Source organism: Variovorax sp. GW821-FHT09B05 (genome assembly GCF_059418265.1).
In genome coordinates, this window is the sequence record NZ_JBWKPN010000012.1 from 221614 (window position 1) to 276883 (window position 55270).

52 protein-coding genes and 1 riboswitch (1 of these 53 cut by a window edge) are annotated in these 55270 nt (G+C 70.0%); of the genes, 28 read left to right on the forward strand and 24 right to left on the reverse strand.

The genetic code is table 11. The features are described 5' to 3' along the window. A protein-coding gene (locus tag AC07RM_RS28475; RefSeq protein ID WP_495336681.1) for an AMP-binding protein crosses the window boundary here: on the reverse strand, positions 1–1148 show its 5' portion. 526 nt of this gene lie to the left of the window's left edge; 1148 of the gene's 1674 nt are visible here — the first part of the coding sequence; it begins with the start codon at positions 1146–1148; its stop codon lies beyond the left edge, outside the window. Between the two features lie 54 nt (positions 1149–1202). Then, the gene (locus AC07RM_RS28480) at positions 1203–2375 is read right to left on the reverse strand and encodes an isovaleryl-CoA dehydrogenase (RefSeq protein WP_057590699.1); all 1173 of its coding nucleotides are present in this window, start codon (positions 2373–2375) and stop codon (positions 1203–1205) included. Between the two features lie 141 nt (positions 2376–2516). Here AC07RM_RS28480 and AC07RM_RS28485 point away from each other — a divergent pair, with 141 nt between their 5' ends. Together AC07RM_RS28485 and AC07RM_RS28490 are read left to right on the forward strand one after the other, a co-directional pair. Continuing rightward, a complete protein-coding gene (locus tag AC07RM_RS28485) occupies positions 2517–3587 on the forward strand; it encodes an AraC family transcriptional regulator (protein WP_495323367.1) in 1071 nt (356 codons plus the stop codon). After that, positions 3584–4126: a zinc metalloprotease gene (locus AC07RM_RS28490; protein ID WP_093348215.1), complete on the forward strand. Its 543-nt coding sequence runs from the start codon at positions 3584–3586 to the stop codon at positions 4124–4126. The genes AC07RM_RS28485 and AC07RM_RS28490 overlap by 4 nt, the downstream gene beginning before the upstream one ends. A 9-nt stretch (positions 4127–4135) precedes the next feature. Here AC07RM_RS28490 and AC07RM_RS28495 read toward each other — a convergent pair whose 3' ends face one another. The 5 genes from AC07RM_RS28495 to AC07RM_RS28515 all read right to left on the reverse strand — a co-directional run bounded on the left by AC07RM_RS28495 (position 4136) and on the right by AC07RM_RS28515 (position 8714). Beyond that, entirely contained in the window at positions 4136–5107 is a 972-nt protein-coding gene (locus AC07RM_RS28495) for a tripartite tricarboxylate transporter substrate-binding protein (RefSeq protein ID WP_495336682.1), read from the reverse strand. Between the two features lie 47 nt (positions 5108–5154). Further along, positions 5155–6225 (reverse strand): Rieske 2Fe-2S domain-containing protein, encoded by a 1071-nt coding sequence (locus AC07RM_RS28500; RefSeq protein ID WP_495336683.1) that lies wholly within the window; start codon positions 6223–6225, stop codon positions 5155–5157. 127 nt (positions 6226–6352) lie between these two features. Further along, positions 6353–7189 (reverse strand): helix-turn-helix transcriptional regulator, encoded by an 837-nt coding sequence (locus AC07RM_RS28505; protein WP_495336684.1) that lies wholly within the window; start codon positions 7187–7189, stop codon positions 6353–6355. Between the two features lie 68 nt (positions 7190–7257). Then, on the reverse strand, positions 7258–7719 hold the full coding sequence (locus AC07RM_RS28510; RefSeq protein WP_495336685.1) for a hypothetical protein: 462 nt from the start codon (positions 7717–7719) through the stop codon (positions 7258–7260). Further along, positions 7716–8714 (reverse strand): D-2-hydroxyacid dehydrogenase family protein, encoded by a 999-nt coding sequence (locus tag AC07RM_RS28515; protein ID WP_495336686.1) that lies wholly within the window; start codon positions 8712–8714, stop codon positions 7716–7718. The genes AC07RM_RS28510 and AC07RM_RS28515 overlap by 4 nt, the downstream gene beginning before the upstream one ends. 71 nt (positions 8715–8785) lie before the next feature. On the opposite strand from AC07RM_RS28515, the gene AC07RM_RS28520 reads away from it, so the two are divergent. Beyond that, positions 8786–9703, forward strand: coding sequence for a LysR family transcriptional regulator (locus AC07RM_RS28520; RefSeq protein ID WP_495336687.1), 918 nt, complete (start codon positions 8786–8788; stop codon positions 9701–9703). On the opposite strand, the gene AC07RM_RS28525 is transcribed toward AC07RM_RS28520, so the two are convergent. The 6 genes from AC07RM_RS28525 to AC07RM_RS28550 all read right to left on the reverse strand — a co-directional run bounded on the left by AC07RM_RS28525 (position 9691) and on the right by AC07RM_RS28550 (position 15349). Next, complete coding sequence (locus tag AC07RM_RS28525) at positions 9691–10017, reverse strand: thioredoxin family protein (protein WP_093348235.1); 327 nt, start codon at positions 10015–10017, stop codon at positions 9691–9693. The two genes, AC07RM_RS28520 and AC07RM_RS28525, sit on opposite strands and share 13 nt — an antisense overlap. A 109-nt stretch (positions 10018–10126) precedes the next feature. Further along, positions 10127–10816, reverse strand: coding sequence for an HAD family hydrolase (locus AC07RM_RS28530; RefSeq protein ID WP_398497528.1), 690 nt, complete (start codon positions 10814–10816; stop codon positions 10127–10129). Between the two features lie 331 nt (positions 10817–11147). Further along, the gene (locus AC07RM_RS28535) at positions 11148–11924 is read right to left on the reverse strand and encodes an SDR family oxidoreductase (RefSeq protein WP_495323373.1); all 777 of its coding nucleotides are present in this window, start codon (positions 11922–11924) and stop codon (positions 11148–11150) included. A gap of 95 nt (positions 11925–12019) precedes the next feature. Beyond that, entirely contained in the window at positions 12020–12952 is a 933-nt protein-coding gene (locus tag AC07RM_RS28540; RefSeq protein ID WP_495336688.1) for a pseudouridine synthase, read from the reverse strand. Next, a complete protein-coding gene (locus tag AC07RM_RS28545) occupies positions 12949–14238 on the reverse strand; it encodes a leucine-rich repeat-containing protein kinase family protein (protein ID WP_495336713.1) in 1290 nt (429 codons plus the stop codon). Before AC07RM_RS28545 ends, AC07RM_RS28540 begins: the two co-directional genes overlap by 4 nt. A gap of 49 nt (positions 14239–14287) precedes the next feature. Then, on the reverse strand, positions 14288–15349 hold the full coding sequence (locus AC07RM_RS28550) for an MBL fold metallo-hydrolase (protein WP_495336689.1): 1062 nt from the start codon (positions 15347–15349) through the stop codon (positions 14288–14290). A gap of 126 nt (positions 15350–15475) precedes the next feature. Here AC07RM_RS28550 and AC07RM_RS28555 point away from each other — a divergent pair, with 126 nt between their 5' ends. The 8 genes from AC07RM_RS28555 (at position 15476) to iaaH (ending at position 24812) form a co-directional block, all read left to right on the forward strand. Next, positions 15476–15916 (forward strand): MerR family transcriptional regulator, encoded by a 441-nt coding sequence (locus tag AC07RM_RS28555; protein ID WP_208510941.1) that lies wholly within the window; start codon positions 15476–15478, stop codon positions 15914–15916. 63 nt (positions 15917–15979) lie between these two features. Further along, positions 15980–16708: a carbonate dehydratase gene (gene can / locus AC07RM_RS28560; protein ID WP_495336690.1), complete on the forward strand. Its 729-nt coding sequence runs from the start codon at positions 15980–15982 to the stop codon at positions 16706–16708. A 20-nt stretch (positions 16709–16728) separates the two neighbouring features. Beyond that, on the forward strand, positions 16729–18549 hold the full coding sequence (aceK, locus tag AC07RM_RS28565; protein ID WP_495336691.1) for a bifunctional isocitrate dehydrogenase kinase/phosphatase: 1821 nt from the start codon (positions 16729–16731) through the stop codon (positions 18547–18549). Between the two features lie 55 nt (positions 18550–18604). Then, on the forward strand, positions 18605–19789 hold the full coding sequence (locus AC07RM_RS28570) for an acetyl-CoA C-acyltransferase (protein ID WP_208510939.1): 1185 nt from the start codon (positions 18605–18607) through the stop codon (positions 19787–19789). Between the two features lie 130 nt (positions 19790–19919). Continuing rightward, the gene (locus tag AC07RM_RS28575) at positions 19920–21167 is read left to right on the forward strand and encodes a glutamate carboxypeptidase (protein ID WP_093348258.1); all 1248 of its coding nucleotides are present in this window, start codon (positions 19920–19922) and stop codon (positions 21165–21167) included. A gap of 36 nt (positions 21168–21203) precedes the next feature. Beyond that, positions 21204–22331: an acyl-CoA dehydrogenase family protein gene (locus AC07RM_RS28580; protein WP_057596576.1), complete on the forward strand. Its 1128-nt coding sequence runs from the start codon at positions 21204–21206 to the stop codon at positions 22329–22331. Between the two features lie 13 nt (positions 22332–22344). Further along, positions 22345–23178 (forward strand): metallophosphoesterase, encoded by an 834-nt coding sequence (locus AC07RM_RS28585; RefSeq protein ID WP_495336692.1) that lies wholly within the window; start codon positions 22345–22347, stop codon positions 23176–23178. A gap of 179 nt (positions 23179–23357) precedes the next feature. After that, positions 23358–24812: an indoleacetamide hydrolase gene (gene iaaH, locus AC07RM_RS28590; RefSeq protein WP_495336693.1), complete on the forward strand. Its 1455-nt coding sequence runs from the start codon at positions 23358–23360 to the stop codon at positions 24810–24812. A gap of 17 nt (positions 24813–24829) precedes the next feature. Here iaaH and AC07RM_RS28595 read toward each other — a convergent pair whose 3' ends face one another. Then, on the reverse strand, positions 24830–25573 hold the full coding sequence (locus AC07RM_RS28595; RefSeq protein WP_057596575.1) for a helix-turn-helix transcriptional regulator: 744 nt from the start codon (positions 25571–25573) through the stop codon (positions 24830–24832). A gap of 155 nt (positions 25574–25728) precedes the next feature. On the opposite strand from AC07RM_RS28595, the gene AC07RM_RS28600 reads away from it, so the two are divergent. The 3 genes from AC07RM_RS28600 to thiC all read left to right on the forward strand — a co-directional run bounded on the left by AC07RM_RS28600 (position 25729) and on the right by thiC (position 30229). Beyond that, a complete protein-coding gene (locus AC07RM_RS28600; RefSeq protein WP_495336694.1) occupies positions 25729–27570 on the forward strand; it encodes a sensor histidine kinase in 1842 nt (613 codons plus the stop codon). Between the two features lie 72 nt (positions 27571–27642). Next, a complete protein-coding gene (locus tag AC07RM_RS28605; RefSeq protein WP_093348268.1) occupies positions 27643–28089 on the forward strand; it encodes a YchJ family protein in 447 nt (148 codons plus the stop codon). Positions 28090–28156: 67 nt separating this feature from the next. Next, positions 28157–28262: riboswitch (TPP riboswitch) on the forward strand. An 86-nt stretch (positions 28263–28348) separates the two neighbouring features. Beyond that, positions 28349–30229, forward strand: coding sequence for a phosphomethylpyrimidine synthase ThiC (thiC, locus tag AC07RM_RS28610; protein ID WP_093348270.1), 1881 nt, complete (start codon positions 28349–28351; stop codon positions 30227–30229). 637 nt (positions 30230–30866) lie between these two features. On the opposite strand, the gene AC07RM_RS28615 is transcribed toward thiC, so the two are convergent. The 5 genes from AC07RM_RS28615 to glyQ all read right to left on the reverse strand — a co-directional run bounded on the left by AC07RM_RS28615 (position 30867) and on the right by glyQ (position 36441). Next, on the reverse strand, positions 30867–31874 hold the full coding sequence (locus AC07RM_RS28615; protein ID WP_495336695.1) for a M48 family metallopeptidase: 1008 nt from the start codon (positions 31872–31874) through the stop codon (positions 30867–30869). A gap of 58 nt (positions 31875–31932) precedes the next feature. Further along, entirely contained in the window at positions 31933–32727 is a 795-nt protein-coding gene (locus tag AC07RM_RS28620; protein WP_208510945.1) for a lysophospholipid acyltransferase family protein, read from the reverse strand. Continuing rightward, complete coding sequence (gmhB, locus tag AC07RM_RS28625; RefSeq protein ID WP_172705816.1) at positions 32727–33308, reverse strand: D-glycero-beta-D-manno-heptose 1,7-bisphosphate 7-phosphatase; 582 nt, start codon at positions 33306–33308, stop codon at positions 32727–32729. Before gmhB ends, AC07RM_RS28620 begins: the two co-directional genes overlap by 1 nt. A 61-nt stretch (positions 33309–33369) precedes the next feature. Then, positions 33370–35502 (reverse strand): glycine--tRNA ligase subunit beta, encoded by a 2133-nt coding sequence (glyS, locus tag AC07RM_RS28630; RefSeq protein ID WP_495336696.1) that lies wholly within the window; start codon positions 35500–35502, stop codon positions 33370–33372. A gap of 15 nt (positions 35503–35517) precedes the next feature. Beyond that, positions 35518–36441, reverse strand: coding sequence for a glycine--tRNA ligase subunit alpha (gene glyQ / locus AC07RM_RS28635; protein ID WP_431510567.1), 924 nt, complete (start codon positions 36439–36441; stop codon positions 35518–35520). Positions 36442–36716: 275 nt separating this feature from the next. Here glyQ and AC07RM_RS28640 point away from each other — a divergent pair, with 275 nt between their 5' ends. The 3 genes from AC07RM_RS28640 to AC07RM_RS28650 are packed head-to-tail and all read left to right on the forward strand — an operon-like array spanning position 36717 to position 39389. Beyond that, positions 36717–37706, forward strand: a complete 990-nt coding sequence (locus tag AC07RM_RS28640) for a diacylglycerol/lipid kinase family protein (protein WP_093348288.1) — start codon at positions 36717–36719, stop codon at positions 37704–37706. Further along, positions 37703–38521 (forward strand): metallophosphoesterase family protein, encoded by an 819-nt coding sequence (locus AC07RM_RS28645; RefSeq protein WP_495336697.1) that lies wholly within the window; start codon positions 37703–37705, stop codon positions 38519–38521. The genes AC07RM_RS28640 and AC07RM_RS28645 overlap by 4 nt, the downstream gene beginning before the upstream one ends. A 10-nt stretch (positions 38522–38531) precedes the next feature. Beyond that, entirely contained in the window at positions 38532–39389 is an 858-nt protein-coding gene (locus AC07RM_RS28650) for a phosphatase PAP2 family protein (RefSeq protein ID WP_495336698.1), read from the forward strand. 78 nt (positions 39390–39467) lie between these two features. Here AC07RM_RS28650 and AC07RM_RS28655 read toward each other — a convergent pair whose 3' ends face one another. Beyond that, the gene (locus tag AC07RM_RS28655) at positions 39468–40538 is read right to left on the reverse strand and encodes an asparaginase (RefSeq protein WP_495336699.1); all 1071 of its coding nucleotides are present in this window, start codon (positions 40536–40538) and stop codon (positions 39468–39470) included. 161 nt (positions 40539–40699) lie between these two features. Here AC07RM_RS28655 and AC07RM_RS28660 point away from each other — a divergent pair, with 161 nt between their 5' ends. The 8 genes from AC07RM_RS28660 (at position 40700) to AC07RM_RS28695 (ending at position 48361) form a co-directional block, all read left to right on the forward strand. Further along, positions 40700–41380: a TetR/AcrR family transcriptional regulator gene (locus AC07RM_RS28660; protein ID WP_177239444.1), complete on the forward strand. Its 681-nt coding sequence runs from the start codon at positions 40700–40702 to the stop codon at positions 41378–41380. A gap of 123 nt (positions 41381–41503) precedes the next feature. Continuing rightward, the gene (locus tag AC07RM_RS28665; RefSeq protein WP_057596983.1) at positions 41504–42091 is read left to right on the forward strand and encodes an NAD(P)H-dependent oxidoreductase; all 588 of its coding nucleotides are present in this window, start codon (positions 41504–41506) and stop codon (positions 42089–42091) included. Further along, a complete protein-coding gene (locus AC07RM_RS28670; protein WP_495336700.1) occupies positions 42088–43380 on the forward strand; it encodes an amidohydrolase family protein in 1293 nt (430 codons plus the stop codon). Before AC07RM_RS28665 ends, AC07RM_RS28670 begins: the two co-directional genes overlap by 4 nt. Before the next feature lie 40 nt (positions 43381–43420). Beyond that, a complete protein-coding gene (locus tag AC07RM_RS28675; RefSeq protein ID WP_093348298.1) occupies positions 43421–44284 on the forward strand; it encodes a creatininase family protein in 864 nt (287 codons plus the stop codon). Positions 44285–44349: 65 nt separating this feature from the next. Then, positions 44350–45330 (forward strand): ABC transporter substrate-binding protein, encoded by a 981-nt coding sequence (locus AC07RM_RS28680; RefSeq protein ID WP_057596987.1) that lies wholly within the window; start codon positions 44350–44352, stop codon positions 45328–45330. Between the two features lie 13 nt (positions 45331–45343). Then, positions 45344–46174, forward strand: a complete 831-nt coding sequence (locus AC07RM_RS28685; RefSeq protein ID WP_495336701.1) for an ABC transporter ATP-binding protein — start codon at positions 45344–45346, stop codon at positions 46172–46174. Continuing rightward, positions 46171–46974, forward strand: coding sequence for an ABC transporter permease (locus tag AC07RM_RS28690; RefSeq protein WP_495336702.1), 804 nt, complete (start codon positions 46171–46173; stop codon positions 46972–46974). Before AC07RM_RS28685 ends, AC07RM_RS28690 begins: the two co-directional genes overlap by 4 nt. Positions 46975–46981: 7 nt before the next feature. Next, positions 46982–48361: an FAD-binding oxidoreductase gene (locus AC07RM_RS28695; RefSeq protein ID WP_398501501.1), complete on the forward strand. Its 1380-nt coding sequence runs from the start codon at positions 46982–46984 to the stop codon at positions 48359–48361. Position 48362: 1 nt separating this feature from the next. Here the strand turns inward: AC07RM_RS28695 and lnt are convergent, their stop codons facing one another. From lnt to AC07RM_RS28715, 4 genes are all read right to left on the reverse strand, one after another. Continuing rightward, a complete protein-coding gene (gene lnt / locus AC07RM_RS28700) occupies positions 48363–49886 on the reverse strand; it encodes an apolipoprotein N-acyltransferase (protein ID WP_495336703.1) in 1524 nt (507 codons plus the stop codon). Further along, on the reverse strand, positions 49886–50764 hold the full coding sequence (locus tag AC07RM_RS28705; protein ID WP_057596996.1) for a CorC family transporter: 879 nt from the start codon (positions 50762–50764) through the stop codon (positions 49886–49888). Before AC07RM_RS28705 ends, lnt begins: the two co-directional genes overlap by 1 nt. A gap of 120 nt (positions 50765–50884) precedes the next feature. Continuing rightward, positions 50885–51613 (reverse strand): GNAT family N-acetyltransferase, encoded by a 729-nt coding sequence (locus AC07RM_RS28710; RefSeq protein ID WP_093348314.1) that lies wholly within the window; start codon positions 51611–51613, stop codon positions 50885–50887. Between the two features lie 109 nt (positions 51614–51722). Further along, entirely contained in the window at positions 51723–52196 is a 474-nt protein-coding gene (locus AC07RM_RS28715; protein WP_057596999.1) for an Lrp/AsnC family transcriptional regulator, read from the reverse strand. 149 nt (positions 52197–52345) lie between these two features. On the opposite strand from AC07RM_RS28715, the gene hppD reads away from it, so the two are divergent. The 3 genes from hppD to phhA are packed head-to-tail and all read left to right on the forward strand — an operon-like array spanning position 52346 to position 55197. Continuing rightward, entirely contained in the window at positions 52346–53473 is a 1128-nt protein-coding gene (gene hppD, locus AC07RM_RS28720; protein ID WP_093348317.1) for a 4-hydroxyphenylpyruvate dioxygenase, read from the forward strand. 29 nt (positions 53474–53502) lie between these two features. Next, positions 53503–54309 (forward strand): transporter substrate-binding domain-containing protein, encoded by an 807-nt coding sequence (locus tag AC07RM_RS28725; protein WP_495336704.1) that lies wholly within the window; start codon positions 53503–53505, stop codon positions 54307–54309. Positions 54310–54324: 15 nt separating this feature from the next. Then, entirely contained in the window at positions 54325–55197 is an 873-nt protein-coding gene (phhA, locus tag AC07RM_RS28730) for a phenylalanine 4-monooxygenase (protein ID WP_495336705.1), read from the forward strand. Positions 55198–55270: the final 73 nt, after the last annotated feature.

Below are 55270 nucleotides of genomic sequence, written 5' to 3' on the forward strand. Positions count from 1 at the left end.
GGGTCGACGATCTTCACCTCGAGGTGCGGCTGCACCGTGCCCACGGTCGACACGCGGCGGTCGAGCGGCGTGTCGGTGCTGCTCTGGCAGCTCACCGGGCTGGTCTCGGTCATGCCGTAGGCGATGGTGATCTGCGCCAGGTGCATCTCGCTGACCACGCGCTTCATCACCTCGATCGGACACGGCGAGCCGGCCATGATGCCGGTGCGCAGCGTCGAGAGGTCGAACTCCTTGAAGCGCGGATGGTCGAGCTCGGCGATGAACATCGTGGGCACGCCATGCAGGCCGGTGCACTTCTCGGCCTGCACCGTCTCGAGCACGGTCAGCGGATCGAAGCCGTCGTTCGGATAGACGATGGCCGAACCGTGCGTGAGGCAGGCCAGGTTGCCGAGCACCATGCCGAAGCAGTGGTAGAGCGGCACCGGGATGCACAGCCGGTCGTCCGGCCCGAGCTTCATGCACTCGCCGATGAAGAAGCCGTTGTTGAGGATGTTGCGGTGCGTCAGCGTCGCGCCCTTGGGAAAGCCCGTGGTGCCGCTGGTGAACTGGATGTTGATCGGGTCGGTGGCCTTCAGCGTCTTCTGCACCGAGGCCACCTTCGGGTCGGCCGCGTCGCCGCTGGCCAGCAGCGCCGAGAAGCGCCGCATGCCCGGCACCTCGGCGCCCTCGCCGGCCTTGTCGATCCAGAAGGTGTGGGCCAGCTGCGGCAGCCGCTTCGGGCCGAGCTCCTGCAGCATGCCGAGGTAGTCGCTGGTCTTGAACTGCGCCATCGTCACCAGCGCCTTGCAGCCGACCTTGTTGAGCGCGTACTCGAGCTCGGCGGTGCGGTAGGCGGGATTGATGTTGACGAGGATCAGGCCGACCTTGGCGGTGGCGATCTGCATCAGCACCCACGGCGCGTTGTTGTGCGACCAGATGCCCACGCGGTCGCCCGGTGCGAGCCCCAGCTTCAGCAGCGCGCTGGCGAGCCGGTCCGACTCGGCCTGCAGCTCGCGGTAGCTGAAGCGCAGGCCTTCGTGGCGGCTCACGAGCGCCTCGCGATCGGGTTGCCGCTCGACCATGTCGTCGAAGAAGTCGCCGATGGTCTGTTCGATGAGGGGGACGTCGGTGGCGCCCTTGCCGTAGCTCTCGGTCAGTGCTGCAGTCATGTTGATGTCCTTGTCTCCTGGTCTGCGCCCTCCCGCGGGAGGGGGAACGACGGCTTATGCGGTCTCGGCGAACAGCTCGCGCCCGATCAGCATGCGCCGGATCTCGCTGGTGCCCGCGCCGATCTCGTAGAGCTTGGCGTCGCGCCACAGCCGTTCGACCGGGAATTCCTTGGTGTAGCCCACGCCGCCGAGCGCCTGGATCGCCTCGCCGGCCATCCAGGTCGCCTTCTCGGCCGAGTAGAGGATCGCGCCGGCCGCGTCCTTGCGGAAGGTGCGCGCATGGTCGTTGCGGTCGCAGGCCTTGCCCACGGCGTAGACGTAGGCGCGCGTGGCCTGCCAGGTCGAGTACATGTCGGCGATCTTGCCCTGCATGAGCTGGAACTCGCCGATGCTCTGGCCGAACTGCTTGCGCTCGTGGATGAAGGGCAGCACCGCATCCATGCAGGCGGCCATGATCCCCAGCGGGCCGCCCGAGAGCACGGCGCGCTCGTAGTCGAGGCCGCTCATCAGCACCTTTGCGCCCTGGCCCTCGCCGCCGAGCACGTTCTCCTCGGGCACCTCGCAGTTGTCGAAGAACAGCGGGAAGGTGTTGGAGCCGCGCATGCCGAGCTTGTCGAGCTTGGTGCCGGCCGAGAAGCCCTTGAAGCCCTTCTCGACGATGAAGGCGGTCATGCCGCGCGCGCCCATCTCGGGCTCGGTCTTGCCGTAGATCACCAGCGTGTCGGCGTCGCCGCCGTTGGTGATCCACATCTTGCCGCCGTTGAGCACGTAGTAGCCGTCCTTCTTCTCGGCCTTGAGCTTCATGCTGACCACGTCGGAGCCGGCATTGGGCTCGCTCATGGCCAGCGCGCCCACGTGCTCGCCGCTCACCAGCTTGGGCAGGTACTTCTTCTTCTGCGCCTCGCTGCCGTTGCGGTGGATCTGGTTCACGCACAGGTTCGAGTGCGCGCCGTACGACAGGCCGACCGAGGCCGAGGCGCGCGACACCTCTTCCATCGCCACGATGTGGGCCAGGTAGCCGAGCTCGGTGCCGCCGTACTCCTCCTTCACGGTCATGCCGTGCAGGCCGAGGTCGCCGAGCTTCTTCCAGAGGTCGTGCGGGAACAGGTTCTCGCGGTCGATGTCGGCGGCGCGGGGCGCGATTTCATTCGCGGCGAAGTCCTGGATCGCGCTGCGCAGCGAGTCGATGGTCTCGCCCAGGTCGAAGTTCAGGCCGGGATCGTGCATGGGTGTTGTCTCCTCTGAAGGGGGCCGGCGCGTGGGGCTGCCCGCGCCACGACGCGCTGGAAAGGCGCCAGCTTACGCCTCGTCGCGCCGCAATTGGCGCCACAATGGTTGCAATTTGCGCCACGCCGGCACCGCCTCGCCATGTCCTCCCCCTCCTTCCTCCGCCCCGCCCGCGCGGTCACGCCGATGGCCTTCGTGCGAGCCATCGTCAAGGGCTACGAGCGCTACGGCCAGGACCCGTCAGAGGCGCTGAAGGCGGCACAGATCACGCCGCGCGAGCTCGCGCGGCCCGGCGCACGCGTGACGGCGGCGCAGTTCGAGGCGCTGTCGGGCCACGCGATGCAGGAGCTCGACGACGAGGCGCTGGGCTGGTTCTCGCGCCGCCTGCCCTGGGGCAGCTACGGCATGCTGTGCCGCGCCTCGCTGACCTCGCCCGACCTCGGCGTGGCGATCAAGCGCTGGTGCCGCCACCACCGGCTGCTGACCGAGGACATCGGCCTCGCGCTCGAGGTGGCGGGCGGCGTGGCCACGCTGCGCATCGGCGAGAACCGGCCGCTCGATCCGGCCTTCCGCGAGTTCTGCCTCGTGACCAGCCTGCGCTTCATGCACGGCTACATGTGCTGGGCCATCGATTCGCGCATCTCGCTGCGGCAGGCCGGCTTTCCCTTTCCCGCGCCGGCGCACCGCGACGCCTACGCGGCGATGTTCACGCCCGAGGTGCGCTTCGACGCGGCGCGCGCGAGCATCGCCTTCGACGAGCGCTACCTCGCGCTGCCGCTGCAGCGCGACGAGCGCGCGCTGCGCACCATGCTCAAGCGCGCGCTGCCGCTCACGATCCTGCAGTACCGGCGCGACCGGCTGCTGGGCCAGCGCGTGCGCGAGCTGCTGCGCTCGCGCGCCGCCGAGACCACCACCGCCGAGGCGCTGGCCACGCTGCTCAACGTGTCGAGCCGCACGCTGCACCGCCAGCTGCAGGAGGAAGGCAGCTCTCTGCAGGCGCTCAAGAACGAGGTGCGGCACGAGCTCGCGGTCGACCTGCTGCGGCGCACCCACCGGCCGATCAAGCAGGTCGCGCTGGCGGCGGGCTTTCGCAACGAGAAGAGCTTCTCGCGCGCTTTTCTACAATGGACGGGACTCGCACCCAGGGACTTCCGGCAGCAGGCCGCCACGCCAGCGCCCGGGACGCCACGCACCCGAGACCTCCCTCCATGAACGGTTACGCGCGGATTCGCAAGCTCCGGGTCTTCGGCGCCCGGGTCTACATCCACTGGTCCGCCCTCCTGGTCGGGGCCGGCCTGTTCCTTTTGTGCATCCGCACGCCGCTGCTCGCGGTCATCACCATCGTCTCCTACTTCGGCATCATCTTCCTGCACGAGGCCGGCCACGCGGGCTTCGCCCGCCGCATGGGCTACCGGCCGTTCGCGATCTACCTCGGCGTGATCCACGGCGTGTGCGACTACGAGGAGCCCTACAGCCACAAGGACGAGGCCATCGTGGCCTGGGGCGGCGTCGCGGCACAGATGATGGTGGCGCTGCCGCTGATCGCGCTGGCCGCCACCACGCCGCTGGCGAGCGTGCGCGGGCTCGGGCCGGTGGTCGCCTTCCTCGGCTACTTCAACCTCGTGTTCGCGCTGCTCAACCTGGTGCCGGTGGCACCGCTCGACGGCGCCAAGGCCTGGGCGCTGATCCCGATCGCGCTGGCCGAACGGCGCCACAAGGCGCAGGCCGCGCGCCGCTCCGGCAAGCGCTGAACCCGGCGCTCACTGCGCCTCGATGCTCAGTTCGCGCATGCGCCGCGTGATGACGTCGAACTCGGCGCGGTAGGCGCTGGCGAACTGCTCGGGCGTGCTGTTCATGATCTCGAAGCCGCGGGCCACGAACTGCTGGCCGACCTCGGGCGCGCCCACCACCTCGCGCACCTCCTTCGCGAGCCGCTCCACGATGGGCTTCGGCGTGGCCGCGGGCGCCAGCAGGCCGATCCAGACGTTGCTGTCGTACAGCGGGTCGTCGAAGCCCAGCTCGTGCATCGTCGGCACCTGCGGCAAGGTGCTCGAGCGCTGGCGCCCGAGCACGGCCAGCGGCACGATCTTGCCGCCCGGCACGTGCTGCATCGCGCTCGCCACCGACGACAGGCCGATGTCGACCGTGCCCGACAGCAGGTCGGTGACCACCAGCCCCTCGCCGCGCTGCGGCACGTGCACCATGCCGCCGCCCAGGCCGCGGTTGAGGCTCTCGCCGGCCAGGTGGCCGAGGCCGCCGATGCCCCAGGAGGCATAGCTGAGCTTGGCGCCGCCGGAGCCGGCCTTGGCCTTGAGGTCGGCGAGGCTGCGCAGGCCCGAGCCCGGATGGGTCGAGATCAGCGCCGGGCTGCGCACGATCTGCGTGATCGGCGCGAAGTCCTTGCGCGGGTCGTAGGCCAGCGTGCGGTAGAGCGCGGTGTTGTTGATCTGCGAGTCGGTGATCGTCATCAGCAGCGTGTAGCCGTCGGCCTTGGCGCGCGCCACCTCGGCGGCGCCGATGGCACCGGCCGCGCCCGCCTTGTTGTCGACCACCACCGGCTGGCCCAGCGCCTTCGACAGGCGCTCGCCGACGGTGCGCGCCACGTAGTCGGTGGCGCCGCCGGCCGGATAGGGCACGACGATGCGGATCGGCCGCGAGGGGTAGGCCTCCTGGGCGGCGGCGGGAATGGCGAAGGCCAGCGCGGCGCAGGCGATCGAAAGCAGCTTGAGCATGGGTCTTGTCTCCTCGTGGGTTCTTGTGGGTTCCGGTGCGCAGCGCTTCAGCAGCTCGCGGAGCGCTCGGGCCGCGCGAGCTGCGGGGGCACCTCGTTGTGCCGCTCGTCCTCGAGCGCCTGCGCCACCAGCCGGCGGAACTGCACCAGCGCCGAATCCATGGCCAGCGGCAGCATCGGCAGCAACGGCGCGTGCTCGATGTTGCGGGCCTGCGCGGTGATCATGTCGCGGTCCTCGTTGAAGGCCACGATCAGGCTGTCGTAGAGCGTGCGCGTGAGCTGCTCGCCGCCGAGCGAGGGCCGGTGCGCCTGCTGGAAGAAGTAGTGGGTGCTGGTCTCGGTCTCGGGCGTCAGGGTCTGGCAGCTGTGCAGCTCGACGGCATGGCGCATGTCGCCCTCGGCGTCCTCCACGGGACGCCCGCCCGACTGCATCAGCAGCGTGCCCGGCAGCACGAAGTCGTAGACGAACCAGCGGTCGAAGCGCGCATCGGGCGCGAAGGGCCGCGCACCGGCCCAGTGCGCGGGCGGCGGCACGTTCTCCACCCGGCGCGTCACGCGCAGGCCGCGCTCGATCTTCTCGATCTCGGGCCGCGCCTGCGCGATCGCGGTCGAGCCGCCGAGCGTCTTCTCGTGCACGTAGCTCAGGTGCGAGAAGTCCAGCAGGTTGTCGCAGATCAGCAGGTAGGGCGTGTCGTAGTGCAGGTAGCCCGGGATGTGGCGCCACTCGGGGTGGTCGCACGAGAAGTTGTCGGGCAGCAGCGCCGTGTCGGCGCGCTCGGCCTCGCCCATCCACACGAACACCCAGCGGTTGCGCACCGCCACCGGGTAGCTGCGCACCCGTGCGCGCGGCGGCACCGTCGCCATGCCCGGCACCTCGACGCAGAGGCCGCGCGCATCGAACTTGAGGCCGTGGTAGCCGCAGCGCACGCAGTCGCCCTCGCGCCGGCCCTTGGACAGCGGCGCGTGGCGATGGCAGCAGCGGTCCTCGAGCGCCACCACCTCGCCCTGCGCGGTGCGGTACAGCAGCAGCGGCTCGCCGATCACGGTGCGGTTGAACAGGCCCTCGGCGGGAATCTCGTGGTCCCAGGCGACCACGTACCAGCAGTTGCGGATGAACATGCGCGTTCTCGTCTCCATCGTGTGCGGCGGGATCGTGTGCCCGCCGCTGCCGCGATCGTGGGGCGAACGGCCGGGCGGCGCGTCCCCCGCGAAGGGGACGGCAAGGACTTCGATCAGCGAGGGAGGGTCAGGCCGCGAGCCGCACCAGCGCGGCGCGGTCGTGGATGCCGAGCTTGAGGTAGGCGCGCTTGCGCAGCGTGACCACGCTCGAGGGCGCGATGTCGAGATCGGCCGCGATGCCGTCGGCCGTGAGTCCGCAGGCGATGCGCGCCGCCACGTCGAGCTCGCGCGCGCTCAACGCGACCGCCAGCGCCGCGATGCGCGCGCGGGCCAGCGCGATGCGGGTGTCCATGTCGGGCCCGACCCCGCCCGCGCCCACCAGGTTGCGGTGCACCTGCCGCAGCAGCGGCGACACCGCGAGCACGCGCTCGATCTCCTGCGGCGCGAAGCGGCCCATGGCCTCGCTGCGGTAGAGGTTGATCGAGAACGCAGTGCGCGGCGCCGGCATGTAGAGCAGCGCCAGCCGCTCCGAGAGGTGCTCGCGCTCGTAGATCTGCTGGCGCCAGCCGGCATCGGGGATGTCGGGCGAGCGCATGTGCAGCACCGTCATCGCAGCCGACTCGCGGGTCTGCACGCGCATCTGCCGCGCGATGCGCGTGGCGTCGTCGAAGCGGTAGAAGTGGCGCCGGTACTGCGCGAAGCAGTCGCGCGTGACGTTGGGCGTGGCCGCGTGGAACGAGTGCCCCTCGATCTGCGCCGGTGCCTCGTCGCCGTGCGACACCAGCGAGATGAACTCGACCGGCAGCAGCGCATTGAGGAAATGCAGCATCGCGCGCGCCGGCGCCGCGTCGCGCGGCGCATCGAGCAGCAGCGAGACCGCGCGCAGGTCGAGCACGGCCGACGACGGCCGGCCGAGGGCGGCATCGGAGACCTGCCAGGTGGATTGCGGCGACGGCGGCTGCATGCCGGAATTGTGGCGGCCGGCGGCGCGGCGCGGAATGCCTGGCGCTCGGGATTAACCCGCGCCGGCCTTCAGGCGGTCGCCGCGTGGCCCCGGCTCAAGGCGGCGAAGGTCCGGGCCTGCCACGCGAACTCCTCGGCGAAGGCCTCGGGGTCCGCGATCGCGTAGGCGCCATAGGCATAGACCGTGGCGTAGGCCGCGTACTCGGCGGCCTGCAAGGCGCGCCCGGCCACGGACTGGAACACCGCATAAGTCGCGGACACCGCCGCATGGGCCGACGCATCGATCGAGGCCGAGCCCGGGTGGCTGGCAGCGATGTGCGCCATGCGCTGTGCCGCCTGCGCGAGTTCGGCGCGGCTGCCGCGGCCTTCGAGGTACGCACCGAGCCCGTCGAGGCACTGCAGCGCCTCGGGCGCTTCCAGCAGATGCCGCACGCGCTGCACGCAGGCGAACCCGAAGCGCAACCGCAGCGGCTCCTGCGCCGCGTCCTCGAGCCGGGCCGCGGCGGCGAGCCGCTGCAGCGCCTCGTTCATGCCGGGGTGGGCGCGGCGCGCAGGCGGCCGAGCACCTCGGGATTGACGACATTGCTCGGCTGCCCGTGCGCGAAGGCCACGATCTGGTCGAACACGTCGGAGAACTGCAGCTCGTACTCCTCGCGCGTTACGTAGCCGATGTGCGGCGTGCAGACCAGGTTCGGCAACCGCAGCAGCGGATCGGCGGGATCGACCAGCGGCTCGGTCTCGTAGACGTCGACCGCGCCCATGCCGGGCCGGCCGGCCTGCAGCGCGGCCACCAGCGCACCGGGCTCGATCAGGCCGGCGCGGCTGGTGTTCACGAGGATCGCGTCGGGCTTCATGCGCGCGAGGTCCTCGCGCCGCACGATGCCGCGCGTGGCCGGCACCAGCCGCATGTGGAGCGAGATCGCATCGCAGTCGCCGAAGAAACTCTCTCGGTCCGGCGCGCATTCGCGGCCGTCCGCGCGCGCCCGGGCCATCGACTCGGGCCGCGCCCACACGCGCACCTTCATGCCAAAGGCCTCGGCATAGCCCGCCACCGCCTGCCCGATGCGGCCATAGCCGTAGATCCCGAGCGTCTTGCCGCGCAGCGTGCTGCCCACGCCGGTCTGCCAGCCGCCGCGCTGCAGCGACGCCATCTGCTGCGGAATCCGCCGCGCCGCGCACAGCAGCAGCGCCCATGTGAGCTCGGCCGCGGCGTACGAAGGCGTGCCCGCATGCGGGTCCGACGACAGCACGATGCCCAGCCGCGTGCAGGCCTCGACGTCGATGTGCGGATAGACGCTGCGCTGGCTGATCAGCCGCAGCCGCGGCAGCCGCTCGAGCACCGGCGCGCGCAGCGCGGTGCGCTCGCGGATCAGCACCACGGCATCGGCCTGCGACAGCCGCTGCACCAGCGCGTCGGGCTCGTCCACGTGGTCGTTCCACACCGTCACCTCGTGCCCGTCGAGCTTGGCGAAGCAGGGCAGCGTGCGCAGCGTGTCGAAGTAGTCGTCCAGCACCGTGATGTTCATGGCGGCGGATTCTGTGCCTGCAACCCGGCTGCGTAAAATGAATTTATCTGGACCATTGCTGCAATCGCCTCATGAAAGTGGACATGCTCGGCCTGCAGGCATTCCTCGCCGTGGCGGAGCACGGCAGCTTCCATGCCGGCGCCGATTCGCTGCACATCACCTCCACCGCGCTGACGCGCCGGCTGCAGAACCTCGAGGCGGTGCTCGGCGTGCAACTGGTGGAACGCACCACGCGCTCGCTGGCGCTCACGGTGATCGGCCAGAACTTCCTGCCACAGGCGCGGCGCCTGCTCGCCGACATCTCCTCGGCCATGCTCGGCATCCGCGAGGCCGGCCAGGCCTCGCGCGGCAACGTGACGCTGGCCTGCGTGCCGACGGTCGGCGTGCAGTTCCTGCCCGCGGTGATCCAGGCCTACAGCGCCCTGTTCCCCGGCAACCGCATCAAGATCCTCGACCACTCGTCGGCCGGCGTGGCCGGCGCGATCCTGCAGCGCGAGGCCGAGTTCGGCATCAGCATCGCCGAGTCCTACGAGCCCGAGCTGGAGCGCATCCCGCTGCTGGACGACCGCTTCGTGCTCGCCTGCCGCGACGACCATCCGCTGGCGCGCCGCCGCAGCATCGCCTGGTCGCAGCTCGAGGGCCACGCGCTGATCGTGCCGGGCCCGGGCAGCAGCAACCGCCCGCTGCTCGATGCGGCGCTGGCACCGAGCGGACTGAACCTGCCCTTCGTCTACGAGGTGCAGCGCAGCTCGACCGCCGTCGGGCTGGTGGCACAGGGCGTGGGCGCCGCCGTGGTGCCGAAGCTGGCCGTGCAGGACGGCACCTACCCGCGCATCGTGCTGATCGCGCTCGCGCAGCCCACGGTGCGGCGCAGCTTCGCGCTGCTGTCGCGCAAGGGCGCGGTGCTGTCGCCCGCCGCGCAGGCGCTCTACCGCCTGATCCTGTCGATGGCGAAGCCGGCGCGCGGCCGGCGCGCTCAGGCCGGCTGAGCGATCTTCGCGAGCGCCTCGGCGATCGAGGCGCTGTCGGTGGGCCGCACCAGCTTGGCCACTTCGCGGCCATCGCGCATGAACACCAGCGTGGGCCACAGCTTCACGCCGAACGAGCGGCCCAGCGGACGCCCGCTGCCGTCCTCGACCTTGATGTGGCGCAGGCCCGGATGCTGCGCGAAGGCCGCAGCGATGTCCGGCTGCGCGGCCTTGCAGACGCCGCACCAGTTGGTGCCGAACTCGACCACCGCGGGGCCTTGCAGGGCGTCGATCTCGCTGCGTTCGGGCTGTTCGGTCTTGTACTCGGAGGTCATGCGCGGGGGCTCCTGGTGGGCATTGGATGGTGTGCAGCCGCCGCCGGCGGCCGGTCGTGATTCGATTCGAACAGAAAGCCGGCAGCCCTGCCGCCGGTGGGTGTTCGCTTCAGCCGATGGGCCGGTGCGCCGCGAGCAGTGCCGGCAGTTCGGCCATGTCGCTGAACACCTGCACCGCGCCGACGCTGCGCAGCGCCTCGGGCCCGCTGTGGCCCGACTCGCCCGTGCTGTAGCCGAACACCGTCGCGCCCGCCGCCACGCCCGCCATCGCGCCCGTGACCGTGTCCTCGACCACCGCGCAGCGCTTCGGATCCACGCCCAGCGCCGCCGCCGCCGCGAGGTACACGTCGGGCGCGGGCTTGGAGCGCGGCATCTCGTGCCCGCTGAAGATCCGTCCCGCGAAGCAGTCGAGGATGCCGACCTTCTCGAGCTGCAACTCGACCTTGAAGCGATCCGCGCCCGAGGCGCAGGCGATGCGCCCGTCGAGCTGCTCGAACAGCGCGCGCACCGCGGCGGGCGCATTCGGAATCGCCGTCAGGTCCCGCTCGAGCGCCTCGTTGCGGCGCTCGCGAAAGCCATGCAGCCATTCGGGCGTGATGCGAAAGCCGGTCTTCGACTCGATCAGATCGGCTTCGTCCTTCACCGCCTTGCCGGTGAAGATGCGCATCGATTCGTCGGTGGTGAGAGGCCAGCCCAGTTCGCCGAGCATCTCGGCAAGCACGCGGTTGGTGATGGGTTCGGAGTCGACGAGGACACCGTCGCAGTCGAAAAGGACCGCGGCGAAAGGAAAGGAAGACATGGGGAGATGGTACCGGCCGAGCAAAGCGAAGGCCCGGCCAGTCCCCAAAGGCCGAGCGAAGCGATGGCCCGCCCCACCCCCTCTGGCTGTGCCGAGGAGCGCAGGCGTAGGCGGGATCAGGGCCGCAGCTGTCTGAGCGCAACGAAGTGGAGCGAGTTCTGCGGACCCCCGCCGTAGCCGAGCACCGCAGGTTGCCCGTAGCGAAGCGGAGGGACACAGACAGCGGGGTCGCCTTTTCTTTGGTTACTTTCTTTTGGCGAAGCAAAAGAAAGTGACTCGCCCGCCGGGGCGAGACCCGGCCAACAGCCTCAACAAAAGCGCAGCAAACAAATCAACGCGCGTGCGTCACCCCCCCATCCACCACCAACGTAGACCCCATCACATAGTCCCCCGCATTCGAAGCCAGAAAGATCGCCGCCCCCGCCATGTCTTCGGGCTTCCCGATCCGCCCCGCCGGAATCCGCCCCTTGATCTCATCCCCATGGTCCCGGGCATCCTTGTTCATGCTCGACGCAAAGGCCCCCGGCGCAATCGCACTCACCACGATCCCGTCCTGCGCCAGCCGCAGCGCCATGCGCCGCGTGAGCTGGATCAGCCCCGCCTTGCTCGCCGCATACGAGTAGGTCTCCTGCGGATTCACCGAGATCCCGTCGATCGAGGCGATGTTGATCACCTTCGCGAGGTGATCGCCCCCCGCGGCCGCCTTCTTCAGCAGCGGCGTCAACGCCTGCGTCAGGAAGAACGGCGTCTTGAGGTTCAGGTCGACCACCTTGTCCCACCCGCTCTCCGGAAACTCCGCATAGGGCGCACCCCAGGCGGCACCGGCGTTGTTGACCAGGATGTCCAGCGAGGACTCGTGCTTCGCGAACGCGGCGACCAGCGCCTGCGCCCCTTCGAGCGTCGACACGTCGGCCGGCAGCGACACGCAATGCCCGAAGGCCGACAGCTCCTTGGCCGTCTGGTCGCAGGCCTCGGCCTTGCGCGCCGAGATGTAGACCCGCGCGCCCTGCGCGAGATAGCCCTCGGCGATCATGCGGCCGATGCCGCGCGAGCCGCCGGTGATGAGGGCGGTGCGGCCCTGGAGCGAGAAGAGTCGGGTGGTGTCCATGTGCGGCGTCTCCTGGTGTGCATGAGGCCGCCCGATGGAAGAAAGGCAAGGGCAGCCGGAGGCCGCAGCTTAGTGCCGGCGTCGCGCCGCGGGCGTCACCTTGGCGCCAGCAGCAGGCGCAGCTGGCTGTCGAAGCGGCGCGGCTCGCCGGTCACTGGATCGGTGAAGGCGATGGAGCGCGCCAGCAGCTGCAGCGGCCGCTCGAAGTCGTCGGTGTCGGCCGGTGTCAGCACAGGATAGAAGGGGTCGTTCACGATCGGCATGCCCAGCGCCATGCAGTGCACCCGCAGCTGGTGCCGCCGGCCCGTGACCGGCGACAGCGCGAGATGCGCGAGGCCGTCGAAGACCTTCAGCACCGCGATGCCGGTCTCGGAGTTGGGCTCGCCGGGTGCCTCCTTCACCTGCATGAAGTGCGCGTCGTCGACCAGCCGGCTGCGGTAGACCGAGGGCAGCGCGGCCGCGGCGGCCGCGCCGCCGGGTAGCGGCACGATCGCCTCGTAGTCCTTGTGCACCGTGCGCTGCGCGAACATGGTCTGGTAGGCGCCCCGCGTCTCGGGCCGCAGCGAGAACAGCAGCAGGCCCGCGGTGCTGCGGTCGATGCGGTGCAGCGGCGACAGCGCCTCGATGCCGAGCTTGCGCTTGAGCCGCACCAGCAGGCTCTGGTGCAGGTACTTGCCGGTGGGCGTGACCGGCACGAAGTGCGGCTTGTCGACCACCAGCAGGTGTTCGTCGCGGTACAGCACCTGCTCCTCGAACGGGATCGCCGGCTCGGTGTCGAGCGCGCGGTAGTAGAAGACGCGCAGCGGCGCCTGGTAGCGGCGCTCGGGCGTGACGGGCACGCCGTGCTCGTCGACCACCTCGCCGTCGCGGATGCGCCGCATCCAGGCCTCGGGCGCGATCGCGGTGAAGCGCGCGATCAGGAAATCGGCGATGGTGGGCCAGTGGTCCTCGGTCGGCAGGCCCACGCAGCTCGCGCTCACGCCGTCGCGCATCGGCAGCGGCGGATGGGCGAGGCGGCCGCGGCTCATGCGAGGGCCTCTTCAAGCAGCGCGGCCGAGGGCCGCGCGGCCACCTCGGGCAGCAGGCAGCGATCGCGCAGCGCCGTCATCGCGGGAAGCGGTTCATCGCAGCGCGCGGCCAGTTCCTCGAGCAGGCAGCCGAAGGCGCGCACCTCCAGTTGCCGCGCGCGTGCCGCGGCGTCGGCGGGCAGCGCATCGGCGAACCAGGCGGCGCCGAAGTCGCCGAGCCGCGCGCCCTGCTCGGGATGCCAGAGGATGTTGTGCGCATAGAGATCGCCATGCACCAGGCCGCGCGCATGCAGGTGCCGCATCGCCGCGGCGATGTCGCGCGCGATGCGCAACGCGGTGGCGGTGGACCAGCGGGCCTGCTCGGCATAGACGTCGCGCGTGCACGAGGCCAGGCTCGGCGGCCCCGCGAGCGTGCGGAACGAGGCCGGCACGCGCGCCATCACCAGGCCCTGCGTGCCCTCGGGATGGCCGTCGATGCGGCCCTGCGCGCCGATCAGGGTGGCATGGGCGCCGGCCGCGATGCTGGCCGCGAGCTCGCTGCGCGGCCAGCCGTCGCTGGTGACGGCTCCCTTGAACAGCTTGACCGCGACCGGCTCCCGCTCGTTCAGCAGCGCCTCGTGGATCACGCCCGAGGCGCCTTCGCCGAGCTGCGCGCCCAGCCGTAGCGCATGCCAGTCGATGCGCGGCACCGCGGGCGCGATCGCCGCGGCCTCCTCGTCGCGCGCGTCGAAGGCATTGCCGGCGGCGGCCAGCCACGACAGGCGCGGCATCGACCACAACCAGCCAGGCGGCGTGGCGAAGCGGTTGGCGGAGATGCGCAGCAGCTCGAGCCGGGTGCAGCCGGCCAGCGTCTCGGGCAGGCGACTCAGGCGGTTGCCCGCGAGCATCAGCTTCTGCATGCGCGCGCAGTCGCCCAGCGTGTCGGGCAGGCGCTCGATCGCGTTGTCGGTCAGGATCAGCCAGCGCAGCGAGGGCGCGAGCGCCGCGGCCGGCACCTCGGCGATGCGGTTGGCCTTGAAGCCCACGATGTCGAGGTTCGCGCAGTCGCCGATCGATTCGGGCAGCCGCGTGAAGCGGTTGTCGGAGCAGAACAGCACGCGCAGCCGGTGCAGCCGGCCCAGGTCGTCAGGCAGGCGGTCGAGCGCATTGCCCGTGAGGTTCAGCACCTCGAGCGTGTCGGCCAGCTCGAAAATCTCGCGCGGAAATTCCTCGAGGCCGCAGCCCAGGTCGAGCCGCGTGGCGCCGGCCAGCCGGCCCGCGCGCAGATCGGCCAGCGTGTGCGACATGTTCATGCCCGCGAGTCTATGCGCGGCCGTCCGCCGCGCCGCGCCGGCTTCAGTGCAGGGCGCCGAAGCGGTAGATGCCGTCGGCGCCCAGCTCGCGCTTCACCTGCCCCGAATACCAGAGCAGGTGCAGGTGCGCCACGGTCTCGCCCATCGCGAAGGTCATCTGGTGCAGGTCGAGTTCGCGCTTGAACAGGATCGGCAGCCCCTCGAAGGCCGTGATCGGCCGCGCCAGCGCGACCTCGAGCAACTCGGCCAGGCGGTCGCGGTGGTGCTCCTGCAGCTGCTCGACGCGGCGGTGGATGCCGGTGAAGGGCTTGCCGTGCGCGGGCAGGCCGAGGGTGTCGACGGGCAGCGACTTGAAGCGCTCGATGCTGTCGAGGAACAGCCGCAGCGCATTCGCCTCGGGCTCGCCCGCGTACACGCTCACGTTGGTCGAGATGCGCGGCAGCATCATGTCGCCGCCCAGCAGCAGCTTGAGGTCGTCGCAGTAAAGCGCGATGTGCTCGGGCGCGTGGCCGTAGCCGCTGATGCAGCGCCAGGCATGGCCGCCGATGTCGATGCTGTCGCCGTCGAGCATGCGCACGAAGCTCTCGGGCACCGAGGGCACCATGTTGGCGTAGTAGTTGGTGCGGCCGCGGATCTTGTCGAGCGCCTCGGGGTTGGCCAGGCCGTGCGCGCTGAAGAAGCGCGCGGCATGCTCGCCGCCCGCCAGCGTGTCGCCGCTGCTGCAGAGCACGCGTGCCACGTGGTAGTCGGTGGAGCTGATCCACAGCGGCACGTTCCAGCGCTTGCACAGCCAGTCGGCCAGGCCGATGTGGTCGGGGTGCATGTGGGTGACGATCACGCGCACGATCGGCAGGCCCTGCAGCTGGGTCTCGAACACCTGCTCCCACTGGGCCCGCGCCTCGTCGCGCGAGATGCAGCAGTCGACCACGGTCCAGCCCTCGACGCCGCGGTAGTTGTCGCGCAGCAGCCAGAGGTTGATGTGGTCGAGCGCGAACGGCAGCCGCATCCGGATCCAGCGCACGCCGGGCGCCACTTCGAGGGCCTCGCCGGGCGCGGGCAGGGTGTCGCCGAGGGGGTAGTGGAGTTCGCGTTCGAGCAGATTCATGTAGGATTGACGTTTACGTAAACGTCATGGGTTGAGGGCACCATTGTAGAGAGCGCGGCGCAAATGTGCTGTCGCCCCCGCAACGCCCCCTTTCCGGCGCCTCCCGTGTTCCCTGAACAAGCCCTCATGCCAGCGCAAACCTTCACCATCAGCCAGCTCGCGAAGGAATTCGACCTGACGACGCGGGCGATCCGCTTCTACGAGGACATGGGGCTGCTCACGCCCGAGCGCGCCGGCCTGCAGCGCATCTACAGCGCGCGCGACCGGGCCCGGCTCACGCTCACGCTGCGCGCCAAGCGCCTGGGCCTGAGCCTGACCGAGGCCAAGGACATCCTCGACATGTACGACAGCCCGCGCGACACGGTGCCGCAACTCGAGCGCTTCCTCAGCATCCTGGGCGCCCACCGCGCGCAGCTCGAGGGCCAGCTCGCCGAGCTGCAGGCCAATATCGCGGAAGTGCGTGCTCACGAAAAGAAGGGCCAGACGGCGCTGGCGCGCGCGCAGAAGGCCGAAACCGCCGGCAAGCCCAAGGCCAGGCCACCGCGACCGGCCCGAACCACCGCCTGAGAGAGCCCCCGGCGCCGGGCGCCGCCGCACCGAATCCCCCTCCACCTCACCGACAATCCCCGCATGTCCGAATCCCTCGACGACCTCTTCGCCCACAACCGCGCCTGGTCCGCGCAGATGGAACGCGACCGGCCTGGTTTCTTCACCAGCCTGGTCAAGCAGCAGACGCCGCGCTACATGTGGATCGGCTGTTCCGACAGCCGCGTGCCGGCCAACCAGATCACCGGCCTCGAGCCCGGCGAGGTGTTCGTGCACCGCAACGTGGCCAACATCGTGGTGCACTCCGACCTCAACGCGCTGTCGGCGATCCAGTTCGCGGTCGAGCACCTGAAGGTCGAGCACATCATGGTGGTGGGCCACTACGGCTGCGCGGGCGTGAAGGCCGCGCTCAACGGCACCCGCATCGGCCTGGCCGACAACTGGATCCGCCACATCCAGGACGTGCGCGACCGCCACCACGTGATGCTCGACAGCTTCTCGGAAGAAGTGCGCGCCGACGCGCTGTGCGAACTCAACGTCGCCGAGCAGGTGGTCAACGTGGCCGTCAGCACGGTGATGGTCGACGCCTGGAGCCGCGGCCAGAAGGTCACGATCCACGGCTGGACCTTCGGCGTGCACGACGGCCTGCTGCAGGACCTGGGCATGAGCGTGGAAGGCGACAAGTCGCTCGAATCGCTCTACCGCGCCGCCGTGCAGCGCGTGCGCCACAAGTACAGCCGCCCCGGCGAGCTGGTGACCAAACTCACGGGCAAGCCCGCCGCGGCGCCCGCGCCCGCGCCCGCGGCCGACTGAGACCGCGCCCGCTTCGGTCCATGTTCCCGCAGCGCCTCGACTCCCCGCTGGCCTACGACATCGCGAAGGCGATGATGGACGGCTTCAACCGGCACTACACGCTGTTCCGGGCCGAGTCGTCGCGCGCCAAGCACCGCTTCGAGACCGCCGACTGGCACGGCCAGCAGCGCGCGCAGCGCGAGCGCATCGAGTTCTACGACCTGCGCGTGAGCGAGGCGGTGGCGCGGCTCGAGAAGGAGTTCAAGGCCGGCGAGCAGCCGATGGACGTCTGGCACCAGATCAAGCTGCACTACATCGGCCTGCTGGTCGACCACCACCAGCCCGAGCTGGCCGAGAGCTTCTTCAACTCGGTCACCACCAAGATCCTGCACCGCGCGTACTTCCAGAACGACTTCATCTTCGTGCGCCCGGCGATCAGCACCGAGTACATCGAGCCGCGCGGCGCGCCCACCTACCGGCCCTACTATCCGTCGCCCGCCACGCTGGCCGACAGCATCGAGCAGATGCTCGACGACTTCGCGCTGCTCGGCAGCTGGGCCCACAAGCGGCGCGATGCCGAGCGCGTGGCGAGCGCGATGCAGGGGCGCTTCCACCAGGTCAAGCTGCGCGCCAACTTCCAGCTGCAGGTGCTCTCGGGGCTGTTCTATCGCAACAAGGGCGCCTACGTGGTCGGCAAGATCATGAACGGCTTCGTCGAGCTGGCGTTCGCGCTGCCGATCCTGCACGACGGCCAGGGCCGCTTCCACGTCGACGCGGTGCTGTTCGGTGAGGACGACCTGCAGATGCTGTTCAGCTTCGCGCGCGCCTACTTCATGGTCGACATGGAGGTTCCCTCGGCCTGCGTGCAGTTCCTGCGCTCGCTGATGCCGCGCAAGCCGCGCGCCGAGATCTACAACGCGCTCGGCCTGGCCAAGCAGGGCAAGACGCTGTTCTACCGCGACTTCCTCTCGCACCTGAACTACTCGAGCGACCGCTTCCGCATCGCGCCCGGCATCAAGGGCATGGTGATGCTGGTGTTCGACCTGCCCTCGTTCCCGTTCGTGTTCAAGGTCATCAAGGACTTCTATCCGCCGCCGAAGGACACCACGCGCGAGCAGATCAAGGGCAAGTACATGCTCGTGAAGCAGCACGACCGCGTGGGCCGCATGGCCGACACGCTCGAGTACAGCGACGTGGGTTTTCCGCTCGACCGCTTCGAGCCCGCGCTGATTGAGGAGATCCGGAAGTTCGCGCCCAGCCAGCTCGAGATCGGCGACCGCGACGGCAACGGGGAGATGGAGCTGGTGCTCAAGCACGTCTACATCGAGCGCCGGATGATCCCGCTGAACATCTACCTGCAGGAGGCCTTCGACATGCTCGCGCATCCCGAGAGCCCGGCGCAGGCCAGGCGCGCCAGGGAGCAGCTCGAGCAGGCGGTGATCGAGTACGGCAACGCGATCAAGGACATGGTGGCGGCCAACATCTTCCCGGGCGACATGCTGTGGAAGAACTTCGGCGTCACGCGCGGCGGCAAGGTCGTGTTCTACGACTACGACGAGATCGAATACATCACCGACTGCCAGTTCCGCAAGGTGCCCGCGCCGCGCAACGAGGAAGAGGAGATGAGCGGCGAGGTCTGGTATTCGGTCGGCCCGAAGGACGTGTTCCCCGAGACCTTCGAGCCCTTCCTGCTGGGCAACAAGGACGTGCGCGAAGCCTTCATGGCGCACCACGCCGACCTGCTCGACGCCGCTTTCTGGCAACACCACAAGGAACGCATCCAGGCCGGCCAGATGCTGGACGTGTTCCCGTACGAAGAGTCGCAACGCTTCCACGACGAGGAGCAGGCGGCGCATTCCTGACGGGCCTTCGCATCCGCGGACCCGCATTCTTTCTTCAGCTTCAAGGAGCACTCACATGTCCGAATCCATCGTCATCGTCGGCGCCGCCCGCACCCCCATGGGCAGCTTCCAGGGCGACTTCTCCTCCCTCGCGGCGCACGACCTCGGCGGCGCCGCGATCAGGGCCGCCGTCGAGCGCGCCGGCATCGCGCCCGACAGCGTGGGCGAGGTGCTGTTCGGCAACTGCCTGATGGCGGGCCAGGGCCAGGCGCCCGCGCGCCAGGCGGCCTACAAGGGCGGCCTGCCCGACAGCGCCGGCGCGGTCACGCTCAGCAAGATGTGCGGCTCGGCCATGAAGGCCGCGATGCTCGCGCACGACCTGCTGCTGGCCGGCACGCACGAGGTGATGGTGGCGGGCGGCATGGAGAGCATGACCAACGCGCCCTACCTGATGCTCAAGGGCCGCGGCGGCTACCGCATGGGCCACGACCGCATCTTCGACCACATGATGCTCGACGGCCTCGAGGACGCCTACCAGCCGGGCCGCTCGATGGGCACCTTCGGCGAGGACTGCGCGGCCAAGTACAAGTTCACGCGCGAACAGCAGGACGCCTTCGCCATCGCCAGCGTCGAGCGCGCCAAGAAGGCCACCGACACCGGCCTGTTCAAGGACGAGATCGTGCCGGTCACGGTCAAGGGCCGCGGCGGCGACACGCTGATCGCCATCGACGAAGGCCCGGGCAAGGTCAAGCTCGACAAGATCCCGACGCTCAAGCCGGCGTTCAAGAAGGAGAACGGCACCATCACCGCCGCCTCGAGCTCGTCGATCAACGACGGCGCCGCCGCGCTGGTGATGATGACCGAGTCGCATGCGAAGAAGATCGGCGCGAAGCCGATCGCGCGCATCGTCGGCCATGCCACGCACGCGCAGCAGCCTGAGTGGTTCTCGACCGCGCCGGTGGGCGCCGTGGCCAAGCTGTTCAAGAAGACCGGCTGGAGCGTCAAGGACGTGGACCTCTGGGAGGTCAACGAGGCCTTCGCGGTGGTGCCGATGGCGCTGATGCACGAGCTCGACGTGTCGCACGACCGCGTCAACATCCACGGCGGCGCCTGCGCGCTGGGCCACCCGATCGGCGCCAGCGGCGCGCGCATCATGGTCACGCTGATCCATGCGCTGAAGGCGCAGGGCAGGAAGCGCGGCGTGGCCACGCTGTGCATCGGCGGCGGCGAAGGCACCGCCGTGGCGCTCGAACTGCTGTAAAAGGTACGGCGCCCGTCCGCCGGCCCGGGCCGCCCGCCGCCTTCCGCCCCTCCCCGGGGCGGCCGGCCGGCGGCGGCCGCCGGCGGTCTTTCCCAGTTTTCGAACGAATCGCAGAAAAGCAGGAGGTCCCATGCGTCCCTTTCATTCACGCAACGTCATCGCCGCCGTGCTCGCGGGCGCCCTGCTCGCGCCGGCCGCCTGGGCGCAGAAGCGCGACAACGTGCTGTTCCAGGCCGCCACCGACGAGCAGCCCGCCGTCATCAAGACGCTGGAGAAGCTGGTCAACATCGAGACCGGCACCGGCGACGCCGAGGGCATCGCCGCGGCGGGCAACTTCCTCGAGGGCGAGCTGAAGAACCTGGGCTTCACCGTCACGCGCAGCAAGTCGGCCGGCCTGGTGGTGGGCGACAACATCGTCGGCAAGCTCAAGGGCCGCGGCGGCAAGAACCTGCTGCTGATGTCGCACATGGACACCGTCTACCTCAAGGGCACGCTCGCCAAGGCGCCGTTCCGCATCGAGGGCGACAAGGCCTACGGCCCCGGCATCGCCGACGACAAGGGCGGCAATGCCGTGATCCTGCACACGCTCAAGCTGCTCAAGGACTACGGCGTGCGCGACTACGGCACCATCACCGTGCTGTTCAACACCGACGAGGAGAAGGGCTCCTTCGGCTCGCGCGACCTGATCCAGGAAGAGGCCAAGCTGGCCGACTACGTGCTCTCGTTCGAGCCCACGGGCGCCGGCGACGAGAAGCTCTCGCTCGGCACCTCGGGCATCGCCTACGTGCAGGTCAACATCACGGGCAAGGCCTCGCACGCGGGCGCCGCGCCCGACCTCGGCGTGAACGCGCTGGTCGAGGCCTCCGACCTGGTGCTGCGCACCATGAGCATCGACGACAAGTCGAAGAACCTGCGCTTCAACTGGACCATCGCCAAGGCCGGCAACGTCTCGAACATCATCCCGGCCAGCGCCACGCTCAACGCCGACGTGCGCTATGCGCGCAACGAGGACTTCGATGCCGCGATGAAGACGCTCGAGGAGCGCGCGCAGCAGAAGAAGCTGCCCGATGCGGACGTGAAGGTGATCGTCACGCGCGGCCGCCCGGCCTTCAATGCCGGCGAAGGCGGCAGGAAGCTGGTCGACAAGGCGGTGGGCTACTACAAGGAAGCCGGCGGCACGCTGGGCGTGGAAGAACGCACCGGCGGCGGCACCGACGCGGCCTACGCGGCGCTGTCGGGCAAGCCCGTGATCGAGAGCCTGGGCCTGCCGGGCTTCGGCTACCACAGCGACAAGGCCGAGTACGTGGACATCAGCGCGATCCCGCGCCGCCTGTACATGGCCGCGCGCCTGATCATGGACCTGGGTTCGGGCAAGTAACGACGACGCGACGAGAACGACACAAGGAGACACGCCATGCTGCTGAGCACCGACCAGGAAGCCATCCGCGACGCCGTGCGCGATTTCGCGCAGGCCGAACTCTGGCCCCACGCGCCGAAGTGGGACCGCGAGCACAGCTTTCCGAAGGAAGTGCACCAGGGCCTCGCGGCGCTCGGTGCCTACGGCATCTGCGTGCCCGAGGAGCACGGCGGCGCCGGCCTCGACTACCTCACGCTCGCGCTGGTGCTCGAGGAGATCGCGGCCGGCGACGGCGGCACCAGCACCGCGATCAGCGTGACCAACTGCCCCGTCAACGCGATCCTGATGCGCTACGGCAATGCGCAGCAGAAGAAGCAGTGGCTCGAGCCGCTCGCGCAGGGGCGGATGCTCGGCGCCTTCTGCCTGACCGAGCCGCAGGCCGGCAGCGACGCCTCGAGCCTGCGCACCACCGCGCGCAAGGACGCCGACGGCTATGTGATCGACGGCGTGAAGCAGTTCATCACCAGCGGCAAGAACGGCCAGGTGGCGATCGTGATCGCGGTCACCGACAAGGCCGCGGGCAAGCGCGGCATGAGCGCCTTCATCGTGCCGACCGACGCGCCGGGCTACCAGGTGGCGCGGCTCGAGGACAAGCTCGGCCAGCACAGCAGCGACACCGCGCAGATCAACTTCGACGGCTGCCGCATCCCGGCGGAGAACCTGATCGGCGCCGAGGGCGAGGGCTACAAGATCGCGCTCGGCGCGCTCGAGGGCGGCCGCATCGGCATCGCGGCGCAGAGCGTGGGCATGGCGCGCAGCGCCTTCGACGTGGCCGTGGCCTATGCCAAGGAACGCCAGGCCTTCGGCGGGTCCATCTTCGACCAGCAGGCCGTGGGCTTCCGGCTCGCCGACTGCGCGACGCAGCTCGAGGCCGCGCGCCAGCTGATCTGGCATGCGGCGAGCCTGCGCGATGCCGGCCGCCCCTGCCTGAAAGAGGCCGCGATGGCCAAGCTGTTCGCGAGCGAGATGGCCGAGCGCGTGTGCAGCGCCGCGATCCAGACCCTGGGCGGCTACGGCTACGTGAACGACTTCCCGCTCGAGCGCATCTACCGCGACGTGCGCGTGTGCCAGATCTACGAAGGCACCTCGGACATCCAGAAGCTGCTGATCCAGCGGGCACTGTGAGCCGGCCGCGCTGATGCGCCGCCCCGGATGGCGCGCCCTCGCGGCGCTCGCGCTGGCCGCGCTCGGCCTCTGGAGCGTCGCGATCGAGCCGCGCTGGGTCGCGGCGCGCACCGAGACGCTGGACAGCGCCGCCTGGGGCGCGCAGCCGCGGCTGCGCATCGCGGTCGCGAGCGACTGGCACCTGACCGAACGCAGCCTCTGGCGCGTGACCGACGTGGAGCGCGCGCGCCGCATCGTCGACGCCATCAATGCCGCGCGGCCCGACCTGGTGCTGCTGCCCGGCGACTTCCTGGCCGGCCATGGCGGCGACGAGCCGCTGCCGATCGAGACCATGGCCGCGGTGCTCGGGCGGCTGAAGGCGCCGCTGGGCGTGTACGCGGTGCTCGGCAACCACGACTGGTGGCACGACGGCGCGCGCATCACGCACGCGCTGTCGGCGCAGGGCATCGTGGTGCTCGAGAACGATGCCGTGCCGCTGCCCGGGCGCGAGCTCTGGGTGGTGGGCATCGGCGACCACTCCACCGGTCATTCGCGGCCCGACCGCGCCTTGTCGCGCGTGCCGGCCGGTGCTCCAACGCTGGTGCTGATGCACGACCCCGCGAGCCTGGCCGGGATGCCGCGCCTCGCCGCGCCCGCGCCGGTGCTCACCGTGGCCGGCCACACCCATGGCGGCCAGGTCTGGGTGCCGGGCTACGGCGCGCCGATCGTGCCCGGCGCGGCACCGCGCACCTGGGCCTATGGCTGGATCGAGAACCGCGGCCGGCGCATGTACGTGACCAGCGGGCTGGGCGTGAGCATCCTGCCGGTGCGCCTCAACATGCGGCCCGAGTGGGTGCTGTTCGAGTAGGGACCAACGACCGCGCACCCGCGCCTTGTCATCGGTTTCGACGACAGACAGCCGCCGCGCGGCGGCGCACGATGGCGGCCTTCCGTTCGTTCATCGAGGCCGCCGCCATGACCCGTTCTTCTTCCGCCCCCTTGCGCCGCCCGGCGCGTCTTGCAGCGTGTGCGCTCGCCGTGCTCGCCATGGGTGCCCAGGCCCAGCAGCCGGCCGCGCCCGACATCGCCACCCTGACCGCCAGCGAGGCGGTGCGCGAGCTCTGCGCCGGCCGGCTGACCAGCGAGCAGCTGGTCACGGCCTACATCGCGCAGGCCAGGGCCAAGGCGAACCTCAACGCCTTCATCACGCTCGACGAGCAGGGCGCGCTTGCGGCCGCGCGCGCCGCCGATGCCGCGCGCAAGCCCGGCGCGGCCTGCAAGCCGCTGGCCGGCCTGCCGGTGGCGATCAAGGACAACATCCAGGTGCGCGGCCTGCCCGCCAGCGCCGGCACGCCCGCGCTCAAGGGCTTCGTGCCGGCGGCCGACGCGCCGGTGGTCGCGAAGCTGCGCGCGGCCGGCGCCATCGTGCTGGGCAAGACCCACATGCACGAACTGGCCTTCGGCGTCACCGGCTACAACCCGGCCTTCCCCTCGGGCCCCGAGGTCGGCGTGCGCAACGCCTACGACCCGCGCCGCATCGCGGGCGGTTCCTCGTCGGGCAACGGCGCGGCGCTCGGCGCGCGCATGGTGTCGGCCGCGCTGGGCACCGACACCGGCGGCTCGGTGCGCATTCCCTGCGCCTTCAACGGCTGCGCGTCGCTGCGGCCCTCGATGGGCCGCTATCCGCAGCAGGGCATCGCGCCGATCTCGCACACGCGCGACACCGCCGGCCCGATGGCGCTGTCGGTGGCCGACCTGGTGCTGCTCGACCGCGCGATCGCGGGCGGCGCGGCGGTGCGTCCCGCCGACCTGAAGCGCGTGCGGCTCGGCGTGGTGCCGGCCTTCTTCGCCAACCTCGATGCAGACACCCGCGCCGCCACCGATGCCGCGCTGGCCAAGCTGCGCGCGGCCGGCGTCACGCTGGTCGAGCTCGAGATGCCGAAGCTCGGCGAACTCAACGGCGCGGTGGGCTTCCCGGTCGCGCTCTACGAGGCGAACGACGACATGGCGGCCTACCTCGCGAAGTACGACACGGGCATCGACCTGAAGCAGCTCGCCGCGGGCATCGCGAGCCCCGACGTCAAGGGCACCTTCGACGGCCTGGTGCTGCCGCGCAAGCTGCCGGCCGCGAACGGCACGGTCGACGCCAAGCCGGCCTACGACCACGCGATGCGCGTGGCGCGGCCGGCGCTGCAGAAGCTCTACCGCGACACCTTCACGAAGCACCGGCTCGACGCGCTGGTGTTCCCGACCGTGCCGCAGGTGGCGCTGCTGGCCGCGCCCGAGGCCAGCAGCCCCGAGAACTTCGGCGCGCTGATCCAGAACACCGACCCCGGCAGCAATGCCGGCATCCCGGGGCTGCAACTGCCCTCGGCGCTGGGCGCGACCAGCGGTTTGCCGATCGGGCTCGAGCTCGACGGTCCCGCGGGCAGCGACCGCCGCCTGCTGGCGCTGGGCCTGGCGATCGAACCCTTGCTGGGACGGCTGCCGGCGGCGAAGTAAGCCGGCGCGCGATTTCTTCAATCGCGCGGCAGCACGCCCGCGAGCGCCGAGCGGCGCTCGATGCCGAGCTTGTCGAAGATGCGCCGCAGGTAGGTGCGCACCGTGGGCACGCCCACCGCCATGCGGCGCGCGATGTCCTTGTCGGTGAGGCCTTCGCGCACGGCGCGCGCCACCTGCTGCTCGCGCGCGCTGAGGCTGGCCCAGGGCGAGGCGGCCGCGCTTCCCGCGCCGCCGGTGCGCTGCTGCGCGCGCCGCAGCGCGCCCGCGAACGCGGGCTCGATCAGGTCGAGCATCAGCGTCTCGCGCGCGCCGAAATCGCCGCGCTCCTTGCGGCGCCAGATGCGCAGGTCGCCGAGCGCGCGCTCGCCGTCGAAGGCATGCAGGTTCAGGCCCCAGTGCAGCCCGTCGCGCGCGAGGAAGTCGTTGAAGAAGGGCGTGCGCATCAGTTCGCGCTGCGGCATCACCTCGGTCACGCGCGTGGCGCGGCGGCGCGACTGCAGCACGAAGGTGATCGGGTCGTGGTGCTGGTGCCACTGCGCATAGGTGTCGAGGTTGGCCGGCGCCATGTTGATCGCCACGCGCGAGCCGAAGCCACCGCGCTCGGCGTCCCAGACGAAGGAGGCGAACTGGTCGGCCCGCAGCAGGCCGAGCAGCGCATGGCCGAGGCGCTCGCGGATCTCGCGCTCGCCGCCCTCGTCGTCGCGCGCGAGCAGCGTGAACACGCCGCGCAAGGCCTGCTGTTCGGAAGCGCTCAGGTACATGGCCGTTGTTCCTCGATGGTGTGCGTTGGCGGCTCGTGGTCCACCCCGGTCTCCGGGGCGCCACGTTAGCGGGTAGCAAGCGGCACGCCAAGGGTGGATGCCCGCGGGTCGATGGGCGGACACATGGCGCGGGCAGAATGGGCCGCGAAGCCGCCATGCCACCGACCCCGCCCACGCCTCCCGCCAGCGCCGAGCGCTCGTCCGCGCAGGCCGCCGGCCTGCTGCAGCGGCTGCGCGCCTACTGGGTCGAATCGCCCAACCCGAACCCGCTGGTCGACCAGAGCCTGGCGCGCGCCTACATCGTCGACACCATGGACACGCCGCTGTCGGCGGCCGTGACCGCCGCGGTGTTCTGGATCACCTTCCTCGTGCTCACCGGCCACAAGGGCACGCTGGTGTGGGCCGTGCTGGTGCATGGCATGCAGTGGCACATGCATCGCCACCTGCGCAGCCTCGCGCCGGAGGCGATCGATGCCGCCTCGGCCTGGGCCACGCGCCGCCGCCTCGAGCTGCGCATGCTGTTCCCGGGCGTGGTGTGGGCACTGGCGCCGTGGCTGTTCTTCCCGAGTGGCGATCTCGCGCACATCCTGCTGCTGTACTTCTTCGTGAGCGGCGTCACCGGCGTGATCATCGCGGCGCTCGCGCAGTGGTGGCTCGCGGCCCTGTGCTTCAGCGTGCCGGTGTTCCTGAGCCTCGCGCTGCGGCTGGTGATCGAGCCCGGCAGCGTGACGGTCATCATGGGCTGCCTCGCGCTCTCGCAGCTGCTGGCGGCGCTGCACTACGCGCGCAAGCAGAACCGGCTGATCGTGGGCTCGATCGAGAACGGCTTCGAGAACGCGCGGCTGGCCGATGCGCTGGCGCGCCAGCTCGAGCACGTGGCGCAGCTCGCGGCGCAGCGCGCGCGCATCTTCGCGGCCGCCAACCACGACCTGCGCCAGCCCATGCATGCGCTCGCGATCTTCGTCGACGCGCTCGACACGCGCCACGCGCCCACGGCCGAGAACCTGCGCTTCATGCGCGACAGCGTCGATGCGCTGCGCGGCTCGATCGACGCGCTGCTCGACATCGCGCAGCTCGACGGCGGCGTGGCGCCGGTGCGCTTCGAGCCGGTGCGGCTGGCCACGCTGTTCGCGCCGCTGCAGGGGCGCTTCGCGGCGCTGGCGCAGGCCAAGGGGCTGGTGCTGCGCATCCGCGCCACGCCCGCGGTGGTGCGCGCCGACGCGCGCATGCTCGCGCGGCTGCTCGGCAACCTGGTCGACAACGCGATCAAGTACACGCCCCACGGCACGGTGCTGGTGTGCGCGCGGCGCACGCGCGGCGGTCCCTCGGGCACGGCGCCCGCCTGGCGCATCGAGGTGCGCGATTCGGGCGTGGGCATCGACACGGCGCACCGCGAGCAGGTGTTCGAGGAGTTCTTCCAGGTCGACAACCCCGGGCGCGACCGCAGCCGCGGGCTCGGCCTCGGGCTGTCGCTGGTGGCCAGCATGGCGCAGGTGATGGGCGCGCGCATCGCGCTGCGCAGCGCGCCGGGGCGCGGCAGCACCTTCTCGCTGGTGCTCGAGCAGATGGCGCCGCTGCCGGGCGAGGCCCCCGCCGAGGTGCCGCCGGAGGCAGCGCCCCCCACCGGCGGGCCGATCCGCATCCTGGTGCTCGACGACGAACAGCCGGTGCGCGAGGCCATGCGCTCGCTCCTCGGCGGCTGGGGCCACGAGGTGGCGCTGGCCGCCAATCCGCGCGAGGCGCTGCAGCAGGCCGGCGTGTTCGACCTGATGCTCAGCGACCTGCGCCTGGGCAGCGGGCTCTCGGGGCTGGCCGCCGCGCAGGCGCTGCAGGCGGTGGGCAAGGCGCGCCACGTGGTGATCCTCACCGGCGAGACCGCGCACGCGAACCGCGCCGAGGTCGAGCGCGCGGGCTATGCGCTGATCTACAAGCCGGCCGACGCACCGGCGCTGCGCGAGGCGATCGCGCAGAGCATGCGGCCGGCCGAGGCGCGCTGATCCCCCTCGCGGCGGCCCCAGGGCTTGCCCTCTGGAGGCCCCTGCCCGCACGGTGTTCCAATAGGGGCCTCCATGCCCAGCGTTCCCGATCCCTCCACCGCACCCTGCCCCTGCGGCCGCACCGACCGCCGCGACAAGCCCATCGCCTACGCGATGTGCTGCGGCCGCTACCTCGACGACTTCGAGCACACCCCCGCGCCCGATGCCGAATCGCTGATGCGTTCGCGCTATACGGCCTTCGTGCGCGAGCGTGCCGAGTACCTGCTCGGCACCTGGCACGCGAGCACGCGGCCGGCCTCGCTCGACTTCGAGCCGGACGTGCGCTGGCTCGGGCTCGACGTGCGCGGCCGCTCGATGAGCGATGCCGACCATGCCGAGGTCGAGTTCGTCGCGCGCCAGCGCGGCGCCTCGGGCACGGCCTCGCGGCTGCACGAACGCAGCCGCTTCGTGCGCGAGTCCGATGCCGAGGGCCTGTCGCGCTGGTACTACGTCGACGGCGACCTGCAGGCGCGCGCCTGAAGCCCGGCGCGAAAGCGCGCCGTCTTGACGCGGGCGGTTGACGGCGAAGGCCGGCGCTCGCACAATCGGCCCCGCTCCGGGGTGCACGCATGTGGCGTGCTGAGATGGCAAAGCTGCCGACCCGCGAACTTGATCCGGGTCATACCGGCGTAAGAAGAGCTGCACTCCCTGGCTTCGGTCCGTCCCTCCACCCGAGACGGCGCCCACAGCCCACCGAGCGATTGCGGAGCACCCTTTCCATCCACAAGGAGTGCCCTGCATGAATGCCCCCGACAAGTTCACCACCCTGCTCTCGCTCACGCGCGAGCCCTTCCCCGCGTCGCACAAGTGCGTCATTCCCGGCAGCAGGCCCGACCTGTTCGTGCCGGTGCGCGACGTGAAGCTCACCAACGGCGAGACCGTGTCGCTCTACGACACCTCGGGCCCCTACACCGACCCGAAGGTCGAGATCGACGTGCGCCGCGGCCTGCCCGACGTGCGCGGTGCCTGGGTCGCCGAACGCGGCGACACCGAGAGCTACGAGGGGCGCACGCACCATGCGCTCGACGACGGCGCGAAGAACGAGGACCGCGATGCCCAGCGCCTGGCCGAGCTGCGCGCCGGTGCCTCGGCGCTGCAGCGCACGCCGCGCCGCGCGAAGTCGGGCGCCAACGTCACGCAGATGCACTATGCGCGCCGCGGCATCGTCACGCCCGAGATGGAGTACGTGGCGCTGCGCGAGAACGGCAAGCGCGAGTGGATGGCCGAGTACCTCGCCAACGAGGAGCGCGCGAAGCGCGTGGCCGGCAACCCCATGGGCGCGAGCATCCCGCGCATCATCACGCCCGAGTTCGTGCGCGACGAGGTGGCGCGGGGCCGCGCGATCATTCCCGCCAACATCAACCACCCCGAGGTGGAGCCGATGGCGATCGGGCGTAACTTCAAGGTGAAGATCAACGCCAACATCGGCAACTCGGCCGTGACCTCGAGCATCGAGGAAGAAGTGGAGAAGCTGGTGTGGGCGATCCGCTGGGGCGCCGACAACGTGATGGACCTGTCGACCGGCAAGAACATCCACACCACGCGCGACTGGATCGTGCGCAACAGCCCGGTGCCCATCGGCACCGTGCCGATCTACCAGGCGCTCGAGAAGGTCGGCGGCGTGGCCGAGGACCTGACCTGGGAGATCTACCGCGACACGCTGATCGAGCAGGCCGAGCAGGGCGTCGACTACTTCACCATCCACGCCGGGCTGCGGCTGCCGTTCATCCACCTGACCGCCGACCGCATGACCGGCATCGTCTCGCGCGGCGGCTCGATCATGGCGAAGTGGTGCATCGCGCATCACAAGGAGAGCTTCCTCTACACGCACTTCGAGGACATCTGCGACATCATGAAGGCCTACGACGTGAGCTTCTCGCTCGGCGACGGCCTGCGCCCCGGCAGCGGTGCCGACGCCAACGACGAGGCGCAGTTCGCCGAGCTGCGCACCCTCGGCGAGCTCACGCAGATCGCCTGGAAGCACGACGTGCAGACCATGATCGAAGGCCCGGGCCACGTGCCGATGCACATGATCCAGTCGAACATGGACGAGCAGCTCAAGCACTGCCACGAGGCGCCGTTCTACACCCTGGGCCCGCTGACGATCGACATCGCGCCGGGCTACGACCACATCGCGAGCGCGATCGGCGCGGCGATGATCGGCTGGGCCGGCACGGCGATGCTGTGCTACGTGACGCCGAAGGAGCACCTGGGGCTGCCCGACCGCGACGACGTGAAGCAGGGGATCATTGCCTACAAGATCGCGGCGCATGCGGCGGACGTGGCGAAGGGGCACCCGGGAGCGCGCTCGCGCGACGATGCGCTGAGCAAGGCGCGCTTCGAGTTCCGCTGGCAGGACCAGTTCAACCTGGGGCTCGATCCGGATACGGCGCGCGAATTCCACGACGAGACGCTGCCGAAGGATTCGAGCAAGGTGGCGCACTTCTGTTCGATGTGCGGGCCGAAGTTCTGCTCGATGAAGATCACGCAGGAGGTGCGGGAGTACGCTGCGGCTAAGGGGGTGGCGGAGGCGTTGGCTGTGGAGAAGGGGATGGAGGAGAAGTCGAAGGAGTTTGTGGCGGGTGGGGGGGAGATGTATATCCCTATTCGGGCTGTCTGACGGGCTGCTTTTTGTTGTCGCCTTCTTGCCTGTTGGTTAGGTCGTTGGCCGGGTCTCGCCCCGGCGGGCGACCTACTTTCTTTTGCTTCGCCAAAAGAAAGTAGGCAAAGAAAAGGCGACCCCGCTGTCTGTGTCCCTCCGCTTCGCTACGGGCAACCTGCGGTGCTCGGAGAAAGCGGGGGTCCGCAGAACTCGCTTCGCTCAGACAGCTGCGGCCCTTATCCCGCTTTCTCCTGCGCTCCTCGGCACAGCCAGAGGGGATTAGGGTCAACGCGCCATGGCGCGTCCTTGTGTGGGGTGCAGAAATGCTTCCGCTCCGGGTCTTCTTTCGAGGCCGAGCGAAGCGACGGCCCGTTGGGTCTTGGTGGCCGAGCGCAGCGACGGCCCGACCCACCCCTCTGGCTGCGCCGAGGAGCGCAGCGTTTCGCGGATAAGGGCTCGCAGCTGTCTGAGCGCAGCGCAGCGGAGCGAGTTCTGCGAGACCCCGCGAAACGCGAGCACCGCAGGTTGCCCCGTTGCGCAGCGAAGGGGTCGCAGACAGTGGGTCGCCTTTTCTTTGGTTACTTTCTTTTGGCGAAGCAAAAGAAAGTGACTCGCCCGCCGGGGCGAGACCCGGCCAACAGCCTAAACAAAAAGCTCACCCCCACCGAGGCACAGCCTCATCCTTCAACTGCTGCCTCAACACATCGTAGTCAGGCACCACGCTCTCGACCGTCTCCCAGAACCGATGCGAGTGATCCATCACCCGCAGATGCGCCAACTCATGCGCCACCACGTAGTCGACCACAGACAACCGAAAGTGAATCAACCGCCAGTTCAACCGAATCGACCCATCCGCACTCGCACTCCCCCACCGCGTCGCCGCATTCGACAACGACAGCTTCGCCCACCGCACCCCCAGCAGCGGCGCAAAGTGATCGAGCCGCTCGATGAACAGCTTGCGTGCCTGCCGCATCAACCAGGCCTGCGCCGCATCGCGGATCTGCGCCGGCTCGGCGTTCTGCGCCACGGCCAGGCGCAGCAGCCGCGGACCGGTGCCGTCGCCCGCATCGAGCGCACCGCCCACGCCCTCGAAGCCATGCTTCGGATCGAGCCGCACCACCACCGGTTCGCCGAGGAAGGGAAAGCCCGCGCCGTCCTTCCAGTCGATGCGCGTGGCCTCGACGCGCGCGTGGCGCTGCTGCGTCTCGGCGAGCTTGCGCAGGATCCAGTCGCTCTTCTCGCGGACGGCGGCATCGACGTCGCGCAGCGCGACCCAGCGCGGCGCGCGCACCGACAGGCCCTCGGCGCCGACGACGAAACCGATGGTGCGGCGCTTGCCGCGCTTGAACTCGTAGGCGACGCGCGCCGCGCCCAGCATCAGCTCGCGCGAGGCCTGCGGATGCACGAAGCTCGCGGGCGTCAGGGTGTCGGCCAGCGGTACGGCGGGACGCGTGTCCTCGACCAGCGGCACCGCGGTGGTGGGCACGGCCACCACCGGCGGCACCGCGAAGGGCAACGCGTCGGGCACGAGGCTGCCGGGCTGGCGCGTGCGTGGCCGCGCCGGGCCCGGGCTCTTGCGGCCGCGCGGCGCGGCGGGCGGTGGCGGCGCGGCCACGGCGCCATCGCCGAACAGGTCCAGCGCCAGCTGCATCAGCTCCCGCATGCGTGGTTCCCGATGATGGACGACAAGGAAGGAACGACGGCCGAAGACGCGCGCGCCTTCAACCCGCCTTCTCGACCGTGGCGCTGCTGCCGGCCACGCCACCGGTGGCATCGGCATCGCGGTACGCCTCGGGATCGAGGCGGTGCATCTCGGCCTCGATCCAGGCCTCGACCTCGCGCATCAGCTCGTCGGGCTTGCGGCCCGCGCTCGAGATCGGCACGCCGATCGACACGTCGACCACGCCGGCGCGCTTGACGAAGGCCTTGCGCGGCCAGACCTTGGCCGAGGTCACGGCGATCGGGATCACGGGCACGCCGGTCTCGCAGGCCAGGCGCGTGCCGCCGCTCTTGTAGGTGCCCTTCTGGCCGCGCGGGATGCGCGTGCCCTCGGGGAACATGATGATCCAGATGCCCTGCGCGAGCAGCTTGCGGCCCTGGCTCACCACCTTGTTGAAGGCCTGGGCGCGCTGGCTGCGGTCGATGTGGATCATGTCGAGCCGGCCCATGGCCCAGCCGAAGAAGGGCACGTAGAGCAGTTCCTTCTTGAACACGTAGGCCAGCGGATGCGGCATCAGCGTGGGCATCAGGAAGGTCTCGAGCGTGGACTGGTGCTTGACCAGCAGGATCGCGCCCGCGAGCTTGTCGGCCGGCAGGTTCTCCATGCCGCTCACGCGCAGCCGGATGCCCAGCAGCGCACGCGCGCCGCTGCCGACGGCCCAGGAGAGCCAGCGCGCCGCCATCCAGTACAGCGGTATGCCGCGCATCCAGATCGAGCACACCAGCATGATGATCGCCCAGGGGACGACGGTGACGAACATCCACAGCGCGTGGAGAACGGAACGGAGCAACGCCATCAGAGAGCCACCTGCATGGATTCGGCCCGCGCCTCGCGCGCGAGCAAAAAGTCGACGAAAGCGGCGAGGTCTTCGTGCACCCTCGTGTCCGCCGGATATTCGGGAGGCAGCGGATCGAAGCCGCGGCAGGCCGCGCCCATGCCGGTCAGCAGCAGGTGCGGTTCGCAGCCGGCGGCCGCACCGGCCTGCAGGTCGCGCAGGCTGTCGCCCGCGGTGGGCACGCCGGCCAGGTCGATGCCGAAGCGGTCGCCGATCTGCTGGAACAGGCCCGGCTTGGGCTTGCGGCATTCGCAGTCCTCGTCGGGGCTGTGCGGGCAATAGAACACCGCATCGACGCGCCCGCCCACGGCCGCGAGCATCTTGTGCATCTTGGCGTGCATCGCGTTGAGCGAGGCCATGTCGAACAGGCCGCGCCCCAGGCCCGACTGGTTCGACGCGATCACCACGTGCCAGCCCGCATGGTTGAGCCGCGCCACGGCCTCGAGCGCACCGGGCAGCGGCGTCCACTCGGTGTCGCTCTTCACGAAGTCTTCGCGGTGCACGTTGATCGTGCCGTTGCGGTCGAGGATCACGAGTTTCATGACGCGCCTGCCGATGAAGAGGAAGTGGAAGAGGACAACGGGATGACGGGGACCGGCGCGCTCAGACAGCCAGCCGCTCGAGCTGCGCCACGCGGTTCATCGCGGCATGCAGCGACATCAGGAGCCCCAGCCGGTTGAGCCGCAGGTCGGCCTGCTCGGCATTGACCATCACGCCGTCGAAGAAGGCGTCGACCGGTTCGCGCAGCGCGGCCAGGGTCTGCAGCGAGGCGGTGTAGTCGCCGGCATCGAACTGGGCGTTGGCGGCGGGCACCACCTGCGCCATGGCGGCATGCAGCGCCTTCTCGGCGGGCTCCTGCAGCAGCAGCTCGCTGACGTGGGCGTCGGCTTCGGGGGCCTTCTTGAGGATGTTGCCGATGCGCTTGTTGGCCGCGGCCAGCGCGGCGGCGGCGGGCAGCACGGCGAAGGCGCGCACGGCGGCGAGCAGCTGGGGCACCTGGCCCAGGCGCTGCGGACGCGGAGCCAGCACGGCATCGACTTCCTGCGCGCTGGCGCCCTGCTCGCGCAGGCTGCCGGCGAGACGGTCGAGGATGAAGTCCTGCAGCTCGACCGTGGCCTTGGAGGCATCGAAGCCAGCGATGTCCTGGAACTGCGCGGCGGCTTCGGCCAGCAGCGCGTCGAGGTCCAGCGGCAGGTTCTTCTCGATCAGCATGCGGATCGTGCCGAGCGCATGGCGGCGCAGCGCGAACGGGTCGCGGTCGCCGGTGGGCAGGTTGCCGATGCCGAACATGCCGACCAGGGTCTCGAGCTTGTCGGCCAGCGCGACCACCAGGCCGACGCTGTTGCGCGGCAGTTCGTCGCCCGCGAAGCGCGGCTTGTAGTGGTCCTCGATGGCATCGGCCACGGCCGCGTCGAGGCCGTCGTGCAGCGCGTAGTAGCGGCCCATGATGCCCTGCAGCTCGGGGAACTCGCCGACCATGTCGGTCACGAGATCGGCCTTGGCCAGCTGGGCGGCCTGCACGGCCTGGCGCGCCACGTTGGCATCGCCGAGCTGGTCGGCGATGGCGCGCGCGATGCGCATCACGCGCTCCACGCGTTCGCCCTGGGTGCCGAGCTTGTTGTGATAGACCACCTTGCCCAGCAACGCGACGCGCGAGGCCAGCGTCTTCTTGCGGTCCTGGTCAAAGAAGAACTTGGCGTCGGCCAGGCGCGGGCGCACCACGCGCTCGTTGCCGCCGATGACGGCACTGGCGTCGTCGGGGCTGATGTTGCTGACGACCAGGAACCGGTTGGTGAGCCTGCTCGATGCGTCGAGCAGCGGGAAGTACTTCTGGTTCGCCTTCATCGTGAGGATCAGGCATTCCTGCGGCACCTCGAGGAACTCGCGCTCGAAGCTGCAGACCAGCACGTTGGGCCGTTCGACCAGCGCCGTGACCTCGTCGAGCAGCGCGTCGTCGTGGATCGGCACCGAGCCGCCGCCGACCTGGACCGCGGCCGCGGCGAGCTGGCGCGCGATCTCGGCGCGGCGCGCCTCGAAGCTCGCGATCACCGCGCCTTCGTCCTGCAGCTGCAGCGCATAGCTGTCGGCGTTGCGCAGCACCACGGGATCGACCGCGGCCTCGAAGCGGTGGCCATGCGTTTCGCGGCCGGCCTGGAGACCCAGCGCCTCGACGGGCACCACGGCATCGCCATGCAGCGCGACCAGGCCGTGCGCGGGGCGCACGAAGCTCACGCTGGTCCAGCCCGGCAGCTCGCAGCCGCTCTCGAGCTGGTAGCTCATGACCTTGGGAATCGGCAGCTTGGCGATGGCTTCGGCCAGTGCCTTCTGCAGGCCTTCGGCCAGGGTGGCGCCCTTGGCCGTGCTCTCGTAGAACAGGGCTTCGGCCTTGCCGTCCATGGCGCGCTTGAGGCCGGGCACGGCCGAGGCGTCGGCGCCGAGCGCACCCAGGCGCTTGAGCAGCGCGGGCGTGGGCTGGCCCGAGGCATCGAGCCCCACGGCCACGGGCATCAGCTTCTGCGAGACGGCCTTGTCGGCGGCGCGCTCGGCCACGTGCGTGAGGTGCGCGGCCAGGCGGCGCGGCGAGGCGAAGGGCGTGAGCACCGAGCCGGCCTCGGCCAGGCCCTGGGCCACGAGCTGATCGCGCAGCACGCCCGCGAAGGCCTCGCCGAGCTTCTTCAGTGCCTTCGGCGGCAGTTCTTCGACAAACAGTTCAACCAGCAGGGAGGTCTTGTTCATGGGGGTCGTCATCGCTCAGGCGGCCTTCTTCGGTGCGATCTGCGCGACCCATTCGCGCGGTGCCATCGGGAAGCCCAGCCGTTCCCGGCTGTCGTAGTAGCTCTGCGCCACGCTGCGCGCGAGGTTGCGGATGCGGCCGATGTAGGCCGCGCGTTCGGTCACGCTGATCGCGCCGCGCGCGTCGAGCAGGTTGAAGCTGTGCGCGGCCTTGAGCACCTGCTCGTAGGCCGGCAGCGCGAGCTGCTCGGCCATCAGGTGCCTGGCCTGCTTCTCGTGCGCGGCGAAGGCGGTGAACAGGAACTCGGCATCGGAGTGCTCGAAGTTGTAGGCCGACTGTTCGACCTCGTTCTGCTTGAACACGTCGCCGTAGCTGAGCTTGGCGCCGCCGTGGCCTTCGGTCCACACCAGGTCGTACATGTTCTCCACGCCCTGCAGGTACATGGCCAGGCGCTCGAGGCCGTAGGTGATCTCGCCGGTGATCGGCTTGCAGTCGATGCCGCCGACCTGCTGGAAGTAGGTGAACTGCGTCACCTCCATGCCGTTGAGCCAGACCTCCCAGCCCAGGCCCCAGGCGCCGAGCGTGGGGTTCTCCCAGTCGTCCTCGACGAAGCGGATGTCGTTCTTCTTGAGGTCGAAGCCCAGCGCCTCGAGGCTGCCGAGGTAGAGCTCGAGGATGTTCGCGGGCGCGGGCTTGAGCACGACCTGGTACTGGTAGTAGTGCTGGCCGCGGTTGGGGTTCTCGCCGTAGCGGCCGTCCTTGGGGCGGCGGCTGGGCTGCACGTAGGCGGCCTTCCAGGGCTCGGGGCCGAGCGCGCGCAGGAAGGTGGCGGTGTGCGAGGTGCCCGCGCCCACTTCCATGTCGTACGGTTGCAGCAGCGCGCAGCCCTTGTCGGCCCAGTACGACTGCAATTTGAGAATGATTTGCTGGAAGGTCAACATGAAGGGTGCCGGCCGGCGCGGCCGGGCGTTGGACGAAAGCGCGGCGGTGCGCCGCGAAAGCCCGCGATTTTACGGGCGGAGGGCAACTCTCCCACAGCGGGTCGGGAAGGTGCCTGCCACGCAGCGGACACGGGCCGTGCGACAAACCGGGGTCCGCGCGGGCCATCGTCTTCCGACGGCCCCGCGGCCGGCGCTTTTCATGCGGGCCGGGAACGCCCGCTCGCCACGCCGATCCGACGCCCCTCCCCCTACGAGCCCCCAGCCCCAGACGACCCATGCCAGTGCCCGAGACCGGCCCGAACACCCCGCTCTTCATCGTGCTCAATGCCGCCTCCGGCAGCGAGGACGCCGTCCAGGCCCGCCAGGTCATCGAGGAAGGCTGCGCCGCGGCCGACCGCCGGCTGCGCATCTTCACGGTCGACCGCGGCAGCGCCGACGACGGCCCCGGCAGCCTGCGCGCGCTGGCGCGCGAGGCGGTGGAGCGCGCGCGCGCCGCCGGCGGCGTGGTCGTGGCCGCGGGCGGCGACGGCACGATCAATGCCGTGGCCCAGGCCACGCTGGGCAGCGGCTGCGCCTTCGGCGTGCTGCCGCAAGGCACCTTCAACTACTTCAGCCGGGCCCACGGCATTCCGCGCGACACCGCCCAGGCGCTCGAGGTGCTGCTGACCCATCCGCCGCGGCCGGTGCAGGTCGGGCTGCTCAACGACCGCGCCTTCCTGGTCAACGCCAGCCTGGGCCTGTATGCCCAGCTGCTCGAGGAGCGCGAGCACTACAAGTCGCGCTACGGGCGCAACCGCCTGATCGCGCTCGGCGCCGGCCTGCTGACCGTGCTGCGCGGCCACCGCACGCTCGACCTGCGCATGGGCTGGCGCGGCCAGGAGCGCGCGATCCGCACGCCCACGCTGTTCGTCGGCAACAACCCGCTGCAGCTGCTGCAGATCGGCATCGAGCATGCCGACGCGCCCGAACAGGGGCAACTGGCCGCGGTGGCGCTCAAGCCCCATGGCCTGCTGTCGATGCCGGGGCTGCTGCTGCGCGGCGCGCTCGGACGGCTCGGCGAGGCCGACGAGGTGCTGAGCTTTCCCTTCGAGTCGATGACGGTGCGCATCGGCCGCGCGGGCAGCCGCGGCCCGCGGCGCGTGAAGGTGGCGACCGACGGCGAGATCGGCTGGGCCGAGATGCCGCTGCTGTTCCGCGTCTCGCCCGAGCCGCTGTGGCTGGTGCGGCCCGACGTGGCGCCCGAGCTGGAGGCGGCCAAGCAATGAGCGTGTTGCTGCAGGTTTCCGATCCGCACTTCGGCACCGAGCAGCCGCCGGTGCTGGCGGCACTCGAGCGGCTGGCGCGCGAGCTCGCGCCCGAGCTGCTGGTGCTGTCGGGCGACATCACGCAGCGCGCCACGCGCGCGCAGTTCGCGGCCGCGCGCGCCTTCGTCGACCGGCTGGCGCCGCGGGCGCTGCTGGCGATCCCGGGCAACCACGACATCCCGCTGTTCCAGCTCGCGGCGCGCGCCTTCGCGCCCTATGGCCGCTACAGCGAAGCCTTCGGCGACGAACTCGAGCCGGTGATCGACACGCCCGGCTGGCTGGCGATCGGCGTCAAGACCACGCGCCGCTGGCGCCACGAGGATGGCGAGGTGTCGCACGCGCAGGTCGAGCGCGTGGCGCGTCGGCTGGCCGCGGCGGCGCCGTCGCAGCTGCGCGTGGTGGTCACGCACCAGCCGGTGGCGGTGACGCGGCGCGAGGACATCGGCAACCGGCTGCACGGCGGCGAGGCGGCGGTGGCGCGCTGGGCCGCGGCCGGCGCCGACCTGGTGCTCGGCGGCCACATCCACCTGCCCTTCGTGCTGCCGCTGCACGAGTGCTTCGTCGATTGCCCGCGGCCGATGTGGGCGGTGCAGGCGGGCACGGCGGTGTCGTGGCGCGTGCGCGCGGGGCATCCGAACTCGGTCAACGTGGTGCGGCGCGACGACGGCGCGCGCGCCTGCGCGGTCGAGCGCTGGGACTATGCGCCCGAGCGCCAGGCCTTCGTGCTCGCCGACGCCGTAAGGCTTTCGCTTGCCAGCGTGGCGGCGCCGCTTTAGGGTGCGCCGCATGTCATCGGCAGTCCCCGTCCCTTCCCTTCCTTCCGCTCCCCTCCCCCACCCTCCCGCCCTCGTCGCGCATGCCGAACAGCTCGGCGCCCATGCGCTGGGCGGCTTCCTCTCGCTGCTGCTGGCCTCGGTGCTGATCGCCGGCCTGGCCTGCTGGATGGCGCAGCGCCGCCGGCTCGCGCTGGCCGCGGAAGAAGAGCCCGACGAACCGCGGCTGGTGCTCGCGCTGGTGCTCGGCTTCGCGGCGATCCTCGGCGCCTCGAGCCTGTTCGCCTGGATCGCCTCGAACCTCGGCGACGGCCGCACGCTGGGCCTGGCCGACCAGGCGCTGACCGATGCGATCGCGCAGCACATGCCGCGCGGCGTGATCCTCGCGTTCAGCTGGCTCACGCGGCTCGGCGACTTCGCCACCCTGGCGCCGGTGGCGGTGCTCGTGGCGCTGCTGCTGTGGCACCGTTCCCATCGCGGCCTGGCGCTCGGCTGGTCGATGGCGCTGGTGGGGATCGTGCTGCTGAACCCGGCGCTCAAGCAGATCTTCGCGCGCGCCCGGCCGCTGCACGACCACGGCCTGGCGCACGAGACCAGCTACAGCTTCCCGAGCGGCCACAGCGCGGGCGCGATCGTGAGCTACGGCATGCTGGTCTATCTCGCACTGCGCCTGCTGCCGCCGCGCTGGCACGTGGCGGCGGCGATGGCCGGCGCCGCCGCGATCGTCACCATCGCCTGCAGCCGGATCTTCCTGCAGGTGCACTTCGCGAGCGACGTGGTGGCGGGCCTGCTGACCGGGCTGGCCTGGCTGGTGGTGTGCGTGGGCGGGCTGGAGTTCGCGCGGCATCGGCAGCGGCGGCTCGCGCGCTGAGCCGGCCCAGAAAGAAAAAGGGCCGCGCCCTTCCTCGCGGAAGCGGCGCGGCCCTGGCGACCGACGCGGATCGAGGGATCAGTATTCCCAGAAGATGCGCTGCAGTTCCTTGGTGTCGCTGGTCTTCGTCAGCGCGACCATCGCGAGGATGCGCGCCTTCTGCGGGCGCAGGTCGTGCGCCACCACCCAGTCGTACTTGTCGTCGGGCTGCTCGGCATTGCGGATCACGAAGCCGTCGGGCACGCGCGAGCTGCGGATGACGACGATGCCGTCGGCGCGCACCTTCTGCAGGTTCGGCACGATGCGGTCGGCGACCGAGCCGTTGCCGGTGCCGCCATGGATCAGCGCCTTGATGCCGCTCTTGGCGAGCGCGTCGATGGCGGTCGAGGACACGCCCTCGTAGCCCATGGCGATCTCGACCGGCGGCAGCGCGTTGATCTGGTCGATGTCGAACTCCGAGTTCATGGTGTGGCGCTTGACCGGTGCGCGGAACCAGTAGTTCTTGCCCTCGACCACCATGCCCAACGGGCCCCACTGGCTCGAGAAGGCGCTGGTCTTGATGTTCACGCTCTTGCTCACGTCGCGGCCGGTGTCGATGTTGTCGCCCATCGTCACCAGCACGCCCTTGCCCGCGGCGTCCTTGCTGCCGGCCACCGTCACGGCGTCGTACAGGTTGAGCGCGCCGTCGGCCGACAGCGCGGTGCCCGGACGCATCGAGCCGACCACCACGATCGGCTTGGCCGTGTGCACGGTCAGGGTCAGGAAGTAGGCGGTTTCTTCGAGCGTGTCGGTGCCGTGCGTGATCACGATGCCGTCGACGTCGCTCTGCTTCGACAGCGCCGACACGCGCTTGGCGAGCGTGAGCAGGTTGTCGTTGGTGAGGCTCTCGGACGCGACCTGGAACACCTGTTCGCCGCGCACGTTGGCGACCTTGGAGAGCTCGGGCAGGCCCGCGATCAGCTTCTCGACGCCGACCTTGGCGGCCGCGTAGGTGGCGCTGTTGACGGCCGAGGCGCCGGCGCCCGCGATGGTGCCGCCGGTGGCCAGGATCACCACGTTGGGGAGCGCCTGCTGCGCCTGCGCGAGCGCGCTGGCCGCCAGCATCGCGGCACCGGCCGCGAGGGCCCTGAAGCGAGGGGAAAGGTACATGGAGAACTCCTTGTGTTGAATGAATTTTTCGAGGCGGCGAGAAGATACATGAACCATGCCCGGCTGCTCGGCGCGGCCATGCCGGCATGGCATGCGGTCATGCGGCCGTGGGGGCGCAAGGATTACCATCCACCGCGCGCACGCCGCGCCACTCCCTCGCCATGAACGCCGACTCCGCCGCCCTTCCCGTCTCGACCGCCCAGGAAATGCCCGCGCCCGACGGGCCGCTGTCGCGCGCGCGCCCGGGCCGCGAACGCATCATGGCGGCGATCCGCGCCGCGGCCATCGCGGAGTTCAGCCTGCATGGCCTGAAGGGCACCTCGACCCAGGCCATCGCGGCGCGCGCCGGCCTCACCAAGCCGCAGCTGCACTACTACATCGTCGGCAAGGAAGAGCTGTACGAAGAACTGCTGATGCAGGTGCTGCATGCGTGGAAGGTGGTGTTCTCGTTCGAGGACGCGAGCGACCCGGCGACGGTGCTCGGCGACTACATCCGCAAGAAGCTCGACCATGCGATCGACAGTCCCGAGATGTCGCGCATCTTCACGCGCGAGATCCTCGACGGCGGCCGCAACCTCGACCGCTACTGGCCCAATGCGCGCGCCTGGACGCAGAAGAAGGTCGACATCATCAACGGCTGGATCGCGCGCGGGCAGATGCGCCCGCTCGATGCGCGCATCCTGCTGATGCACGTCTGGGCCATGACCCAGAGCTATGCCGACTACGCGATCCAGACGCGCGTGATGCTGGGCCTGCCGCCCGACGCGCCGATCGACCGCGAGCCGATCGCGCGCGAGCTGGTGGCCTTCGTGCTGGCCGGCTGCGGCATCCGCGCGAGCTAGCAGCGCGCGCCGCCCGGGCGCTTTCCTCTCCCGCCAGACCGCACCGGCCCCAATCCGGTGCGCCCGCGCTGGCACGTCGCTTGCTAAACCTGACCACTTGCTCTGATTAAGCGGTCAAACACCATGCGCGTGCTCGTCGTCTACTGCCATCCGGTCGAAACCAGCTTCCATGCCGCCCTGCACCAGGAGGTGCTGAAGAACCTGCGCGCGGCCGGCCACGAGGTCGACGACTGCGACCTCTATGCCGAGGGCTTCGATCCGGTGCTGTCGCGCGAGGAGCGGCTGGGCTACCACGAGGTGCCGGCCAACCAGCTGCCGCTCAAGCCCTACGTGGAACGGCTGCAGTGGGCCGAGGGCATCGTGTTCTGCTTCCCGACCTGGTGCTTCGGCCTGCCGGCCATGCTCAAGGGCTACTTCGACCGGCTGTTCATGCCCGGCGTGGCCTTCGACATCAGCGACCCCGCCAACGTGAAGCCGATGCTCACGCACATCAAGCGCATCAGCGCCGTGGTCACCTACGGCCGGCCGCGCTGGGTGGCGATGTACATGGGTGACCCGCCGCGCAAGATCGTCACGCGCTACATGAAACGGCTGACGGGCCATGGCGCCCGGGTCGACTACCACGCCCACTACCACATGAACGTGGCGACCGAGCCCCAGCTGAAGCGCTTCATGGCCAAGGTCGGCAACGCCATGGCGCGCTTCGCATGAACGCGCCCGTGCTGCTCGACCGGGTGCGCCTGCCGCGCTGGCTGCTGCCGGCCGACTGGCCGCAGCGCGACGGCGTGCCGGTGCTCGCACGGCTCGCGATCGAGGGCGGCCGCGTGCAGTCGCTGCGCCCCGCGGACGATGCCCCGACGCCCGCCGCGGGCTGGGACCTCGGCGGCACGCTCGCGCTGCCGGGCTTCGTCGATGCCCACACGCACCTCGACAAGGTCTTCACGCTGCCGCGCATGAAGGCGGTGCAGCCGGGCCTGCTCGGCGCCATCGACGCGATGCTGGCCGACCGCGTGAACTGGACGCCCGCCGACGTGCGCGAACGCGCGGCGCGCGGGCTGCAATGGGCCTGGGAATGCGGCACCACGCACGTGCGCACGCACATCGACTGGTGGGAGCCCGATGCCCTGCCGATGGCCTGGCCGGTGATGGCCGAGCTGGCGCAGGAATGGGCAGGCCGCGTGCGGCTCGAGCAGGTGAGCCTGATCAAGCTGCCGCTGTTCGAGGACGCGGCGCAGGCGCTGCGGCTCGCGAAGCAGGTGAAGGCCACCGGGCCGCATGCGCTGCTAGGCGGCTTCGTGCATTCCACCAACTGGAGCGAGAACGCGCTGCGCAACCTGCTGCGCGCGGCGCAGGCCTGCGAGCTCGACATCGACCTGCACGTGGACGAGGAGCTCAATGCCTCGGCCACGGGCCTGGCGGCCACCGCGCGCATCCTGGCCGAGATCGGCTACGAAGGCCGCGTGGTCTGCGGCCATATCTGCGCGCTCGCGGAACAGCCCGAGGCGCAGGCGCTGGCCACGCTCGACGCGGTGGCGCGCGCGCCGATCACGGTGGTCTCGCTGCCCGCCACCAACCTGCTGCTGCAGGACGCCGTGACCGGCCGCACGCCGCGCCGGCGCGGCATCACGCTGGTGAAGGAGGCGCGCGAGCGCGGCATCCCGCTGCTGTTTGCGAGCGACAACGTGCAGGACCCGTTCTGCCGGCTCGGCAGCTTCGATCCGGTGGAAGCGCTGGGCATGGCCGCGCTGGTGGCGCAGCTCGACGAGCCGTTCGAGACCTGGTCGGAGGCGCTGTGCCGCGCCGACTGGCTGCGCCGCGACGCCAGCGTGCAACGCCCGACGCTCGTCGGCGCGCCCGCCGACCTCGTGCTCTTCGGCGCGGCCGACCGCTTCGGCTGGCCCTCGCGCAGCGCATCGCGCGTGGTGCTGCGCGCGGGCCGCGTCGCGCACGGCGAGGTGCCGGCGACATGGCGCGCGCACGGCGGCGCCGTCGGCGCCTGAGCCCTCTTCAACGAACAGAACCACTCCAAGGACCGTCCCCATGCTCCACGGCTACATCCCTCCCCACCGCTTCCTGCCCTACCTGAGCTGGACCGAGATCGCCGCGTTGCCCGACCGCGAGAACACGGTCATCGTGCTGCCCTGCGGCGCGATCGAGCAGCACGGCCCGCACCTGCCGTGCTCGGTCGACAGCGTGATCAGCTCGGGCGTGATGGGCAAGGCGCTCGAGAAGCTGCCGGCCGAGGTGCGCGCCTTCGCGCTGCCCACCATCACCTACGGCAAGTCGGAAGAGCACCTGCACTTCCCGGGCACGATGACGCTGACCGGCACCACGCTGCTGTCGACCGTGACCGAGATCGGCGAATCGGTCTACCGCGCGGGCTTTCGCAAGCTGCTGTTCGCCAACGGCCACGGCGGCCAGCCGCAGGTGCTCGAGATGGCGGCGCGCGAACTGCGGCTGCGCCATGGCGACTTCGTGGTGGTGCCGCACGGCGTGTCGCGCCTGCCGAGCGCGGCCAGCAAGCAGGTCAGCGAGCAGGAGAAGAAGCTCGCGATGCATGCCGGCCATTCCGAGACCGCGCTGATGCTCGCGCTCGCGCCCGAGACGGTGCACATGGAGCGCGCGGTGGCCAACTTCCCGCCGCCGTTCCCGATCAAGCTGCTGTCGGCCGACGGCCGTCCGGCCTGCGCCTGGACCGCGCGCGACTTCGGCCCCAGCGGCGTGATCGGCGACCCGACCACCGCCACGCGCGAGCAGGGCGAGGCGATCCTCGACACGCTGTCCGACAGCTGGGTGCAGGCGCTGACCGAGCTGCATGCGCTGCGCTGGGTGGTGCGCGAGGAAGCCACCTGGGAGCGCGGCCACCAGCAGGGCTTCGTGCAGCAGTCCTTCGCGCCGGCCTGAGCCTGCTTCTTGCATCGGCCCGTCTTTCCCCATTTTCTTCACCCACGCCCTAGAGAGGTCCTCCCATGCGCTCCTTCGCACTGTCCCTGGCCGGCGCCGCCGCCATCGCCTTCCTCGCCGCGCCCGCGCAGGCCGAGGACAAGTTCACCTACATGACCAACTGGTACGCGCAGGCCGAGCACGGCGGCTTCTACCAGGCCGTGGCGCAGGGCATCTACAAGAAGTACGGCCTCGACGTGACCATCAAGATGGGCGGCCCGCAGGTCAACATCACGCAGATGATGGCGGCCGGCCAGGCCGACTGCATCATGGGCTCGAGCGACATCCAGATGATGCAGGTGCGCGAGGGCGGCGTGCCGGTGGTCAACGTGGCGGCCTTCTTCCAGAAGGACCCGCAGGTGCTGATCGCGCACGACGACGTGAAGAGCTTCGAGGACCTCAAGGGCAAGACGCTGCTGATCGGCGCGCAGGCCAACCGCGGCTACTGGCCCTGGCTCAAGGCCAAGTTCGGCCTCAAGGACGAGCAGACCCGGCCCTACACCTTCAACATCCAGCCCTTCGTGGCCGACAGGAACACGGCCCAGCAGGGCTACCTGACCTCCGAGCCCTACGCGATCCAGAAGGCCGGCGTGAAGAGCACGGTGCTGATGTTCAGCGACCACGGCTTCCCGGCCTATGCCACCACCGTCTCGTGCATGGAGAAGACGGTGAAGGAGCGCAGCAAGCAGGTCGCGGCCTTCGTCAAGGCCTCGGCCGAAGGCTGGAAAAGCTACCTCGCCGATCCCGCACCCGCCAACGCGCTGATCAAGAAGGACAACCCCAACATGACCGACGACCAGCTCGCCTACAGCGTGGCCAAGCTCAAGGAGATGGGAATGATCACGGGCGGCGACGCGGCCAAGCTCGGCATCGGCGTGATGACCGACACGCGCGCCAAGGCCAGCTACGACTTCCTCGTGAGCGCCAAGCTGCTCGACCCGGCCAAGGTCGAGCTCGCGAAGACCTACACGACCGAGTTCGTGAAGGACGCCAAGGTGCTGCCCTGATCGTCGCCACGCCATGAACCGCATCGACCCCCACACCCTCGCGCCGCCGACGGTGCCTGCCGTGCCCGCGGTGGAAGTGCTCTCGGCCGAGAAGACCTATCCCAACGGCACGCAGGCGCTGCTGCCGGTCGACCTGTCGATCGCCGAGGGCGAGTTCGTCACGCTGCTCGGCCCCTCGGGCTGCGGCAAGAGCACGCTGCTCAAGATGGTGGCGGGCATGCTCGAGCCCAGCGACGGCCGGCTGCTGGTGTGGCGCAAGCCGGTGAGCCAGCTGCACGACAGCACGCGCCGGATGTCCTTCGTGTTCCAGTCGCCCACGCTGATGCCCTGGGCCAGCGTGCAGACCAACGTGCGGCTGCCGCTCGACCTGGCGGGCGTGCCGCGCAAGGAGGCCGATGCGCGCGTGATGGAGTCGCTGGCGCTGGTGGGCCTCGAGAAGTTCGCGAGCGCACTGCCGCGCGCGCTCTCGGGCGGCATGCAGATGCGGGTGTCGATCGCGCGCGGGCTGGTCACGCAGCCCGACCTGCTGCTGATGGACGAGCCCTTCGGCGCGCTCGACGAGATCACGCGCCACAAGCTCGACGCCGACCTGCTCGAGCTCTGGCGCAAGAAGAAGCTCACGGTGATCTTCGTGACGCACTCGATCCACGAGGCGGTGTTCCTCTCGAGCCGCGTGGTGATGATGGCCGCGCGGCCGGGCCGCGTGGTCGAGCAGTTCCAGATCGACGAGCCCTATCCGCGCAGCGCCGACTTCATGGTCACGCCCGAGTTCGCGCGCCATGCCAGGCGGCTGCAGGACAGCCTGCTGCGCGCCAGCCATGCCGACGAGGAGCACGCGCGATGAGCCGCACGCCCCTCATGAGCCAGCCGCGCGTGCAGCGCGTGCTCTACCCCATGGCGATCGGCCTGCTGCTGATCGCGCTGTGGCAATGGATGGTGGTGGCGATGGAGCTGCCGCCCTACCTCGTGCCCTCGCCCTGGCTGATGCTGCAGACGCTGGTGACCGACTGGGCGCCGCTGGGCAACGCGCTGCTGGTCACGCTCAAGATCACCGTGCTGTCCTTCATGCTCGCCACGGTGGCGGGCGTGCTGATCTCGTTCCTGTTCGTGCAGAGCAAGCGCATCGAGACCGCGCTCTTTCCGTACGCGGTGCTGCTGCAGGTCACGCCGATCGTGGCGGTGGCGCCGCTGATCATCATCTGGGTCAAGAACCCGACGGCCGCGATGACCGTGTGCGCGGCGCTGGTGGCGCTGTTCCCGATCATCAGCAACACCACGCTGGGCTTGCGCAGCATCGACCCCGACCTGCAGAGCTACTTCAAGCTCAACCGCGCCACGCGCTGGCAGCAGCTGGTGCGGCTGCGCATCCCGAGCGCGCTGCCCTACTTCTTCGGCGGCCTGCGCATCTCCAGCGGCCTCGCGCTGATCGGCGCGGTGGTGGCGGAGTTCGTGGCCGGCACCGGCGGCTCGGGCGCGGGACTGGCCTACCAGATCCTGCAGGCGGGCTTCCAGCTGAACATCCCGCGGATGTTCGCCGCGCTGCTGCTGATTTCCCTCACCGGCGTCGCGCTCTTCGTGCTGATGGCCTGGCTCACCAAGGTGGCGCTGGGCTCGTGGCATGCGAGCGAACTTTCCCAGGACTGATCCCAACATGAACGCACAAGAATCCTCCATCGGGCCGCTGCTGCTCGAACTCCCCGACCTCGACTGGATCACCGACGAGGGCCGCGTCGTGCGGCTGTCGCAGGACTTCTCCTGGTTCAGCCCGGTGCTCAAGCGCCAGCTCGAGGGCAAGCATGCCGACGTGGTGGTGCGCCCGCGCAGCGAGGACGAGATCCGCGCGGTGGTCGGTGCCTGCGCGCGCCACGGCGTGCCGATCACGGTGCGCGGCAGCGGCACCGGCAACTACGGCCAGACCACGCCGCTGGCCGGCGGCGTGGTGCTCGACATGACCGGCTATAACGCCTGCCTCTGGGTGCAGCCCGGCGTGGCGCGCGCGCAGGCCGGCATCCGCCTGGGCGAGCTCGAGAAGCAGACCAGGGCCAGCGGCCAGGAAATGCGCTGCGTGCCCTCGACCTACCGCAGCGCCACGCTCGGCGGCCTGTTCGGCGGCGGCTTCGGCGGCGTGGGCTCGATCAACTACGGCCCGCTGGGCGCGCCCGGCAACGTGCTCGGCATCCGCGCGATGACCATCGAGGCCGAACCCCAGGTGGTGGAGCTGCGCGGCGCCGAGGCGATGCGCATGCATCACCTGTGGGGCACCAACGGGCTGGTGCTCGAGCTCGAGGTCGCGCTGGCGCCCGCGCATCCGTGGCTCGAGACGCTCGTGACCTTCTCCGATTTCGAGGGCGCGCTGAACTTCGCCGACAGGCTCGCGAACGCGCCGGGCATCGTGAAGCGCGAGGTGTCGTTCTATGCGGCGCCGATCTCCGACCACCTGGCGCAGCTCGCGGCGCACCTGCCCAAGGGCTGCCACACGGTGCTGTCGCTGGTGGCCGAGGCCAGCGAGCCGGCGCTGCTGCAGCTGGTCGAGAGCTTCGGCGGCGCCGTGAGCTACCGCAAGACCGCGGCCGAGGTGCAGAAGAGCAACCGCACCCTGATGGAGTTCACCTGGAACCACACGACGCTGCACGCGCTCAAGGTCGACCCGACCCTGACCTACCTGCAGAGCGGCTTCGTGCCGGGGCGCCACGTGGCGCAGGTCATCGAGATGGAGAAGCTGCTGGGCGGCGAGGTGATGATGCACCTGGAGTTCATCCGCAACGTGGCGGGCCTGATGACCTGCAGCGGCCTGCAGCTGGTGCGCTTCAGCACCGAGGAGCGGCTGCAGGAGATCATGCAGATCCACCGCGAGCACGAGGTGCACATCAACAACCCGCACGTGAACATCGTCGAGGACGGCAAGGCCGGCGGGCCGCTGCCGCCCGAGGTGATCGCGGTGAAGCGGCGCTTCGATCCGCTGGGCCTGCTGAACCCCGGCAAGCTGCGCGACTGGCCGGTGAAGCCGCGCGCGGCCGCGGTGGCGGCCTGAGTCAGGCCGCGCGGCGGCGCCGCACGAAGGCAACCGCGACGATCGCGCAGGCCAGGCCCCACAGCGGCCACAGCCCGAGGTGCGCGACCCAGCGCGCATAGGGCGTGAGGCCGGTGCGGCCCTCGACCGGGGCCTCGAGCACGCCGCGCGTGAGCCGCGGCAGCGCATGGGTCACGCGGCCCTCGGCGTCGATGACCACGGTGGCGCCGGTGTTGGTGGCGCGCACCATCGGCCGCGCGAACTCGAGCGCGCGCATGCGCGAGATCGCGAGATGCTGGTCGATGGCGATCGAGTCGCCGAACCAGGCGATGTTGCTGACGTTGAGCAGGATGGTCGGCGCCGTCGCCGCGTCGCGGAAGTTGGCGCCGATCTCGTCGCCGAACAAGTCCTCGTAGCAGATGTTCGGCGCGATACGCTGGCCTTGCCAGGCGAGCGCAGGCTGCGCGAGGCCGCCGCTGCGGAAGTCGCCGAGCGGGATGCTCATCATGTCGATGAACCAGCGGAAGCCGAAGGGGATGAACTCGCCGAAGGGCACGAGGTGGTGCTTGCTGTAGGCGTAGGCCGAGGCGGCGCCGGGCCGGAAGCCGAGCACGGTGTTGGTGTAGCCCTGGCGGTCGCCCAGCGGCAGGCCGACCACGGCCGCCTGGCTGCCGCTCGCATAGCGCGCCTGGATCGCCTCGAGGTAGCCCGTGGGCAGTTGCTGCGGCAGCAGCGGGATCGCGGTCTCGGGCGTGACCACCAGCGAGGCCCTGGCATCGCGCAGCTGTTCGCCGTACCAGCGCAGCGCGTTCTCGATGCCGCCGTTGGGAACGAACTTCTCGTCCTGCGCGATGTTGCCCTGCAGCAGCGCGACCTGCAGCGTGCCCGCGGCTTCGCCGCGCGAGGGCTGGGCCACGAGCGGAAAGCCGAACACGACCGCGACCAGCAACGCGGCGCCCGCGAGTTCGGCGCGCGCCGCGGGCCGTGCCAGCGCGACCAGCGCGGCAGCCAAGGCCGCCACGGCGCCGATGCCGTAGACGCCGACCCACGGCGCCCAGCCCGAGAGCGGACCCTCGACATGCGCATAGCCGCCCGCGCCCCAGGGAAAACCGGTGAACCAACTGCCACGCACCAGCTCGGCCAGCGTCCACAGCGCGGCAAAGACCAGTGCGCCTGTGACCGTGCCGCGCGGACCGCGCCGCACGAACCAGGCACCGGCCAAGGCGTAGTACAGGCCGAGCGCGGCGGCGAGTGCGAGCACCGCGGTCGCGGCCAGCGGCGCGGCGAGGCCGCCGTAGGTGTGCATCGAGATGAAGAGCCACCAGAAGGTGCCGCTGAGCCAGGCGGTGGAGAACAGCCAGGCATGCAGTCCCGCGCGGCGCCAGCCCGCTTGCTGCTCGCGCAGCCGGCGCAGCCCGAAGGCGAAAACGGCGAGCGACACCAGCTGCAGCAGCCACATCGGCCGGCCCGAGCCGGGCAAGGCGATCGAGGCGGCCTGCCCCAGTCCGGCCAGCAGGAAGGCCAGGGCCAGCAGTGCGGCGCGCATCAGTCGGCCGCGTCGCCGCCGCGGGCCGGCGACACCTTGAACCAGCGCACCGCGCCGCCCTTGGTGTGCAGCACCACGAAGTCGAAGCCGCCGATCGCATGGTGCTCGCCGCGCTTGGGCACGTGGCCCATCTCGTGCGCGATCAGGCCGCCGATGGTGTCGAAGTCCTCGCTGAGCTGTTCCTCGTCGAAGACGATGCCGAAGGCCTCGGCCACGCGCTCGATCGGCGTGTCGCCCGAGACGCGGTAGGTGTGGTCGGCCAGGCCGAAGATGTCGCCCTCGTCCTCGGCGATGTCGAACTCGTCCTCGATCTCGCCGACGATCTGCTCGAGCACGTCCTCGATGGTGATCAGTCCGGCCACGCGGCCGAACTCGTCGATGACGATGGCCAGGTGGTTGCGGTTGCCGCGGAATTCGCGCAGCAGGTCGTTGAGGCCCTTGCTCTCGGGCACGAAGGTGGCAGGCCGCAGCAGCGCGCGGATGTTCAGGCCCGGCGCGCGCTGCAGCTTGAGCAGGTCCTTCGCGAGCAGGATGCCGATGATGTTTTCCTTCTCGCCCTCGTACACCGGGAAGCGCGAGTGCGCGGTGTCGATGACCAGGTGCAGCAGCGCGTCGTAGGGCGCGTCGATGTTCACCAGGTCCATGCGCGGTGCCGCGACCATCACGTCGCCGGCCGTCATGTCGGCCATGCGCAGCACGCCTTCGAGCATCACGCGCGATTCGGCGCCGATCACCTGGTTGTCTTCGGCATCCGCCAGGGTTTCGATCAGCTCGTCGCGCGAGTCCGGACCGGGATGGATGAATTCGGCGAGCTTCTGGAGAAAGCCGCGCTTGTCTTCCCGTTCGACGGGTGCGCGTTCAGGGTGAGGTTCGGCCACTGCGGGAGGGCGTAGTTGGGGGGAGTGCAAGGATACCGGATTGCATGTGACAGGCTCTACCGGGTCCGCCTGGGGGTATGCAAGGAGCGTTCCCGGGCAGGGCCGGGCCGCCCGAGGACCTTATTGCGCCGACTTGCCGCGCGCGTCACGCACGCCGCTGCGGACTTCCTGCAGGCTCGCGAGGAAGGCCCAGAATTGCTTGGCACGCGACTTGAGGTGGAAGTCGACCGCCGCGTAGTGCTCGAGCGCGATCTCGCTCATGCGGCTGTCGAAGGTGGCGCTCGGCAGCTGCAGGTGGGCTTCCGATTCGGAACCGCTGCGCACCACGGTGGCGCCGGCATTGCGCGCGATCTTGAGCATCGCGGCGTTCTCGCTCAGCGCATGGATGAACAGCATGCCCACGCCCTCGTTGCGCGCCACGACCACGGCGCGTTCGAACAGCCGGGCGCCATAGCCGCGTCCGCGGGCATGGGCCGAGACGGAAACACCGAATTCGGCGCAGTCGCTGTGCTGGTCGTCGGGCGCGAAGGCCAGGTGGGCCATCGCGATCAGCTCGAGCTTGCGGTTGTAGATGCCGAACAGCTCGTCGCGGTCGAAGTCGAGGCCGTCGACATAGCGCTGCACCTGCTCGTCGCCCGCGGCATAGCCGAAGCGCAGGTAGCGGTCGTGGGCGCTGAGCGCCAGCAGGTGGCGCGCGATGCGCTCGCGCTCGCGCGGGCCGATCGAGCGGATCGGCACCATGACGGGCTGCGGCGCGGCAACGGCGCGTGGTTGGGCCTCAACCATCGGCGCCTTCAAAAAAGAGCCGAGGCCGAGGGATGCCCTGAGGAGGTCCTTGGCGGTAAGCATGGCTTGAATGTAAGGGTTTTCCCTTAACCCACAAGCCCGGCGGGACACTTTCGTGACTCATTTGTGAATCAATACCCGAAAGCGTGTGCCCGGAGCAACTTTTTCGTGCCTAGACCGGCACGGCTGTGGTGGCTTTGACACGGTCCAGCACGAAACTGGTCTTGCAGTCCTGCACGCTCGGGTGCTTGAGCAGGGTGTCCATGATGAAGCGGCTGTAGTGGGCCATGTCGGCCACGACCACGCGCAGCAGGTAATCCATCTCGCCCGTGAGGGCGGCGCACTCGACGACTTCGGGCCAGGTCTGCACACTGGCGCGGAACAGGTCCATCGGGTTGCGCTTGTGGCTCTCGGTGTGCTTTTCGAGCCGCACGTTGAGATAGGCAGTGAGGCCCAGCCCGACGGCCTCGGGCTTGACCAGCGCCACGTAGCGGTCGATCACGCGCTGCTCCTCGAGCCGCTTGACCCGGCGCAGCACGGCGCTGGGCGAGAGGCTGACCTGCTCGGCGATCTGGTCGTAGGTAGCACGGCCATCTGCTTGCAGCGTGCGCAGAATCAACCGATCTATCTTGTCGAGTGCTTCCATGAGGATATTTTTGCACTTTTCCTGCAATCGATCCAAGAAACACGCCCACAAACGCTGAAATCATGAGCGGCAGTCGACCTACATTGCTGCACTGGCCGAGCCGCCATCCTTTTACCTTCCCCTCGATCCCCACTTCTTCGGAGACTGCCATGAGCCACGCCGACGCGCCCGCCTTCACGCCCTGGGACAACCCCATGGGCACCGACGGCTTTGAATTCATCGAATACGCGGCACCCGATCCGGTCGCCATGGGCAAGGTCTTCGAGCGCATGGGCTTCACGGCCATCGCCAAGCATCGCCACAAGAACGTGCTGCTGTACCGCCAGGGCGAGATCAACTTCATCCTGAATGCCGAGCCCGATTCGTTCGCGCAGCGCTTCGCGCGCGAGCACGGCCCGAGCGTGTGCGCCATCGCCTTCCGCGTGCAGGACGCCAAGGCCGCCTACGAGCGCGCCACCTCGCTGGGCGCCTGGGGCTTCGCCGACAAGGCCGGCCCGGGCGAGCTGAACATCCCCGCCATCAAGGGCATCGGCGACAGCCTGATCTACCTGGTCGACCGCTGGCCCGGCAAGAACGGCGCGAAGCCCGGCGACATCGGCAACATCGGCTTCTACGACGTGGACTTCGAGCCGCTGCCGGGCGTGGCCTCGCAGGACGCCCTGACCACCAAGGGCAACGGCCTGACCTACATCGACCACCTGACGCACAACGTCTACCGCGGCCGCATGAACACCTGGGCCGGCTTCTACGAGAAGCTGTTCAACTTCCGCGAGATCAAGTACTTCGACATCGAAGGCCAGGTCACCGGCGTGAAGAGCAAGGCCATGACCAGCCCCTGCGGCAAGATCCGCATCCCGATCAACGAAGAGGGCAAGGAACAGGCCGGCCAGATCCAGGAGTACCTGGACATGTACAAGGGCGAAGGCATCCAGCACATCGCGATGGGCTCGGACGACCTCTACGAGACGGTCGACGCACTGCGCGCCAAGGGCGTGACCCTGCTGGACACCATCGACACCTACTACGAGCTGGTCGACAAGCGCATCCCGGGCCACGGCGAGAGCGTGGAAGAACTGCAGAAGCGCAAGATCCTGATCGACGGCAAGAAGGACGCGCTGCTGCTGCAGATCTTCAGCGAGAACCAGCTCGGCCCGATCTTCTTCGAGTTCATCCAGCGCAAGGGCGACGACGGCTTCGGCAACGGCAACTTCAAGGCGCTGTTCGAGAGCATCGAGCTCGACCAGATGCGCCGCGGCGTGCTGAGCGCCGCAAAATAAGCGCTCCTTCCACCCTCCAGGAGCTCCGCATGCGCAACATCCTCTCGATCGGCCTGACCACCCTCGCTGCGGCGGTCGTTCTTTCGGGATGCGCGGCGGGGCCGGGAGGCGCGCCGGCCGGCGGCGCCGCGGGCTCGCACCTCGACAGCGTGCAGAAGGCGGCCGTGCTGCGCATCTGCACGCCGGGCGACTACCGGCCGTTCAGCTTCCAGAAGGCCGATGCCTCGTTCGAAGGCATCGACGTCGACCTGATGGCCGGCTTCAGCAGCAGCCTGGGCGCCAAGCCCGAATGGATCAAGACCACCTGGGCCAACCTGCTGCCCGACCTCGCGGCCGGCAAGTGCGACATCGCCGTGGGCGGCGTGTCGGTGACCACCGACCGCCAGAAGCGGGCGTTCTTCAGCGCGCCCTACATGGTCAACGGCAAGACGCCGATCGCGCGCTGCGCCGACGTGGCCAAGTACCAGAGCGTGGCCGACATCGACAAGCCGGCCACGCGCGTCATCTTCAATCCGGGCGGCAGCAACGAACGCTTCGCCCGCACCAACTTCAAGCAGGCCCGGCTCACGCTGCACGGCGAGAACGTGACGATCTTCGACGAGATCCTCGCCAACCGCGCCGACGTGTTCGTGACCGAGTCGGCCGAGGCGATCGTGCAGCAGAAGCTCAAGCCGGGCCTGTGCGCGATCAATCCCGACAAGCCGCTGCAGTACGGCGAAATGGCCTGGATGCTGCCGCGCGACGACGTGGCCTTCAAGGCCTATGTCGACCAATGGCTGCACCTTCAGCAGGCCGGCGGCGACTTCCAGCGCGTCATGGACCGCTGGCTCAAGTAATCAACCGAAGCACCCATGGACACCCCTGCCACCGTCGTCACGCCCGCCGTCTACGGCGCCTCCGATCGCCCGCCGCGCGGCGACTACTCGCGGGGCGGCACGGTGCAGGCCGACTACACCTGCGCGCAGGACTGGGCCAGCTACACGGCGGCCGACCACGACACCTACAAGCGGCTCTACGAACGCCAGGCCGCGCAGCTGCCGGGGCTGGCCTGCGATGCCTTCATCAACGCGCTGCCGCTGCTGGGCGTGAAGGACCGCATCCCGCGCTTCGAGGAGCTCAACGAGCGGCTGCACAAGGCCACCGGCTGGGAGATCGTGGCGGTGCCGGGGCTGATTCCCGAGCTGCCTTTCTTCACGCTGCTCGCGAACCGCAAGTTTCCGGTCACCGACTGGATCCGCAAGCCCGAGGAGTTCAACTACATCGTCGAGCCCGATGTGTTCCACGACCTGTTCGGGCACGTGCCGATGCTGTTCGACCCGACCTTCGCGGACTACGTGCAGCGCTACGGCGCGGGCGGCATCAAGGCCCACGAACTCGATGCCGGCGAGAAGCTGGCGCGTCTTTACTGGTACACGGTGGAGTTCGGGCTGATCCGCCAGCCCGATGGACTGCGTGCCTATGGCGCCGGCATCCTGAGCTCGGTCGGCGAGCTGCAGCATGCGGTGCGCTCGAACGAGCCGCTGCGGCTGCCGCTCGATCTGTTGCGCACCATGCGCACGCTCTACAAGATCGACACCTACCAGGCCAACTACTTCGTCATCGACAGCTTCGCGCAGCTGTTCGACCTGACCGAGCCCGACTTCGCGCCGCTGTACCGGGCGCTGGAGACGGCGACCGACATTCCGGCCGGCGTGCTGCAGCCCGGCGAATCCGGCAAGGTCTGAGCTTCCTTTTTTCGGCAGCCGCGCCGAAGTGCGCGGCTCCCGCCGGCTCCATGCATCGATCGGCAGCTATCGC

Excerpts from the sequence above, each read along its gene's own strand:
- AC07RM_RS28500 (WP_495336683.1), bottom strand. The coding sequence starts at position 6,225 with ATGTTCATCCGCAACTGCTGGTACGTGGTCGCCTGGGACCACGAGATT.
- glyS (WP_495336696.1), bottom strand. The coding sequence starts at position 35,502 with ATGAACAAGACCTCCCTGCTGGTTGAACTGTTTGTCGAAGAACTGCCG.
- AC07RM_RS28655 (WP_495336699.1), bottom strand. The coding sequence starts at position 40,538 with ATGTACCTTTCCCCTCGCTTCAGGGCCCTCGCGGCCGGTGCCGCGATG.
- AC07RM_RS28675 (WP_093348298.1), top strand. The coding sequence starts at position 43,421 with ATGCTCCACGGCTACATCCCTCCCCACCGCTTCCTGCCCTACCTGAGC.
- AC07RM_RS28535 (WP_495323373.1), bottom strand. The coding sequence starts at position 11,924 with ATGGACACCACCCGACTCTTCTCGCTCCAGGGCCGCACCGCCCTCATC.
- AC07RM_RS28525 (WP_093348235.1), bottom strand. The coding sequence starts at position 10,017 with ATGACCTCCGAGTACAAGACCGAACAGCCCGAACGCAGCGAGATCGAC.
- AC07RM_RS28680 (WP_057596987.1), top strand. The coding sequence starts at position 44,350 with ATGCGCTCCTTCGCACTGTCCCTGGCCGGCGCCGCCGCCATCGCCTTC.
- AC07RM_RS28505 (WP_495336684.1), bottom strand. The coding sequence starts at position 7,189 with ATGCAGCCGCCGTCGCCGCAATCCACCTGGCAGGTCTCCGATGCCGCC.
- AC07RM_RS28710 (WP_093348314.1), bottom strand. The coding sequence starts at position 51,613 with ATGCTTACCGCCAAGGACCTCCTCAGGGCATCCCTCGGCCTCGGCTCT.
- AC07RM_RS28580 (WP_057596576.1), top strand. The coding sequence starts at position 21,204 with ATGCTGCTGAGCACCGACCAGGAAGCCATCCGCGACGCCGTGCGCGAT.
- AC07RM_RS28650 (WP_495336698.1), top strand. The coding sequence starts at position 38,532 with ATGTCATCGGCAGTCCCCGTCCCTTCCCTTCCTTCCGCTCCCCTCCCC.
- AC07RM_RS28575 (WP_093348258.1), top strand. The coding sequence starts at position 19,920 with ATGCGTCCCTTTCATTCACGCAACGTCATCGCCGCCGTGCTCGCGGGC.
- AC07RM_RS28510 (WP_495336685.1), bottom strand. The coding sequence starts at position 7,719 with ATGAACGAGGCGCTGCAGCGGCTCGCCGCCGCGGCCCGGCTCGAGGAC.
- phhA (WP_495336705.1), top strand. The coding sequence starts at position 54,325 with ATGGACACCCCTGCCACCGTCGTCACGCCCGCCGTCTACGGCGCCTCC.
- AC07RM_RS28550 (WP_495336689.1), bottom strand. The coding sequence starts at position 15,349 with ATGAATCTGCTCGAACGCGAACTCCACTACCCCCTCGGCGACACCCTG.
- AC07RM_RS28520 (WP_495336687.1), top strand. The coding sequence starts at position 8,786 with ATGAAAGTGGACATGCTCGGCCTGCAGGCATTCCTCGCCGTGGCGGAG.
- lnt (WP_495336703.1), bottom strand. The coding sequence starts at position 49,886 with ATGCGCGCCGCACTGCTGGCCCTGGCCTTCCTGCTGGCCGGACTGGGG.
- AC07RM_RS28645 (WP_495336697.1), top strand. The coding sequence starts at position 37,703 with ATGAGCGTGTTGCTGCAGGTTTCCGATCCGCACTTCGGCACCGAGCAG.
- AC07RM_RS28725 (WP_495336704.1), top strand. The coding sequence starts at position 53,503 with ATGCGCAACATCCTCTCGATCGGCCTGACCACCCTCGCTGCGGCGGTC.
- AC07RM_RS28620 (WP_208510945.1), bottom strand. The coding sequence starts at position 32,727 with ATGGCGTTGCTCCGTTCCGTTCTCCACGCGCTGTGGATGTTCGTCACC.
- hppD (WP_093348317.1), top strand. The coding sequence starts at position 52,346 with ATGAGCCACGCCGACGCGCCCGCCTTCACGCCCTGGGACAACCCCATG.
- AC07RM_RS28640 (WP_093348288.1), top strand. The coding sequence starts at position 36,717 with ATGCCAGTGCCCGAGACCGGCCCGAACACCCCGCTCTTCATCGTGCTC.
- AC07RM_RS28490 (WP_093348215.1), top strand. The coding sequence starts at position 3,584 with ATGAACGGTTACGCGCGGATTCGCAAGCTCCGGGTCTTCGGCGCCCGG.
- AC07RM_RS28485 (WP_495323367.1), top strand. The coding sequence starts at position 2,517 with ATGTCCTCCCCCTCCTTCCTCCGCCCCGCCCGCGCGGTCACGCCGATG.
- AC07RM_RS28495 (WP_495336682.1), bottom strand. The coding sequence starts at position 5,107 with ATGCTCAAGCTGCTTTCGATCGCCTGCGCCGCGCTGGCCTTCGCCATT.
- AC07RM_RS28695 (WP_398501501.1), top strand. The coding sequence starts at position 46,982 with ATGAACGCACAAGAATCCTCCATCGGGCCGCTGCTGCTCGAACTCCCC.
- AC07RM_RS28685 (WP_495336701.1), top strand. The coding sequence starts at position 45,344 with ATGAACCGCATCGACCCCCACACCCTCGCGCCGCCGACGGTGCCTGCC.
- iaaH (WP_495336693.1), top strand. The coding sequence starts at position 23,358 with ATGGGTGCCCAGGCCCAGCAGCCGGCCGCGCCCGACATCGCCACCCTG.
- AC07RM_RS28605 (WP_093348268.1), top strand. The coding sequence starts at position 27,643 with ATGCCCAGCGTTCCCGATCCCTCCACCGCACCCTGCCCCTGCGGCCGC.
- AC07RM_RS28515 (WP_495336686.1), bottom strand. The coding sequence starts at position 8,714 with ATGAACATCACGGTGCTGGACGACTACTTCGACACGCTGCGCACGCTG.
- aceK (WP_495336691.1), top strand. The coding sequence starts at position 16,729 with ATGTTCCCGCAGCGCCTCGACTCCCCGCTGGCCTACGACATCGCGAAG.
- AC07RM_RS28570 (WP_208510939.1), top strand. The coding sequence starts at position 18,605 with ATGTCCGAATCCATCGTCATCGTCGGCGCCGCCCGCACCCCCATGGGC.
- AC07RM_RS28600 (WP_495336694.1), top strand. The coding sequence starts at position 25,729 with ATGCCACCGACCCCGCCCACGCCTCCCGCCAGCGCCGAGCGCTCGTCC.
- can (WP_495336690.1), top strand. The coding sequence starts at position 15,980 with ATGTCCGAATCCCTCGACGACCTCTTCGCCCACAACCGCGCCTGGTCC.
- AC07RM_RS28545 (WP_495336713.1), bottom strand. The coding sequence starts at position 14,238 with ATGTCGCACACGCTGGCCGATCTGCGCGCGGGCCGGCTGGCCGGCGCC.
- AC07RM_RS28480 (WP_057590699.1), bottom strand. The coding sequence starts at position 2,375 with ATGCACGATCCCGGCCTGAACTTCGACCTGGGCGAGACCATCGACTCG.
- AC07RM_RS28670 (WP_495336700.1), top strand. The coding sequence starts at position 42,088 with ATGAACGCGCCCGTGCTGCTCGACCGGGTGCGCCTGCCGCGCTGGCTG.
- AC07RM_RS28660 (WP_177239444.1), top strand. The coding sequence starts at position 40,700 with ATGAACGCCGACTCCGCCGCCCTTCCCGTCTCGACCGCCCAGGAAATG.
- AC07RM_RS28690 (WP_495336702.1), top strand. The coding sequence starts at position 46,171 with ATGAGCCGCACGCCCCTCATGAGCCAGCCGCGCGTGCAGCGCGTGCTC.
- AC07RM_RS28595 (WP_057596575.1), bottom strand. The coding sequence starts at position 25,573 with ATGTACCTGAGCGCTTCCGAACAGCAGGCCTTGCGCGGCGTGTTCACG.
- AC07RM_RS28715 (WP_057596999.1), bottom strand. The coding sequence starts at position 52,196 with ATGGAAGCACTCGACAAGATAGATCGGTTGATTCTGCGCACGCTGCAA.
- AC07RM_RS28665 (WP_057596983.1), top strand. The coding sequence starts at position 41,504 with ATGCGCGTGCTCGTCGTCTACTGCCATCCGGTCGAAACCAGCTTCCAT.
- AC07RM_RS28585 (WP_495336692.1), top strand. The coding sequence starts at position 22,345 with ATGCGCCGCCCCGGATGGCGCGCCCTCGCGGCGCTCGCGCTGGCCGCG.
- AC07RM_RS28530 (WP_398497528.1), bottom strand. The coding sequence starts at position 10,816 with ATGTCTTCCTTTCCTTTCGCCGCGGTCCTTTTCGACTGCGACGGTGTC.
- AC07RM_RS28615 (WP_495336695.1), bottom strand. The coding sequence starts at position 31,874 with ATGCGGGAGCTGATGCAGCTGGCGCTGGACCTGTTCGGCGATGGCGCC.
- gmhB (WP_172705816.1), bottom strand. The coding sequence starts at position 33,308 with ATGAAACTCGTGATCCTCGACCGCAACGGCACGATCAACGTGCACCGC.
- thiC (WP_093348270.1), top strand. The coding sequence starts at position 28,349 with ATGAATGCCCCCGACAAGTTCACCACCCTGCTCTCGCTCACGCGCGAG.
- AC07RM_RS28540 (WP_495336688.1), bottom strand. The coding sequence starts at position 12,952 with ATGAGCCGCGGCCGCCTCGCCCATCCGCCGCTGCCGATGCGCGACGGC.
- glyQ (WP_431510567.1), bottom strand. The coding sequence starts at position 36,441 with ATGTTGACCTTCCAGCAAATCATTCTCAAATTGCAGTCGTACTGGGCC.
- AC07RM_RS28555 (WP_208510941.1), top strand. The coding sequence starts at position 15,476 with ATGCCAGCGCAAACCTTCACCATCAGCCAGCTCGCGAAGGAATTCGAC.